Raw genomic sequence first — 41,478 nt, forward strand, 5'->3', positions numbered from 1 at the left:
TTCACAGGCTAAACTCAATGCCGTAGCGAGACGATTGAACGAGCGTCCGAGAAAAACCCTGAACTACGAAACGCCAGCCGAACGATTCCAGCAAACTATTGCATCCACCGGTTGAATCCGCCGATCGCAGCAGACGCATTTGCACGGCGCTACACGTAACTCTAGAAGAGTGCGTTGATCAACACACGGTAGCTACTGGCTTTTCAGATATTGAACGATAGCAGCTCGTTTATTGGCGTCGGGCACGGCCTCCCTCATTTTTCCTCCGGGCACATATTTTTGTGGCCTTTGCGCTTTACAGCCGTCCAGCAGCGCATCCATTAGCGCACAGTCCTCGTTTTCAGTAAGCGACTCGCCACGGCCGTTCGTGACTTTCACCCGCGCGTCGACAATTAACGTCTGCCCAAGCGAGCGGTCGGAACGGCAAGATAGCGACAAGATCCGCCCGGGCCATCTGCTCCGGCGCGGGTCACACCTGCATAGCCAAGGAGCCATGCAGTCAGCGTTGTTACGGCGCCTACACTAGCGGTTGGAAGCCTCGGTCTCAGATTTAGCCCGCTACACCCAGAGCCAGTCGCTGTGTCTAAACCCCATCTTGAACGCTGTTAGAAGCAACTGACGCCCAGCAATGGCTATGGTTGAATTACTAGGGTCGAACAGCACGTCAATCGTAACCTGACACGTTTCAATTGAGACGGTTATGTTGTGGACGAGGGTTAATGGAACTGCGCCGGCAACGGTCGATACCGACGTGGCGGTTCCTGCCGACAGCAGACCCGCAGAAACTGCCGACGCCGGCAACTGGAGGTAATCGGCGCCGGTGTCAACCAAGCACTTATGCGTAGGCGCCGGATTTATAGCGGCCGCTCCTCCGAGCAGGACGACATCCGCATATGGTCGATTGCCCGAATACGCAATTTGGTTTGGGAAAGCAATGTTAACAGTGCTCATTGGACGATAGGGAGCTGAGGAGCAAGGACAATTGTGACCTCGTCCAAAGAAACCCCGAGGTTCTGAAGATGAGTAATGACTTGGTTGTAGTCAGTACCCTCGGCTATTATCCCGCCAGCTGTCGCCGCCACCCATAGCCCAGGCCGAATCCGGTGCCAATTGTTGTCTATCCATATCGAGCCGGGATGTACCGACATGATGTTCACCGTAGCGGAAAATGGTTATGGCAATCGGGCGTCACACGTTGGCGCCTGAATCTTTACCAACGCCCTTGTTGGGATCAACGTGAACTCTGGGCTGTGGTGTAATCACGGGTCCTGGTGGAAGTCCTGCGGGCTTTCTGTCTTTCCTGGCTTCTTCTGCTGCTTTTTCCGCGATATGCAGCGCTTGAATTGGCGTACCTGTTGCTGCCTGCTGCGCTTTTTCAGTAGCTCCCGCTGCATCTAAGGCTTGGGTGGCGGCGACCCTCAACAGCTTCTTATCCACCTCATTCGACAACCAGCGAGCTCCCCCGAGTCCCACTAATATTGCTCCTGCCAGAGAGGAGACTGTCAAATTAACAGGTACTGCGTTAGGTGCGCCGGGTGTACCGAGCAGTGATGCGTTCGCACCAGCTCCGTAGAGACCCCATGAGATGGCGGCCGCCAAGGCGCCGATGAACATGTTCACGAGAAATCCGGGTCGATAAATTGTGGTCGCGGTGCCTGCGACTTTTTCGACCCTCGGCAACACCATCCCATTGTCCGAGAGGAAAGCATTCCCAAGACCGCCCACAGCACCGGCCAATGCGATGTACAACAAGACAGTTGTAACCATGGCCAGCTCCTCGCCGGAAGTGCCTCGGGGAACACTGATGCGAACTGCGCAAGAAGCAGTAAAGGACAAAGTTCTGAATACGGCTAGAAATTTTTTGCGCCTCCGCGCTCTTCTTTTCTTTCTTTATCCTTGCAAGATGGCGACTCATAGGCAGTCCCCCGCGCAAACACTTGCCGCCCACGAGCGAGATCCAGCGCTGCATGCTTCGGATTACCGCCCAACTCTTGTTTTTTTGCATCCGGATGCGGTGGCAATCGAGCGTCTGATGGCGTGCCAGCAGTGACTGGCAATGCGCGCCAAAATTCGTCATCGGAATGTGTCTCGCTTCGTATCGCGTGCGCCTGGACATGAATTCAGAGAGGGCCGAAGGGCTGTTATTTGCCGAGACCCCAGGAGCATGACCACCGAGGGAAGGTCCGTTACCTGAGCGGAGCCGACGCTCCAATGTCCGCGTGAATGCAGGGTGCGACGTCCGAACATGGCCGATCTGGGACGGGCGACGGCTGCGCAGCGACGCAATGACACGATGGTTTGGGGGTACGGGCACGCTCAATCGCATTTCACGTAAGGCGAATGTTGCCGCGGGAGCTGAGGCACAGGTACTCTATATACTAGCGAAGCTTTGTCAATTGCAACCCGAACTAACCGCTTTAGAAGGAAACTAGTGTGAGCATCGCGAATATTATAGATAATGCGAGATTTACAATTTTATTGGGGAAAAATGGTTCGGGAAAAAGCACCAAGTTACGAGCTTTCAAGACGAATCAGCCAAACGTAAAGTATGTATCTCCCGAACGCGGCGGGACATTGAAGTATGATCCCAATGTTGAAACCAACATTAGCAACATTCCAACATGGATTGACGACACAAGGCGCAGGAATAGACTTGAAATGTTCCGGGAGCAAAGCGCAGTGCAATTCCGCGCGCTAGAACTGTTAGTGTTGCGGGAAATCGAACGAGATAAAAGAGAGGATAAAACCTACAATTTTGATGTCATCCTTGACAAGATAAATAATCTTCTTCCAAAGATTTCGTTTGTGCGGACCGACCGAGGCTTCTCGATCTCGTCAAAATCTGGAGATCTCATCCCGGAAGATCAAATCTCTAGCGGCGAGGCAGAGACTATCGCGCTTGCGATTGAAGTTCTCGTTTTTTCTCGTCTGTCTGTCAAAGACAAGATACTGCTGCTGGACGAGCCGGACGTTCATCTTCATCCAGATCTTCAGCACCGTTTCGTAGCATTCCTTGAATCAGAAGCACAGGAAAAGGACATGCGTGTTGTAATTGCGACGCACAGCACGGCAGTGATCGGAGCGTTCTCTCCGGATGCAGATCTGCAAATATTACCTATCACCGGCCGTGAGCAGACTGAATTCAACTGCTTTAAGCGCTCAGCTGTTTGTGAGGAAGTCTTGCCGATTTTCGGGGCACACCCGTTGTCAAGTATGTTTAATAAATCGCCAATCGTTCTGGTCGAAGGAGAGGATGACAAACGAGTTCTTGAGCAGGTTATAAGATCCGGAAAAGGAAAGTTTATTTATTCACCTTGTGTCGTAGGTAGCGTAACCGAACTGGCTGAATGGGAGAAATGGCTCGACAAGATTATGCCGGCGATATATGACGAACCAGTCGCATACTCTTTGCGTGATTTGGACGACTCATCTCAAACGGAAATTGACGATGTTGGAATAATTTGCCGCGTAAGGTTGAATTGTTACGCCATTGAAAATTTGCTGTTAACCGACCAATGTATTCAAGAACATGGATTTTCAGCTGACTCTTTCAAGGGCGAGCTGGAGAAATGGCTTTCGCAAGCATCGGGGCACAAGTACGCGGATCAGCTCAAGGATTTATTGGGGAAATATGACGAACGGCGAACGGTAAAGATTAAGGATCTCAGAAATATCATCGTCGCGCTTCTCACCAACAAGCCTTGGGAAGTCGTCGTCGGACAACTCATTGCGAAGCATGCTGGCAAAACGGAACAGGGCCCGCACTCAATCTGCAACTACTTAGGAGCCAAAGCGCTAAATACAATATTTTCTTAGACTTTCGCGCCCCCGGCTAACTCGCGCATCGATGATCAAAGGCTAGCCCGGCGTCATGAGCGAACGTTGGCGAGCCGTGTCGAATGTCTCAAACTGGGCGATTGTCGTCGCATGAGTCATCGCAATCCGCGGCAAGGGGGCAGCGGTGCCACGGAGGTGCCATGCACGTGAATCCTGAGCCCAGGCAATTGATCTGAAAGAAAGTTTTGCTGAAATCGATCCGATCAAGTATTCGACGGCGTTGCCGGTGCGGCCCGCGGCCGTGACGGAAGGGCGTTAGCGCGCGGGCTCGCCGCTTGCCCTGTCTCGGAGGCAAGACGGCGGACCTGCCTCGCTAGACTGCGTGAGATCTGCTGAGCTTGCGTGCCGGCTGCAAGCCTTGTGCAAGCTCAGGGGGCGTAGAATGCCGCCTTCCCAGACATCACATTCGCGACTAACTCGCGAACCGAGCCCGCCTCATGAACAATCCACCGCGTAAGAAGAACCCGACTTTCGGCATTGCTGTTTTTATCGTGGTCGCGGTGTCGCTGGTGATCGCCACGCTGTTCTATAACGCCATCACGGAAAAGCGCGATTTCGACCGTCAGAACGCGCCGGCGCCTTCGATTGCATCGGACGCGGCCGCTGTCGTAGCCAAAGCGGCCGGCGGCGCTTCGCAATAACGCGCTGAGGGGCGGTGCGTCGTGCCGCGGCGGTCCGCCGTTGCCTTAAAAGGGCTTATTCCTCCGGCAGGCGAATCACGCTCGCATCCTTGCGGATCTGCGCGGATGCCGCCAGCATCTGCTTGCATTGATGCGCCAGCAATTTAAGGTCGTGCACGGCGTCCGCCGAATAGCCCGGCGATTTCTCCGCTTCGACCACCATCGCATCCAGCCCACGCGTCGACTGCCTGATCTGCTCGCCCTGATCGGCGGGCGGCGCGTTACCTGCCTCGGCTTCGGTCAGATTGTCGCGGACGATGCTCAGCGCGCGTTGCAGCGGCTGCAGCGAGACGCCTTCCGGTTGTTGCGCCGAGGTGCGCAGCAAGGGCGCCGCCACCGTGATCTGTGAGGCGAGCACGTGGCTGCGCACCAGCAAGCCGTTCAGTTCCGGCACGAACTTCTGCGCCGACCTGGGTTCCAGCATCATGCGCTGGAACGCCTGGCCGAGATTGGCAAACGCCACGTGGACGTTCTTGCGCGCGAGCCGGTAGCGATAGTCTCGATCGAGTGCGGTAGCGGCGGCCGCGGCGGCAGGAGACGCGGCAGTTGCTAGTTTGGCTGGGGTGGCGTTGACGGCGGCGGTGCCCGGATTTGCACCTCCGCTATTACCAGCGCCACTCACCGCACCTGCATTCGCACCTGCGCTCGCGCCAGAATTCGCACCGGCGTTCGCACCTGCACTCGCACCAGGATTCGCTCCAGCATTCGCACCATCGTTCGAACCAGCATTCACACCGACAACCGCCAGTGCCGGCGTGCCGAACCCGATCGCCGGGTCCGCCATTGCCGCGGCCGGCGCACGCGCGCCGGCTTCGGTCACGGTCGCCGCAACCGCAGCGGCTGGTTTACCGCTCCACCACCAGCTGGCTTCCAGATACTGGCGGGTCGCGTTGATCATGTTGTTGACGAGCTTGCCCATCAACCGGTATTCCCAGTACGGGAACAGATGGCTCGCCGCAATCGCGATTGCGCAGCCCACCACCGTATCGATGGCCCGTTCGCCGATGATGCGCATGCTGCCAGGCGCGAGCAGATGGAACATCAGCAACACATACGACGACGTGAACACCACGCTCGCGGTGTAATTGAACAGCAGCAGGCTGTAGCTCATCACCATTGACGCAAACATCACCACCAGCAGGATGTGCGGTTCCTTGACGAACGCTATCAACCCGATGCTGGCCGCGCAGCCGATCAGCGTGCCGACGATCCGCTGCCCGTTGCGCTGCTTGGTCAGCGAATAGCCGGGCTTCAGAATGATGACGGTGGTCATCACGATCCAGTAGGCATTGGTGAGCGGCAGCAGGCGGCCGAGCCAGAAACCGACCGCCACCGCAATCGTCACGCGCAGCGCGTGACGGAAGCTCGGCGAGGCCATCGTCAGATTCGAGAATATCTGCCCGAACGGCACGCGGCGGCTCGATACGAAGCGCGAAAGCGCCTGGTCGAGGCGCAGTTCGGTTTCGGTGACGCGGGCGTCGCTCGACAGGCTCTTGTGCATCTTGTCGATCAGCCGCGTCGCGCTCCAGATGCGCCGGAAAGTGGCGGACACCGCCGAGTAGGCCTCGGGGTTTCTGGACGGCAGATCCCGCTTGCGCATCAGTTCGATCTCGAACTCGATGGCGCGCAATTCGGCTTTCACATTCACGCGTGTACGCGGCGCCTGGTTTTGCAGCACCGCGAGCCCAATTTCTTCGAGGTCGGCCGCGGCTTTGCGAATCAGATCGCGATAGAACACCAGCAGATCGGAACCGCCGAACGTACTGCGCACCAGCGAGTAATCGGTATGCGTGCCGACAAACAGCTCATGCAGATCGACGGTGTTGATGAACAGATTGAACAGCATCGCGCGGCGCGGTTCGAGCCGGCCGGTTTTCAGCTTCGGCAGGTTGCGGAGCACGATGTCGCGCGCGGCATCCTGACGATCGACCGCGCCGATCTGCTTGTCGACCAGATTGCGATAACACTCGTCGAGATCGTTATCGAGATCGTAGAACGCCGCGCGCGCGAGCAGATAGTCCGCGCACGCGAACACGCTTTCGGCGAGCGCCTGCTGTTCGATGCGATGCATCATCCAGCGGCTCACGAAGGTCGACCAGTAGGTGTACCAGAGGCCGCCCACCAGAATCCACGACGCATTGACGAGCGCCTGCATCGGCGTGAAATGCTCTTCGAGCGTCATGATCATCATGAAGAGCGTGGCGAAGCTGATCTGCGGCCAGCGGTTGCCATACACGACGATCAGCGACAGCACGAAAGTCAGCGGTACGACCGTGCACCACAGCGCCACCGAGTTGACGGTGGCGAGGCCGGTGGCGAGTGCGGACAGGAAGCCGATCACGCTGCACGCCAGCATTTCGTTGTGCTTGTACTTGAGCGGTCCCGGCATATCGACCACGCACGCGCCGAGCGCGCCGGTCGCGATCGTGAAGCCGAGCTCGCGATCGTTAAATACGATCAGGCACAGTACAGCCGGTAATGACACGCCGACTGCGATGCGCAGGCCGCCATAAAAGTACTGGCTATAGAGGAATTTTTTTATCTCGACCGAATAGCGCATCGACTGCCTGAATTCCATTCACAGAGAAAACAGCGGTTGAAGGGACAGACCCAAACTGCCGTCGAGTCTAACTGATTTTGTCGGCGATCCGACCTCGTCCGTTTGGCCGGGTTATGCCCTGGTAGCGCGTTTGTTATGCTGTCGCCTCAATGTCTGTTGCGGCTCGATTGTTCCGTTCGCGCCGCGCGCTTACCCCGACTCCATGCTCCAGCTCTTCTACTCGAACCGCTACGAAACCCTTGTCGGCGCGTTGCTCGACGACCTGGCACAAGCGCCGTCCGATCCCTGGGCCGCGCAGCCCGTCATCGTTCCGAGCGCGGCGGTGCGGCGCCGGCTCGAGCTCGATATCGCGGCTCGCCAGGGTATTTGCGCAAATGTAGATTTTAGTTACCTCGCGCAATGGCTGTGGACGCAGATCGGCGGTGTGATCGAGGTGCCGAAGTATTCGCCGTTCGCACCCGACCGGCTCGTATGGCGTTGCTACCGGCTGCTGGGGGAGGAAGACGCCGCGCTGCCGTGGAACGCATCGCCGCGCCTGCGCACGTATCTCGATGCGGCCGATGCGTCGATGCGCTACGAGCTGGCGCGGCGCGTGGCCACCGTGCTGGACCACTATCTGACTTATCGCCCGGAGTGGCTGCTGCAATGGCAGAAGGGCGGTTCGATCTTCGCCGGCGGCGCCGCGCACGACGCCGGCCCGCGTCTGATTGGCGCGAGCGAAGCGGCACGCGAAGACGAGCGCTGGCAAGCCGCGCTGTGGCGTGCGGTGCTCGCCGAGGTGGCGGGCGATGCGCAAACGCCCGCGGCCGCATTGCCGCCCGCCTATCGTTTTCTCGACGAGATCGGCGCGCTCGATCTCGAAGCGATTTCGAACGCGCAGTGGCCCGAAGCCGTCAACGTGTTTGCGCTGCCGACCATGCCGCCGCTGCATGTCGCGTTGCTGCGCGAACTGTCGCGCTGGGTCGATGTGCGTCTGTACGTGATGAACCCGTGCCGCGAGTTCTGGTTCGATGTCGTCAGTGCGGGGCGCGTCGAAGCGCTCGACGCGGCCGGTCAGCTCGACTATCAGGAAGTCGGCCATCCGTTGCTGGCGGAGTGGGGCCGCCAGACCCAGGCGCAACTGCACATGCTGCACGAGTTGACGGAGAGCGCCGCGTCCGGCGAGACCGGCGACTTCACCGAAAACCCCGCGCCGAGCTGGCTCGCCGCCGTGCAGAACGGCATTCTCGATCTGCGAAAGGAAACGGACACCGACGAGCTGCCCGTCGAGCGCGGTATCGAGGTGCACGTGTGTCATAGCCTGTCGCGGCAACTGGAAGTGCTGCATGACCGCCTGCTCGGATGGTTCGACGAGTTCGACGATCTGCAGCCGTCCGACGTGCTGGTCGCCGTGTCCGATCTCGCCGCGGCCGGGCCGCTGATCGATGCGGTGTTCGGCACTGCGCCGGCCGGCGATACGCGCCGCATCCCGTATCGGATCACGGGGCTGCCGCCTTCGCAGGCGAATCCGGTGGCCCGCCTGCTGCTCGACTGGCTGGCGCTGCCGGAGCGCAGCGTCGGTGCGCCCGATCTGATCGAATGGCTGCGTGTGGATGCCGTCGCGGCCCGCTATGGGATCGACGCAGGCGCGCTCGAAGCCGCGCAGGAATGGCTCGCGGCAGCCGGCGCGCGGCGCGGCCTTGCGCCGGTCGAGCCGACCGGCGCACACGTGCCGGTCGCGCGCCACACCTTCGCCGACGCGCTCACGCGCTTGTACCTCGGCTACGCGATGCCGGACGGCGGCGAGCCGGTCGACGCGTGGCTGCCGGTCGAAGGCGCGGACGGCTCGGACGCCGAACTGCTGGGCCGGCTGTCGCGTTTCGTCGATGACATCGACACTTTCGCGCAGCGTTGCGCGGTCGAACAAACGCCTGCCGAATGGACGCAACTGCTGCTCGGAACGCTCGTGCAGTGTTTCGACGGCGGGGTGGAGTTCGCCGATTCGCTGGCCGCCGTGCGCGACGCGATCGACAAGATGGGCGACGCGATGGAGGCCGGCGCGCAAGACGTGGCGCTGCCGGCCGCCGTGGTGCGCGGCGCACTCACCGAAGCGCTCGACGACCCGGCGCGCGGCGGCGTGCCTTGGGGCAGCGTCACGTTCTCGTCGCTGACCAGTTTGCGTGGCTTACCGTATCGCATCGTCTGTCTGCTCGGCATGGACGATGGCGTGCTGCCGAGTCTCGCGCGCGCCGACGAATTCGACCTGATGGCCGCCTTCGGCAAAGCCGGCGACCGGCAACGCCGCGACGACGAGCGCAACCTGTTCCTCGATCTTTTGCTGGCCGCGCGCGACCGTCTGTTCATCGCCTATACGGGCCGCAACATTCGCGACAATGCACCGTTGCCGCCGGCCGCGCTGGTGGACGAATTGCTCGACCATCTCGCGCAGGTATCGGCGGGCGAAGACACGAGCCCCGCGCAGATCGAAGCCGCGCGGCATGCGTTTATCGTCGACCATCCGTTGCAGGCCTTCGCGTCGGACTATTTTTCGGCGCAGCGCGGGCTCTTCACCTACGACACCGATCGTGCGGAACTGGCGAGTTTGCTGGCGGCGCCGCAAGCGCCTCCGGCTGCGCCGTTCTTCGATCGACCGTTGCCGGCCGAAGACGCCGCTCCGGTTGCCTTCGACGAATTCGTGCGTTTCTGGCGTCATCCGGCGCGTGCGCTGCTGCGCGACCGGCTGGGTATCGTGTTGTCGGAGGCGCAGGGCGAACTGCTCGACACCGAGCCGTTCGAACTCGACTATGCGGGCCGTGACGCATTGGCTGAGCGTCTCTTGCCGGTGCTGCTCGACAGCGATCTCGAAGACGATGACGGCGTGTTCGAACGCGTGCGCCGCGTCGCCGAAGCGAGTCCCGAGCTGCCGGGCGGCGCGACCGGCGCTGTGTGGCGCTCACGGGAACTGGGCGCGCTGCGCCAGCTCGCGGACAGCGTGCGCCGCGCGGTGGCCTCAGGTGTCGAACGCTTGCCGTTCCTGCTCGATATCGCGCCGCGCTGGCCCGACAGCGCTGACATGGCGGATACGCTCTTCGGCCCGCATGATGCGGCACTTTGCCATGCCGCCGACACCCCTTTGCAGCTGCACGGCACCTTGAATTTGCTGACCGAAACAGGCCAGGTGATGTTCCGCTACGCCAAACCCACCGCGCGCGACTACCTGTCCACATGGCTCGCGCATCTGGTCTATTGCGCGGCGCTGCCCTCAGGCCCGCGCCGCACGGTCTGGCATGGCAGCGACGAGAGTTTCGAGTTCACGCCGGTTGCTGCGCCGCTCGATCAACTGGCGCCGCTCGCCGCCTTGTTCAGAGCGGGGCGCAGGTTGCCGCTGCGCTTTTTCCCGAAGAGCGCCTGGGCCAAGGTCAGCGAGAGCGACTCCGCCGCCCAGGGCGTGTGGATCAACGACCGTGTGCGCGGCGAATCCGACGACCCGGCCTTGCGCATCGCGCTGCGCGGCACGCCGCTCACGCTCGACGAACCGTTCGGGAGCCTCGCGTCGATCGTCTTCAAGCCGCTCGTCCAGCACCTGCGGAGCGCATCATGAGCGACGCGCTTCGGAACGACGCGCTGGCCGCCGAGGAACTCGACGTTTTCGCCTGTTCGCTCGACGGCGTCAACCAGATCGAGGCGTCGGCGGGAACCGGCAAGACCTGGAACATCTGCGCGCTGTACGTGCGGCTGCTGCTCGAAAAGAACCTCAACGCCGATCAGATTCTCGTCGTCACGTTTACCAAGGCGGCGACCGCCGAATTGCACGAGCGGATTCGCGGCCGGCTCGCGGAACTGCACCGGGCCATCGAAGCCGATGACGACGGCGGCGATCCGTTCATCAAGCGCCTCTTTGAGACGACCCTGGCGCCGCAGCGGGGTATCGGGCGCGAGGACGCCTTGAAGCGGGTGCGCCGGGCGCTGCGCACCTTCGACCAGGCCGCGATTCACACGATCCACGCGTTCTGTCAGCGCGCGTTGCAGGAAGCGCCGTTCGCCGCCGCCATGCCATTCGCGTTCGGGATGGAAGCTGACGACGCCGCACTGCGTTTCGACATGGCCGCCGACTTCTGGCGTGAGCAAGTGGAACCGGTGGCGCATGCGCATCCCGCGTTTGCCACATGGCTGGTGGCGAGGCGCGCCGGCCCCGCGTCGTTCGACGAACAACTCGCGCGGCGTCTGAAAAAGCCGCTCGCGCAATTGCGCTGGGGCAGTGTCGGTGCAGACGGAGGCGCTGCCGATCCGCAGGCGGGTTTCGACGCCGCCAGCGAGGTCTGGCACGCGCAGCGCGACGCGATCGTCAGTTTGCTGGCTCAGGCGCAGGACCGTCTGAGCAAGACCTCGCACAAGTCTGAGGCCGTCAGCGCCGCGATTCAGGCGTGGGCCGACTACTTCGCGCAGGGCGATCCCCATGCGCCGCCGCCGCGCGCCGCGTTGAAGCTGACGGCTTCCGCGTTGAAGAAGGCCACCAAGGTCAAGTTCGAACCGCCCGAGCATCCGTTCTTCGTGCATGCCGACGAACTGGCCGCGGCGGTGGCCGCGGCCGAAGCCGCGCAACGCGCGCGCTGGCTCGAACTCGTGCAGGTCTGGCTCGACTACGCGCCCGCCGAACTGGTGGCGCGCAAGCGCACACGCCGCGTGGTGTCGTTCGACGATCTGCTGTCCAATCTGTATCGCGCGCTCGCCGCGCATCCGTGGCTTGCCGACGCTTTGCGCACGCGCTATCCGGCGGCGCTGATCGACGAGTTTCAGGACACCGATCCGCTGCAGTTCGCGATCTTCAGCCGCATCTTCGCGCCGGGCGGGCCGCTGTTCCTGGTCGGCGACCCGAAGCAGGCGATCTACAGCTTTCGCGCGGCGGACCTGCATACCTATCTGGCGGCGCGCGCGGCGGCTTCGGCGTGCTACACGCTGGCCGTCAATCAGCGCTCGACCGCACCCATCGTCGAGGCCTGCAATCGTCTGTTCGAAGCCAACCCGCAGGCATTCGTGCTAGACGGGCTCGGCTATCAGCCGGTGCGCGCGGGCGAGCGGCGCCGCCCGCCGCTGTCCGATCCCGAGGCGAACGCGGGCGACTTCCGGATCTGGACCTTGCCGCAAGCCGACACCGCGTTGACCAAACGCGAAGCTCAGCGCGCGGCGAGCGAAGCATGCGCCGCCGAGATCGTGCGGCTCCTGCGCGGCGCGCGCGAAGGCACGGTGACGATCGGCGACGCGCCGCTCGCGCCGGGCAACATTGCGGTGCTGGTGCAAACGCATAAGCAGGGCAGTCTGATCAAACGCGTGCTGGCGGCATGGGGCGTGGGCAGTGTGGAACTGGCGCAGGCCTCGGTGTTCGCCACGCTCGACGCCGAGCAGATCGAGCGCGTGCTGGCCGCCGTCGATACACCAGGCGATCTGCGCCGCTTGCGCGCCGCGCTCGCCACCGATTGGCTGGGCCTCGACGCCGCCGCGCTGTGGGCTCTGGAGCAGGTTGCCGACGCGCCCGCACCGGCCGACGATCCCGCGCACGCCGCCGACGCAATGGGCTGGGTCGAGCGTTTTTCGCGCTATCGCACGTTGTGGCATGAGCGCGGCTTCGCGGTGATGTGGCGCACGCTGATGCGCGAATTGCGGGTCGCGCAGCGGCTGGTTGCCGGACCCGACGGCGAGCGGCGTCTGACGAACGTGAATCATCTGGCCGAACTCGTGCAGGCGCGTGCCGCCACGCAGCCGGGCATCGCGCCCACGTTGCGCTGGCTGGCCGCGCAACGCGAGCAAGGCGGCGGTGAAGACGCGCAATTGCGGCTCGAGTCGGATCGCAACCTTGTGCAGATCGTCACCGTCCACAAATCGAAAGGGCTCGAATATGCGGTCGTGTTCTGTCCGTTTCTGAACGACGGCGCGCTGCGCGATCCACCGTCGTCGGGTCTGCCCGATGCGCGCGAGTATCACGATGAAACGGGCGACGCGGTGCTGCACTACGGCTGCGATGATGACGAAGCCGAGCGCGCGTCCCGTTACGCGGCTCGCGAACAGGCGGCCGAGCGGGCGCGGCTCGTCTATGTGGCGCTGACACGCGCGGTGTATCGCTGCTACCTGGTTGCCGGCACGTACTTGTCGTCGCGCTCCACCAGGGAGTCGCGGCGCAGCGTGCTGAACTGGCTGGTGGGCGGCAGCGGGCACGGCTTCGACGACTGGCTCACCGATCCGCCCGACGAGGCCGCATTGTCCGCCCGATGGCAGGCGCTGGCCGGCGGCCCGATTGCGCTGCAAGCCTTGCCCAAGGTCGAGCGCCGCGTGCCGCTGGAAAGCCTGCAGGACAGCGGCGCGCGGATGCAGGCGCGCGTCAGTCGCCGGCCGCTGCGCGATCAGTGGCGCATGGCGAGCTTCAGCGGCCTGATCGCCGCCGGCAGCAAAGTCGAAGACATGCAGGCGCCGGCCGAAGAGGTGCGGCCCGACCACGATGAGATTGCCGACGCGCTCGCGCCTGCGGCGCTGTCAGCTCCAGTGTCAGCGCCGCAAGCGCCGTCCCACGCAGCGGACGACATTCTTGCGTTTCCGCGCGGCGCGGCGGCGGGCGACTGTCTGCACCGGATGTTCGAACTCGCGGATTTCACCGAGCCGCACACGTGGCCGGACGCGATCCGGGGCGCGTTGCGCGAGCGCCCGGCGCCGGCCGTGCCGGAACTCGCAGCGCGCTTGCCCGCGATGATGCATAAGCTGATCGCCGATGTGGTGTCGACCGAACTGCTGCCCGGCATGGCGCTCGCGCAACTGAATCCGCGGCGGCGGCTGAACGAGCTCGAGTTTCTGTTTGCGGCGCCGTCGCTCGATTTTCCCGCCTTGCGCGAGTTGCTGGTCGAGCGTGGATATCCCGACGTCGCATTGGAGCCGGGCGTGTTGCGCGGTTTCGTCAAAGGATTTATCGACATGATCGTCGAGCACGACGGACGTTTCTGGATCGTCGACTGGAAGTCGAACCATCTGGGCGACACCGCCGCCGACTACGCCGCGGCACCGCTCGAAGCGGCCATGACGAGCCACGCGTATCACTTGCAGGCGCTGCTTTATACGGTTGCGCTGCATCGCTATCTGAAAACACGGGTGCGCGACTACGCGTACGACACGCACATCGGCGGCTATCTGTATCTGTTCGTGCGCGGCGTGCGTCCGCAGTGGCGCGACGCCGATGGACCGGCTGGCGTGCACATGCGCCGGCCCGCATTCGAGCTGGTCGCGTTGCTCGACGCGGCGATGATCGGAGGTGCGGCATGAGCACCTTCGACCCGACGCCGCCGGCGCCGCTGTCGCTCGACGATATCGAGGTGAACGCGCCCGCACCGGCCGATTTCAGCACCGCGCTCGCCGACGGGTTCGCCCGCCGCATCGGTGCGCTGGCGCGGCGTAGCGGCGCGTCCGCAGAGGCTGCGAAGTGGGCTGCGCGTGCGGCTTTCGCCGCGAGCCGCGCGACTGCCGAAGGGCACGTTTGCGTGCTGCTTACAGTGCTCGCGCGGCGTTTCGAGGCGTCGAGCGCCGAGGTGCGCGCGGCGCTCTTCGCCAGCGGCATGGTCAGCGACGGTTCGCCGAGCGCGGCGGCATTGCGGCCCCTGGTGATCGATGGACAAGGGCGGCTTTATCTCGCGCGCTACTACGATTACGAGCGGCGACTTGCGCGCTCGCTGGTCGCGCATGCTGGGGCAGATACGGGTGTTGAGGCGCAGCAGCGTGCGGGCGGGCGAAGTGACATAGCGCAGGCGCAAGGCGCGGCTCCTGCTTCTGGGTCAACGCGCACCGACACCGGCACCGGCACGGACACCGGCACCGGCACCGGCACCGGCACGGACGCCGACGCCGATGCACAGCCGCAGACGCGATCGGCCACAACCGCGCAAACCCTGCGCGATCGGCTGCTGCGTTACTTCGGCCCGCCGCGGGACGACGCGATCGACTGGCAGCGTGTCGCCGCGGTAATGGCATTGTCCGGACGGCTCACGATCGTCAGCGGCGGTCCGGGCACCGGCAAGACCACTACCGTGGTCGGCGTGCTGGCTTGCCTGCTGGATGCACGCGCGGATCTGCGCATTGCGCTGGCCGCGCCGACCGGCAAGGCGGCCCAGCGGATGCAGGAAGCCCTGCTCGCGCGCGCCGGCGATTTGCCGCCGGAACTCGCCGCGCGGCTGCCGCAGACCTCGTACACGTTGCATCGGTTGCTGGGTTCCGGGCCGGGCGGGCGCTTCCGGCATCACCGCGACAATCCGCTGCCTTACGACGTGGTCGTGATCGACGAGGCATCGATGATCGACGTCGCGATGGCGGCGCATCTTTTCGATGCCGTTGCGCCGCGCACGCGTCTCGTGATGCTCGGCGACAAGGACCAGCTGGCGGCCGTCGAGGCCGGCGCGGTGTTCGCTGAGCTCAGCGCGCGGCCGGCTTTCACGCGCACAGGGCTGCAGCGGATCGCCGACGCGCTCGGTACCGAAGCGGCGCGGCTCGCGCAGGCATTGCCGGGGGCGCCGGGCGGTTTCGATGCGGGACCCGGTGACCTCCTCGCGCATGCGGGCGCACCGGACGGCGCCGATCCGTCATCGCCCGACCTGTTCGCCTACGCGGACCAACCCGGCGTCTTCGGCGGGCCGCCCGACGATCTGTTCGCAAACGCAAACGCAAACGCAAACGCAAACGCAAACGCAAACGCAAACGCAAACGCAAACGCAAACGCGTCGGCGCCCGCATCGGCATTGCCCGCGCAGAGCCCGCTTGCAGACAGCGTGGTCTGGCTCGAACGCAACTACCGATTCGGTCTCGAATCGCCGATCGGGCGCTTATCGCTCGCGATCCGCAACGGCGCCGCCGAGGCGGCGCTCGACGTGTTGCGCGTCGATCCTGCTGAACCCTGCGCCGCTGCGCTGCACGAAGACACGCATGCGACGCTGGCCGAGCGCACCGTCGCGCGTCTTGCCGCGGGCTTTGCGCCGTATGCCGATGCGCTTGCCGCGGCGCTTGCAGCAGGTACACCGGATCCGCTGCCGCTCTTCGATGCGTTGAACCGTTTTCGCATCCTGTGCGCGACCCGCTCGGGGCCACGTGGCGTCGATCAGGTGAATGCGTCGATGGCCGCGCAGGTGCGGCGCACGGCGGGCGTGACATTGGCGGTCGGTGCACAGTGGTTCGCCGGCCGGCCGGTGATGGTGACGCGCAACGACTACGCGCTCGGTCTGTTCAACGGCGATATCGGGATTGCGCTGCCGGGCGCCGGCGGCGCATTGCGGGTGTACTTCCGCACCGGTGACGGTGGTGTGCGCGCCGTCTCGCCGGCGGCGCTCCCGCCGCACGACACCGCCTTCGCGCTGACGGTTCACAAGTCGCAGGGCTCGGAATTCGAACACGCGGTGTTGATGCTGCCGTCGGTGTTCAGCCGGGTGTTGTCGCGCGAGCTGGTTTATACGGCGATTACCCGCGCGCGCGAGCGGGTCGAAGTGGTCGGCGCGCGTGCCGTGCTGGCCCAGGCCATCGCGACGCCCACACAGCGCGACTCGGGACTGGCCGCACGAATAACCGAGGCGTGGCGCGGCGCATAGAGGGAAGATGGCGCGCGCAATCAGGACGGCGCTGTAAGGACGATCAAGGCGGCGTGCCGCTCAGTTCGCGATACCGCCCGGCTGCATATGCGCCTCGGCCCGGCTGCGCATGGTCTTGCGGTACCACAGCGTCCACAGCGTCAGCCCGCCGTAGATGCCGTAGCCGATGAACGGCGAAATCACCAGGAAACGCTCGATCGGCCAGGTAAGGGCCATCCACGCGCGCAGCGCCGTTTCGCCGGTCAGGCCGACGCCCCAGACCAGCGTCATCAGCCGCAGCGAAGCGGCGAGAGCAGGGCGCTCGCGCCACAAGGCCTCGAAGTGGGCGGCGCCGCCTTCCATTTCACGGGCGACGGTGGCGCGCGCAAGATAGAAGATCAGCGGGCGGCGCATCGGCAAGGACAGCAGAAACACCACGCCCACCGCGCCGGACACCAGCGACTCACGCAGCAACAGCATCCGCGGACTGCCGCCCAGCGCCATCGCCGCGATCGACAGCAGGATGCCCGCCACGACTATCACGCTCAGCGCGTCGACGCGGCGGAATCGCGCCAGCTCGATCAGGCTCCAGATCATCGGCGGCACGGCGGACGCGATCAGCGCGCCCGTCTCGCCCAGATGAGGCAGCGCGAACCGGTAAGCGAGCCACGGCAGCAGGAAGTTGACGGCCAGTTCCAGTACAAAATCCGGGCGGAGCTTCATATTGATTTACGCTGTAAGCGGAAAATGGCAGTATCGATGAACAGGTTGTTCGCACGCAAATAGTTTTTCGCATCGGCGGGCGCGGCCGATAGCGGTTGGGTCGGCGGCGGTAGTCGGTAGTCGGCGGTCGGCAGCGCCCTGTGTACACTTGCATTTCCCGGCCCTTTATTGCGTTATGACTTCCCGTTATCCGATCCCGCCGAATGAAATCGAGTTGACCGCAGTGCGTGCGCAAGGGGCGGGCGGTCAGAACGTCAACAAGGTGTCGAGCGCCATCCATCTGCGTTTCGACGTCCAGGCTTCGTCGCTGCCCGAGGTGCTGAAAATGCGCCTGCTTGCGCTGTCCGATCATCGGCTCACGCGCGACGGCGTCGTGATCATCAAGGCGCAGGAGCATCGCACCCAGGAGATGAACCGCGCGGCGGCACTCGCGCGGCTCGATGAACTGATCGAAAGCGTCAGCGTGACGCGCAAGCCGCGCGTCCCAACCCGGCCGACGCGCGCGTCGAATCTGCGCCGCCTCGACGGCAAGGCGAAGCGCGGCGAGATCAAATCCGGCCGCGGCCGGGTGGTCGACTGAAGGAACTGGAAAATCCGCTGGTGTGGGCGATCACGCCGGCATAAAACGGCCTGGCGAACGGCGAACGGCGAACGGCGAACGGCGAACGGCGAACGGCGAACGGCGAACGGCGAACGGCGAACGGCGAACGGCGAACGCTCAGCGCTTGCCGCCCCGGCCCGTACCCGTAGAACGCGTGCCGGCGGGCGAGGGTGTCGGCACGAAGTCGACACATAGCACGTGGGTACCGTCGCGGTCGAACGCGATCGCCGCGGTGTAGCAGTCTTCGCCGTCGGCCAGCGAATAGTGTGGACCCATCATTGCGACGCGCCCCGGAGCGGCCAAAGCATGCTTGAAATAGGTGCGCCGCGACCAGTTGCTGCGCGCGTTGGCGTAGAGCGGCGCGAGCCGCTGCGGTGGCGGCGGTACTGCCGCCGCTGTCACCGATGGCTGAGTCTGTTCGCCCTGACCGTCGGTGACGAACACCCGGCGCGCCTCGCGCAAATGCCAGACTTTCTGCGCCGCCTGCTGCAGATCGCCGGTCGCTTTGAACGTGTCGGCGGCAGCCAGCGCCGCTTCGGCGAAACCTTCGAAGCCGAGCCGCTGATGGCCGACATGCGCGCGTTCGTAGTCGGCGAACTTGCTCCACATCGACTCGATCAACGCGGGCACCTTCGCACACGCGGCCTGCACCGAGCCCTTCGGCTGGCCGAGCCAGAAACCCTGTACGAAATCGACGTCGGCCTGCATCAGGATCATCAGTTCTTCGTCGGTTTCGACGCCTTCGGCCAGCACCAGCGTGCCGGACTGATGCAGCATCGCGACCAGGTGGCTGATCATCGAGTCGTCGCCCTCGCGCTTGCCCGCACGCGCCACCAGCGAGCGGTCGAGCTTGACGATGTCGGGACGGAAGCGCCACACGCGGTCGAAGTTCGAGAAGCCGGTGCCGAAGTCGTCGATCGCGATCAGGAAGTCGCGCGGCTGCGAAGCGGCGAGCATGCTCGCGACGGCGGATTCGTCGTCGGCCGGCTGTTCGAGCACTTCGATCACGATGCGCTCCTGCGGCAGGCCGAAGTGCGCCGAAAGCTCGTCGATGAAGGCGCGTTGCGGCCAGCCGGTTTCGAACACCTGCGGGCGGGTATTCAGGAAGAGCCAGCCGGTCTCGATGCCTTGCTCCATGAAATTCGCCACGTGCAGGCAACGCGCGATGCGGTCGATCTCGCGTGCGTCAGCGGCCGAACGGGTGCCGGAAAACAGCACCTCCGGCGACACCGGCAAGCCGACCGGATCGAACGCGCGCAGCAGCCCCTCGTAGCCGACCACGCATTGATGCGTCACCGACAGTACCGGCTGGAACACGCTATGCAAGCTCAGCGCGCGCCACGTCGCGGTCCAGCCGGACTCGTCCCGGACCAGATGCGGGAGCAGGCCGCTCAGGGTCAATTCGCTGACGGTTGGCATAAGGGCGGACATGAGAGCGGGCATAAGGAAATCGCAGCAAGCGGCGGGTGACGGGGCGCACAAATGGATTGTGCGCGCGATAGATGCAAAGCCCAAGCGCCGGCAGGGGGAGGCACGCAAGGCCCGGGAACGCGGAGAGCGATGCCAGCCATGCTGGACTCCGGCGGATTAGTCAAAACCAGTCTAACAGCTCGCACTTCGCATGAATGTGCGGGTTATCACAGACGCAGGCAACGGTGGATTCACAGCAAACCGGCCGCCGACACGCGAGTTCGACACGGCGCCGCGGGCGTCGGCGTGTGATTCGCCGGCGTTTGTCTCGGGCATCCGAGCCTCTGAGCCTGGCCCACGAGTCGCGCGGATGAAGCAGAACCTATGAAGCCGAACCTTATAAATCCGAACCTTATAAAGCCGAGCGTATCAGGGCGGCAAGCGGATGCCCGCCAAACTCCAGGCAAGGACGGTGCTCAGACGTTTGCCGGGTGGCCGGTCCTGGCCGAGGCCGTGTCAAAACACGCGGCCGCCGACGGCTTCGTAAAGAGGGGCCTTCGAGAACGCTCTATACGGGCTTCTGAGCATCTCGGGAGGGGAAAAGTCACCCCTCGAAAACAGACACGTTTTACGTTTTGACGCGGCTTCGGCCGCCTGCACGTTTGCCGGGTGGCGCGTATGCTGCTGCTTTTCATGAAACGGAGTCAAGCATGGCGGAAATCGCGGTGGTCGCAATCTTTGTGGCAAAGCCGGGCTATGAAGAGCAATTGCGTGAAGCGCTTGAAGGCATCGTCGGGCCGACCCGCAATGAGCAGGGCGTCCTTCAATACGACTTGCATCGCGACGTGGAGGAGCCGCGCCGGTTCGTGTTTGTCGAGCGTTGGGAAAGTCAGGAGGCTTTGGCTGTGCATGCCAGATCCGCGCATATTCTGGCTTACAGGAAAGCCGCGGCGGATTGGGTCGAGCATGGGGAAATTCGAGTCGTGTCGAAGATCGTGTAGCGAGCGCGAAGCGGGGTGAGCGCGGGATGCGGAGCGGGAAGTGAAGCGGGAAGCGAAGCGAGGCGCGAAGTGGAATGCAAAGCGGACGAACGGCGGTTCAGCGCGATGTGAACCGCCAGGTAAGGGCGAACGAGCCGCGTGGCCGGCTTGGGCTTGTGCTTCGCTCGCCGTTGCTTTTAGTGCGTCGCTTGCGGGACGTCGAGAATCAGAATGATGGTCCAGTCGGCGTCGCCATCGTGATGATATTGTCGCTCCGCGACGATGAACGGTTGCTGCTTGCCGTCCGGGCCGAGAAACAGCACGTCGCCTTCCATCGGCAGGCACTCGACGGGCGGCAGCGCGAGGAACGCTTCCTGACCGCCGCGCGGCATCAGTTTTTCGATTTTGCGGGATGCTGCTTCAGTCCATTCGATATCTAGCTGGATGTTGCTCATGCTGTCCTCCGCACCAAGGTGCGCACGGGTTAGGGGGATTCCGGCTGGGCTTCCGGTCGGTGCGCGACTTTAGCATACCGTCCGCCACGCGCAGGCGCGCGTGGAACGCCGTGGCGCTTCTTGAACGAGGCCCAGGCCGGCATGCCACTCATCGCACGTTCCCGGGTCCTTCTCTCGTTCATTAGACAGCAAAAAAGCCGAAACCGGCGGCACCGGTATCGGCTTTTCATCTTCGCGGAGAGGCCACGGGTGACGCTGTCAGCTACGCTTACGAACTCGCGGCCTCGGCCTTGGCAGCCTTCTTATGATGCGGGGCAGCTTTATGATGTTTGGCAGCCGGCATGGCCGGCGCGCTTTCCATTGCTTGCTGCCGGTTTTGCAAATCTTGCGCACGCTGCTCGACGTCAGCGGCCTTGGCCGGATCGGTGCTCATCATGACGCCGCCTTCCTGCGCATAAGCCGCGCCCGTTACGGCGCTGAGGGAAACCAGGATCGCCAGGGACACTTTCTTCATGTTACCTCCGTAGAGTGGTTGTGGACCCGAGTATTTGCCTGTCCAATCGGAGAGACAATGCATTCTAGCGAGCAATATCCGCTCCAGCGGACGTTTGTAACGGCGTTGACAATTGGTTACATCTTGTTACGCTGCGCCCCCAGCCTATACCCCGCGCCAGATCCCATATAGCACACCGCTGTGTCTTGTTCGTGTTTTAAAACATTCGTATTGCTAAATAAATCGCTTTTCATTACAGCGGTAATTCAGAACCAGCCGATCGCACGGTAGACGTGAAATTGTGCAATCCCAACCAGTTCGTGCAGCGCAATTTCGGCACTCACAAGATTGTCATAACACGGTAGTAGACCGAGATGTGCGCGCCGCGCACTGGAGATCAACGGTTGCGGTGCGAGCCCAAAGCGATGGAAGTCGAGCAATGCTCGAGGCATCTGATACGCGGAGGTAACGAGTATCAACGCATCGTAGTGTGTGCGTTCGACGATCGCCGATACGTTGCGCGCATTTTCGTACGTCGTGCGGCTGCGGTTCTCCAGCACGATATCCGCGCGCGGCACCTGTTTGCGCAGCAGGTAGGGCAGGTAGGTATCAGCTTCGGTCGAACGATGCCGCTGTGGGTTGCCGCCGCTTACGATCACCGCGCACGTCGCTGCGGTGCGCTTGCAGGCGGCGTAGTTGTCGGCGCTGACCGCGATGCGTGCAAGCACGTCGCGCGGCGGAACCAGTTCGTCTTCGTGGTCGTACTCGGTGCCGCCGCCGAGCAGGACGATCGCCGTGCGCGGCGCGAAGGTGGCGGGTGCGTTCGTCTGCCGATGCGGCTGCGCCAGTTCGAGCAACGGGGCGGTTAGCCAACCGGCGGCGAGCAGCCAGAACAGGGCAACCGTGCAAACGGCAAGGTGTCCGCGGGCGCGTTTCCATAGCACGATTGCTGCAAAAAAAAGCGCTAATAAAGTGAATAGAATCAATTTAAATGGGGTAACGTATGACTTTCGGGACAATCCACCAGCTTGCTATCGCGCCGCAGCGGTTGCATCGTCGGCTTGTGGACAGAACGCTATCATGCGTCGCGACGGGGGTCCTGAAAACGAGACCAAGCAGAACCTGGCGGGAGCCGGCGGCATCGCATACGTACAGCCGGCTTTCGGTCACGGGCGGGTGCTATGCGCATCACTGGTGGCGCGGTGACGTGTTGGGCAAAGATGTGTCATAGCTGCACTTTAAGAAAGAAGTGAGATGACCACGTATTCCAACGAAGCGGTACTTGAAGCGCTGCGGCGAGCGCAATATCGCCAGGTCCCATGGGCCAAACGACCGGGTGTATTCCAATATCTCCGGGCGCTTGGCCTGATGGACACTGTCCGGCAGCGCACGGTCGCGCCTGCACCGGGTTTCCATGCTCCTGTCGATATCGCCGTGCTGACCGAGCGGGGCAGAGCCGAGTTCGCACGACTCGAGCACAGTGAGCGTCTGCTGAGCTGGTCTGCGCAGCGAATGAACGACTACGCCGTCGCCACAGCCGAAACGCGGCCTGCAGCCGCTCTCGAAGTCAGGCCTTAGGGCCCTCGGCGGACTGGCGTTGTTTCCCCGGCCGTACCACGCGGCCGGCGGCAATTTTATTCTCTGCTGATTCGCGGGCGCGGCCCGGGCCGTCCCTGCTTGAGCGAAAAAATTGGCAAAAAAAAAGCCCGTATCGCAAGGATACGGGCGTACCGGAATTACTACTGCCACGCTGTGCTAATGGCGTTAAATCAGACTGATTCAGCGCCGGGTGGTTCCCCCAATCGCTTGATTCGCACTACCGCGCACTTCAACTCACGATGTATGGGGCACGCGAGGTCCGCGCCTAGCGACGGCGCGGCGGATCTTCGCGTGGCGGTTCGGGCCGTGCGCGGACATTGCTTGCGATATCGCCGCGCAAATCGCCTCGTGGCACCGGCGGCGTGAAGTCGCGGTTGCGCGCTGCGCTTTGTTGCCAGGCGTCCACCGAGGCCGTGTGATCCGGCCGCGAGCTCGAGCCTTGCGGGCGCTGCTGTGCGAGCGCCGGTGCGGCCATTGATGAAACGACAATGCCGCACAGAAGCAGTGACATTGGTTTCATGCTGAGCTCCCGTCAAGCCGATCGACTCAAGGCCTGTTTGCATACACATACGGTATGCCGGGTAGCGAAAGCACGCTGTAAGCAATAGTAAATGGATGTTTCACCGGCAACAGCCGTGCGGCTTCACCTATCTGAAACCGCGTGAAACCGCGCGACGGCAAATTCGAGGAAGCTGAAGCGGACGATCAGGATGGGCGCGCCGTAGAACGCTGCCCAAGACAGGCCGGTCAAGCGCGCGAACGCGCGGGCGGCCCGGATACGCGCCGGGCGCCCGCAGGCGCCCGGAGGCAAAACAATTCGCGTCAGGCCATCTTGACCGGCGCGCGCCACGATTCCGGATTGGTCCAGAACGCGCCACGCAGACGGTCGCGGCTCGGCGGTGCCGGCGGTTTCGCAGCGGTCGCGCCAATGCGCCCACGCAGCGAAATTTCGCGGCCGCTCGTGCCGAGTCGTTTAACTATTTCGGCGAGCGTACCATCGGCTTGCCACTCGTCGAAGCGGCGGCGGCAAGTCGGCGGCGACGGATACCGGCCGGGCAGCTTGGACCAGCCTTCGCCCGTCGACAGCACCCAAAGCACAGCGTTGACAACCGCGCGTGCTTCCACGCGTGGCCGACCGCGCCGTTCGCTCCGTGCTGGCTCCGCACAGAACAACGCCTCGACCAGCGCCCACTCGTTGTCTCTCAAATCGTCGAACAGCATCATGTTTCACCTCAGCGAAGCTAACTCCGGTGCGCTGCCCCGCGCCGCGCACTCTCCATGCACTCGATAGGCGAGTGCCAAGGGGGGTCGGGCTTGCCACGGTCTGCTATGCAGTCAGAAGTCATGGCGCCGACCCTGTGTGCATGTAAATGCAGGAAGTGTGCCAAGTTGAGTCCGACTGCCTGCAAGCCCCGTAACGGCGGGCCAGCGCGGGCGCTAGCTAGGGGCGTATAAGAATCCAAAAAACCCATCTCGCAAATCGGGACAATCACCAATCTTGTGCAATCAAGCCCGGCCAGCGTGCGTTTGCGCCTTATTGCCGCATTGCAGCGAGGTAATCCGGCACGGCGCCTGTGCGGCATTTCGCCATACAATGCGCATCAAACGATGTTATTGATGAGATCGGTAAATGAATGTGACGCTGCGTCAGCTAAGGGTTTTCATCGAGGTGGCCCGTTTGCGGAGCTTCAGCCGCGCGGGCGATGAGATCGGCCTGACGCAATCGGCGGTCAGCCGCTGCGTGCGCGAACTGGAGGGCGAAATCGGCCTCAAGCTGATCGACCGCACTACGCGCGAGGTGCAACTCACTGACGTCGGCGGCAACCTGGTGTCGAGCGTGTCGCGTCTGTTGACCGATCTGGACGACGCGCTGCGCGAGATTCGCGAAATCGGCGAGCAACGGCGTGGCCGCGTGGTGGTCGCGGCCAGCCCGACGGTGGCCTGCCGGTTGATGCCCGGCGTGGTGGCGTCGTGCGGCAGGCAATTCCCGTACATTGCGCTGGGTTTGCGTGACGACGTGCAAAGCGACGTGGTGCGCAAGGTCAAGTCGGGCGAAGTCGATTTCGGCGTCATCATCGGCCCGTTTTCCACCGACGACCTCATCAGCGAATCGCTGATGACAGATTCGTTCTGCGTCGTGTCGCGCGACGATCATCCGCTGGCGGCTCAGAAACAGGTGGCGTGGACGGATCTCGAGGGCCAGAGGCTCGTCATGCTCGACTATGCGTCCGGCAGCCGGCCGATCATCGACGCGGTGATGAACGAGCATGGCGTCAGCGCCACGGTGGTGCAGGAGTTGGGGCATTCGGCGACCGTTTTTGGGCTGGTCGAGGCGGGCGTGGGCGTGAGTGTGCTGCCGTGGCTGGCTTTGCCTTTGCCGGCGAACGCCTCGCTGGTGGCGCGACCGTTGGTGCCGCGCGCCGAACGCACGGTCGAACTGGTGCGGCGACGCGACCGGTCGCTGTCGCCGGCGGCGGAGGCGGTGTGGGGGCTGATCCGGCAATTGCCGGCGCGGGCTGAGGACCTGGGCTGAAGTCCTTGGGTGCGCGGTTGAGGCGCAATAAGTGCGAGTGCGCGTTTGGCGTCGCGTGGGGCGCCGTCGCGGCTGCTCGACCGGTGGCTTCGCCGCCTCGGAAACAGGCGTCGCGCTAAACTGTCGCCTTTCCTGAACCCCGACCTTGACCTGTCATTCGTGTGGAAGCCTCGATGAGCGAATCGGATCTGCCTGTGCCATCCGTCCCTAACGCGCGCGATGCCGTGCGCGCACTGCGTCCTTCGCAGATCCGTGAGGTTGCCAACGCCGGTTTCGGCGTCCCCGACGTGCTGCCGTTCTGGTTCGGCGAGTCCGACCGGGTGAGCCCGGCTTTCATCCGCGACGCCGCCAGCGCCGCGTTGGCCGCCGGCGCGACCTTCTATACGCACAACCTGGGCATCGCGCCGTTGCGCGCCGCGCTCGCTGACTACGTCAGCGAACTGCACGGTCCGACTTCGTGCGATAACGTCGCGGTGACGAGCGCGGGCGTCAATGCGCTTATGCTGGCCGCGCAGCTGGTGGTCGGCGGGGGCGACCGTGTCGTCGCGGTGACGCCGTTGTGGCCCAACCTGGTCGAGATCCCGAAGATTCTCGGCGCGCATGTCGAAACGGTGGCGCTCGGCTATGGCGAACACGGCTGGCAGCTCGATCTCGAGCAATTGCTGGCTGCCCTCACGCCGGACACGAAGATGTTGCTCGTCAACTCGCCGAACAATCCGACCGGCTGGGTGATGAGCCGCGACGAGCAGCGCGCCGTGCTCGCGCATTGCCGGCGCCACGGCATCTGGATTGTCGCGGACGAAGTCTACGAGCGTCTTTATTACGGGGATGCCGGCATCGATGCCGACGGCGCCGGGTCACGCACCGCGCCGTCCTTTCTCGACCTGGCCGCGCGCGACGAACGCGTGATCTGCGTGAACTCGTTCTCGAAAGCATGGCTGATGACCGGCTGGCGGCTCGGCTGGATCGTCGCGCCGGCCGCGCTGATGGACGATCTGGGCAAACTGGTCGAATACAACACTTCGTGCGCACCCGCTTTCGTGCAGCAGGCGGGCATCGCGGCCGTCCAGCTGGGCGAACGCTTCACGCAGGAGCTGGTGCGCGATCTTAAGGCGTCGCGCGATCATCTGGTGCGGGCGCTGTCGGCGGTGCCGGGCGTCGACCTGAAGACGCCGCCGGGTGCGATGTATCTGTTTTTCTCGATGCCGGGGGCCTCGCGCAGTCTCGAGTTGTGCAAGGCGCTGGTGCGCGAAGTGGGGCTGGGTGTGGCGCCCGGCAGCGCGTTCGGCCCGCAGGGCGAGGGTTTCGTGCGCTGGTGCTATGCCTGCGATACGGCGCGGCTGGACGCGGGCGTCGAGCGTCTGCAGCGGTTTCTCGCGCAGCACGGCGCACATTGAACGATGGCGGAGGCGAAGCCGGCCGGAGAGGCGAGTTTCAGGTCCAAGTTCGTACGCTTTTGCTCTGAAGCAGATGGCCCAGAGCATCGGCGGAAAATGCGCGGTGGATTTCGTCAGGGATTTCGTCTTTACGCACCGGTTGTTTTTGCGTAATATGGCGCTCAGTCACGCGGTTCCTTTCAGGAATATCGCTGCTCCGTCCGGCTGGGTTTGGCTCGATTGCCTGTTTCGCCTCCCCCCGGTGCGTGCTCCCATCAATATGACCGATCAGAATCGGGCGAGCGCGTCTTCAGTTCCACATCGTCTGTTTGATCCGGTTCTTTGACCCTAACTCATAAGGTCGACCTGGCTGCATGAATACCCAAGAGGCGAAGATCGTCCTCGAGACTGCTTTGATCTGCGCGCAGGAGCCGTTAAAGCTCGGCGAACTGCGCAAGCTCTTTGCCGACGGCGTGTCGGCAGATACCGTTCGGACTTTGCTCGAAGACCTCAGGCAGGATTGGTCTGGGCGCGGTGTGGAGTTGGTCGGGCTGGCTTCGGGCTGGCGGTTTCAAAGCAAGCCCGCGATGCGTTCGTATCTGGATCGTTTGCATCCCGAGAAACCGCCGAAATATTCGCGTGCGGTGCTCGAAACGCTCGCGATCATCGCGTATCGGCAACCGGTCACACGCGGCGATATCGAAGAGATTCGCGGCGTCACCGTGAATACGCAGGTCGTCAAGCAGCTTGAAGATCGGGGCTGGATCGAAGTGATCGGCCATCGTGATGTTCCGGGCCGTCCGGCGCTGTACGCGACCACGCGGCAGTTTCTCGACGACCTGGGTTTGAAGGCGCTCGACGAATTGCCGCCGCTTGCCGATCCGTCGGCGCAGCTGAATGCGGATCTGCTCGGGCAGCACGCGATCGAGTTCGCCGACGCTGAAGCCGCGCAGGCGCTGGCCTCGGGCGAGGCGGTTGAGCCCGAAGCGGATGCGGAAACCGCCGCGGTCGAAGCCGATCCGGTTGCGGCCGAATCCTTCCGCGCGGCTGGGAGCGACGCGGAACAAAGCGCCCCGCAAGCAGCGGGCGAGACGCTGCATACTGAATCCGCAGACGTTGAATCCGCGGTCCCGGCGAGTCACGCCGATGGCGGCGACGTCGAACAAGCGGGAGTGGAGCCTGCTAGAGAGCATCAAGCGCTGCACGATCGGCCCCAGCGTGGCGAGCAGGGTGAGCCGGTAGAGCAGGCCGATAGCGCTGCGGATGCCGCGCCGGCGTCCGAGCTGCATCAGGACGCTGCTGCCAGGCCGGCCGCGCGAGAGCATGCTGAAGCTGCACACGTTGAACCGCAAGCCGGCGCCGCCGAGCCTGCACTGAATCACGATCCGGTCTCCCAGGCCGATCCGGCAATACCCGCGCACGGCTCGGGCGTACTCCGCGAAACGGAGCACACCACCGAGCCGAACCCGACCAAGGTGGCGCACGGCGATCCTGAGGATCGCCGCGATGCTGCACAGGACGCAGGTGTTCTGACTGACGACGAACCCGAGTCGCGCAGCGCCTGACGTAACCGAACTATTTTTTTTGCCGCGCCCGCAAGGGGCGTGCGCGACCTGACATTTTGAGGTTGTTTTGACACATACCCACGACACCGATTCGTCCGAATCCGAGCGCGCCGTGCCGTCGGCGCGCGCCGACGAAGCGCGCACCACGCAAGCGTCGGCAGGCGAGGGCGAGCGCCCGGCGCAGACCACGGAAGCAGAGGGTGAAGACCGTCCGCGCCGTGGCCTGCGTCGCGGGCCGCGCAGCCTGATTGCGCGGCGCCGCGCCGGGGCGAAGCCGAAGGGCGCCGAAGGCGCGCCGGTCGTCACCGAGGCGCCACCGGACGGCGAAGTCGTCGCGCAAGTGCGTACGCCGCGTAAGGATGCGGGCGCCAAGGGCCAGGGGCCGCGCCGCAACGCGGGCGGCGCGAAGCGCGAAGGCGGTCAGCGCGAGGGCGCGCCCCGCGAAGGCGGACCTCGCGAGCGTCAGCCCCGCGAAGGCGGTCAGCGTCAGAATCGGCGCGGCGGCGAAGCGCCGGCAGCGGCGGCTGAAGCCAGCCAGGACGATCTGTTTTCGTATGTCACGTCGCCCGCTTTCGATGCGGACAACAACGCCACCGGCGGCGTGCGCGCCCCGATGCTGCGCCGTGGCAAGCCGGCTGCGCCCAAGCGCGTGCTGTCGCCGGATGACGACGCGCCGAAGCTGCACAAGGTGCTGGCCGAAGCGGGCATGGGCTCGCGCCGCGACATGGAAGAGCTGATCGTGGCCGGCCGGGTATCGGTGAACGGCGAACCTGCGCACATCGGCCAGCGCATCATGCCGACCGACCAGGTTCGCATCAACGGCAAGCCGGTCAAGCGCAAAGTGGCCAGCAAGCCGCCGCGTGTGCTGCTGTATCACAAACCGACGGGCGAAATCGTCAGCCACGCCGATCCGGAGGGCCGTCCGTCCGTGTTCGACAAGCTGCCGCCCATGAAGACCGCCAAGTGGCTCGCGGTCGGCCGCCTCGACTTCAACACCGAAGGTCTGCTGATGCTGACCACCTCGGGCGATCTGGCGAACCGGTTCATGCATCCGCGTTATAGCGTCGAGCGTGAGTATGCGGTGCGCGTGGTTGGCGAGCTGGCTGAAGGGATGCGTCAGAAGCTGTTGAACGGCGTCGAGCTGGACGACGGTCCGGCGAACTTCCTGCGTATTCGCGACGGCGGCGGCGAGGGCACCAACCATTGGTATCATGTCGCGCTCGCCGAAGGGCGTAACCGCGAAGTGCGCCGCATGTTCGAAGCGGCCGGCCTGATGGTCAGCCGCCTGATCCGTACGCGTCACGGCCCGATTTCGCTGCCGAAGGGCTTGAAGCGCGGCCGCTACGAAGAACTCGAAGACAATCAGGTGCGCGCGTTGATGGCCTCAGTCGGTCTGAAGGCGCCCACTGAAGAACGAGGTGGCCGCAATGCCGCGCCCGAGCGTAAGCAGCCGGATCCGATGCAGACGTCGATGGGCTTCATCAGCCGCGAGCCGGTGCTGATGTCCCATGGTCGTTTCGACCAGCAGCAGCCTCGTGGTCAGGGCCGGCGCGGGGCGGCGGGCGGCGGCTTCGGCGGCGGTGGTGCGGGCTCCGGTTTCGGCGGCGGCTACGGCAATCGCGGTGCGGGCCGCGGCGCCGGTGGCTTTGGCGGCCCGACGGGCGGCGGCGTGGGCGGCCCGCGTGGCGGCCGTGACGTCGACGGCAATCGTGCGCCGTCGGGCAACAGCAATCGCGCTGCGGGCGGCGGCAAGCGTGCCGGCGGCAACAGCGCCAATCCGGGCGGCGGCAACCGCGGGCCGGGCGGCAATCGCGGCGGTAACGCCAATCGTGCTGGCGGCAGCAACGCTAACGCGGGCGGCGCCAATCGTGGTGGCGGCGCGCCGCGCGGCCGCTCGCGGGGCCGTTAGGCGGTAGGCGCAGTTGGCCGGGCAGCCGGCGCGCTCGTTTGTTCTTTGGCGATAACGTCAGGCTGCCGTGAGAATCAATTAATAAGCTAAGCGCTGCGGGTTTTATGTCGCGCACAAAAATGTCGCGCATAAAAACCGCAGCGTGCGCATAAGTAGGGGCAGAGTTTCTTGCCCGATTTACCGGCCGCCGCTGGCGCATGGTGCGAATCAGCTTGCAAAAGGCTGACGCCGTCGCGATATCGTTGAAATAGCGTTGCAGGATTGCGATGAAATCACGCGGAAATGCGCTTCGCGCGGCGTTCCGCGGTTTGCGTTTGTCCCGAAAAATGGCTACAATCGCAGAGTCGCTGGGCGTGCGGCTTTTCATGTGCGGCTCAGGTGCGACCACCGGCAATAAGATGATGGGCGTTTAGCCCATTTTTTTTTGCCGCTCAGTTCATCGTGGTTCGGCATCTCGGGTAGCACGAACGTGCGCCGGCTTGGCGCGCGGCCCGCATGGATTGTTTGCAAAACAAGCGGCGCTCGCCGCGCGAACATCTTAGAGGGCACTGTGCAACTGACGGAACTGATTGAAACCACGGTCGTGGGACTCGGCTACGAGCTCGTCGATCTCGAGCGCACCGGGCGCGGCATGTTGTGTATTTATATCGACCAGCCGGCCGGCATCGCGATCGAAGACTGCGAGAAAGTCACGCGTCAGCTCCAGCACGTTCTGACGGTCGAAAATATCGATTACGAGCGGCTTGAAGTGTCGTCGCCGGGTCTCGACCGCCCGCTGAAAAAACTGGCGGATTTCGAACGCTTCGCGGGCAGCGAAGTGGTTATCACATTGAAAAAGCCATTGGACGGACGGAAATCGTACCGGGGCATTCTGCATGCTCCGCAAGGCGAGACGATCGGTCTGGAATTTGAAGGGAAGGAAGGCGCCGCGATGCTTGATTTCACGCTCGCGGACATGGATAAAGCACGCCTCGTTCCGAAAGTTGACTTTAGGAGCCGCAAACAATGAGTCGCGAAGTGTTGATGCTGGTGGATGCGCTGGCACGCGAGAAGAACGTCGACAAAGACGTGGTATTTGCCGCGCTCGAGGCGGCCCTCGCTTCGGCCTCCAAGAAACTCTTCGAAGAAGACGCGGACATCCGCGTCCAGATCGACCGTGAAAGCGGCGAGCACGAAACGTTTCGCCGTTGGCGCGTGGTGCCGGACGAAGCCGGTTTGCAGGAGCCCGATCAGGAAATTCTGCTGTTCGAAGCACGTGAACAGAAGCCCGAAATCCAGCTCGACGAATACATCGAGGAACCGGTGCCGTCGATCGAATTCGGCCGCATCGGCGCGCAGGCCGCCAAGCAGGTGATCCTGCAGAAGGTGCGTGACGCCGAGCGCGAGCAGATCCTGAACGACTTCCTCGAGCGTGGCGAAAGCATCATGACCGGCTCGGTCAAGCGCCTGGACAAGGGTAACTTCATCGTCGAAACCGGCCGTGTCGAAGCGCTGCTGCGTCGCGACCAGCTGATTCCGAAGGAAAACCTGCGCGTGGGCGACCGCGTGCGCGCCTATATCGCCAAGGTCGATCGCACCGCGCGCGGTCCGCAGATCGAACTGTCGCGTACGGCCCCTGAATTCCTGATGAAGCTGTTCGAAATGGAAGTGCCGGAAATCGAACAGGGCCTGCTGGAAATCAAGGCGGCGGCGCGCGATCCGGGCGTGCGCGCCAAGATCGGCGTGGTCGCTTACGACAAGCGCATCGACCCGATCGGCACCTGCGTCGGCATTCGCGGTTCGCGCGTGCAGGCCGTGCGTAACGAGCTCGGTGGCGAAAACGTCGACATCGTGCTATGGTCGGAAGATCCCGCCCAGTTTGTGATCGGCGCGCTCGCGCCGGCAGCCGTCCAGTCGATCGTCGTCGACGAAGAAAAGCATTCGATGGACGTCGTCGTAGACGAAAACGAACTGGCGGTCGCGATCGGCCGCAGTGGCCAGAACGTGCGTCTTGCCAGCGAACTCACCGGCTGGCAGATCAACATCATGACGCCGGACGAATCTGCGCAGAAGCAGAATCAGGAACGCGGCGTACTGCGCGACCTGTTCATGGCGCGTCTCGATGTCGACGAGGAAGTCGCCGACATCCTGATCGACGAAGGCTTCACGAGCCTCGAAGAGATCGCTTATGTGCCGCTCAACGAGATGCTCGAAATCGAAGCATTCGACGAAGACACCGTTCACGAACTGCGTAATCGCTCGCGCGACGCGTTGCTGACGCAGGCGATCGCGAATGAAGAAAAGGTCGAAAATGTCGCACTCGACCTGAAGAGTCTGGAAGGCATGGACGCCGACCTGCTCGCCAAGCTTGCCGAACATCAGATCCAGACGCGCGACGAACTCGCCGAACTGGCTGTGGATGAACTGGTCGAGATGACCGGAATGGAAGAGGATGCCGCTAAGGCGTTGATCATGAAAGCACGTGAACACTGGTTCCAGTGAGAAATGACCATGGCGCACTAAATTGAACGCGGCCGTCAGGCCGCATGACCCGATGCTAACCGCAAGGAATCGGTCCTTGCATTAAGAGGAATGAATGGCGAGTAACAACGTAGCCCAATTTGCCGCGGAACTGAAAATGCCTGCAGGCGTGCTGCTCGAGCAGCTGCAGGCGGCGGGCGTCCAGAAAGCGAGCGAAGACGACAACCTGTCCGAGGCGGACAAGGCGCGTCTGCTCGACCACTTGCGCAAGTCGCACGGCTCCAACGATGCCGACAAGCGCAAGATCACGCTGACGCGCCGGCATACGTCGGAGATCAAGCAGTCCGACGCGACGGGTAAAGCTCGCACCATTCAGGTCGAGGTGCGCAAGAAGCGCACCTTCGTCCGCCGCGACGAATCCGCCGCTGAAGGCGCGGAAGCATCGAATCATGTGGCCGAGGCCGAGGTGGACGACCTCGAACTCCAGCGTCGTGAAGAGGAAGCTCGTCACGAAGCCGAACTGCTCGAAAAGCAGGCTCAGGAGCTGAAGGCGCGTCAGGAACAACTCGAACGCGAAGAGGCCGAGCGTCAGGCGCGCGAGCAGGCTGCCGAAGCCGAGCGCCGCCGTGCGGAAGAAGAAGCGGCGAAGAAGCGCGCGGCGGCTGCGGCCGAAGCGGCTTCTCGCGAGACGGCTCAAGCGGCGCAAGCCACTGCGCAGCCGGCCGCAGCGAAGGCTCAGCCGGCAGCTGCCAAGGCCGCCGAGCCGACGGCTGAGCAGGACGACGAGCGCGCTGCGGCAGAGCGCGCCGCTCAACGCGAAGCGGCGAAGAAAGCGGAAGACGCGGCGCGTCAGGCCGCCGAAAAGACGCGCGCCGAGCAGGAAGAAATCAGCAAGCGCCGTGCGGCGGCGGAAGCCGAAGCACGGGCGATTCGCGAAATGATGAGCACGCCGCGCAAGGCGCAGGTCAAGGCGCCGGAACCGGCACCGAAGCCTGCTGAGCCGGCCAAGGCCGCTGAAGCCAAGGGCACGCTGCACAAGCCGGCGCGTCCGGCAGGCGAAGCACCGGCGCGTCCGGCAGCCAGGAAGCCGGCTGCCGCGGCTCCGGCTGCTCCGGCCGCTGCACCGTCGTCGGCTGGCGACAAGAAGAAGCCGGGCGCCGGCAAGGGCGGCTGGCAGGACGACGCAGCGAAGCGCCGCGGCATCAAGACGCGTGGCGATACGAGCGGTGGTGTCGATCGCAGCTGGCGCGGTGGCCCGAAGGGTCGCGGCAAGCATCAGGAGCAGAGCACCACGTTCCAGGCGCCGACCGAACCGATCGTGCGTGAAGTGCACGTGCCGGAAACCATCACGGTCGCCGATCTGGCGCACAAGATGGCGGTGAAGGCATCGGAGGTCATCAAATCGATGATGAAGCTCGGCCAGATGGTCACGATCAACCAGATGCTGGACCAGGAAACGGCGATGATCATCGTCGAGGAACTGGGCCATCACGCGGTTGCGGCCAAGCTGGACGATCCGGAAGCCATGCTGGTCGAAGGCGAAATTTCCGACGCGGAAGCACTGCCGCGTCCGCCGGTCGTCACGGTCATGGGCCACGTCGACCACGGCAAGACGTCGCTGCTCGACTACATCCGCCGCGCCAAGGTTGCAGCGGGTGAAGCAGGCGGGATTACGCAGCACATCGGCGCCTATCACGTCGAAACGCCGCGCGGCGTCATCACGTTCCTCGACACGCCGGGTCACGAAGCCTTTACGGCCATGCGTGCCCGTGGTGCGAAGGCAACCGACATCGTGATTCTGGTGGTCGCAGCCGACGACGGCGTGATGCCGCAAACGAAGGAAGCGATCGCCCACGCGAAGGCAGGCGGCGTGCCGCTCGTCGTCGCGATCAACAAGATCGACAAGCCCGAAGCGAATCCGGAGCGCGTCAAGCAGGAGCTGGTCGCCGAAGGCGTCGTGCCGGAAGAATACGGTGGCGATTCGCCGTTCGTGCCGGTGTCGGCCAAGACCGGCGCGGGTATCGACGATCTGCTGGAAAACGTGCTGCTGCAAGCCGAAGTGCTGGAACTGACGGCACCGGTCGAAGCACCGGCCAAGGGTCTCGTCATCGAAGCGAAGCTCGACAAGGGTAAGGGTCCGGTTGCAACGATCCTCGTCCAGTCCGGTACGCTTAACCGCGGCGACGTGGTGCTGGCAGGCAGCGCCTACGGTCGCGTGCGAGCCATGCTCGACGAAACCGGCAAGCCGACCAAGTCCGCTGGCCCGTCGATCCCGGTCGAGATTCAGGGTTTGTCGGAAGTGCCGCAGGCTGGCGAAGAAATGATCGTCATGCCCGACGACCGTAAGGCGCGTGAAGTCGCGCTGTTCCGCCAAGGCAAGTTCCGCGACGTCAAGCTGGCCAAGCAACAGGCCGCGAAGCTCGAGAACATGCTGGAACAGATGGGCGAAGGCGAAGTGCAGTACATGCCGCTCATCGTCAAGGCCGACGTGCAAGGTTCGCAGGAAGCTTTGGTGCAGTCCCTGCTCAAGCTGTCCACCGACGAAGTGCGCGTGCAGATCGTGCACGGCGCCGTGGGTGGCATCAGCGAGTCCGATGTCAACCTGGCAACGGCTTCGAAGGCGGTCATCATCGGCTTCAACACCCGTGCGGATGCACAGGCTCGCAAGCTGGCGGAAGCCAACGGCGTCGATATTCGCTACTACAACATCATCTATGACGCAGTGGATGAAGTGAAGGCCGCGATGTCGGGCATGCTGGCACCGGAGAAGCGCGAGATCGTGACGGGTACGGTCGAAGTGCGTCAGGTCTTCAAGGTGCCGAAGATCGGCGCGGTGGCCGGCTGTATGGTCACGGACGGTTTCGTCAAGCGCTCGTCGTCGGTGCGTGTGCTGCGCAACAACGTCGTCATCTTTACGGGCGAGCTCGATTCGCTCAAGCGCTTCAAGGACGACGTGAAGGAAGTCCGTCAGGGCTTCGAGTGCGGTATGTCGATCAAGAACTTCAACGATATCGTCGAAGGCGATCAGTTCGAAGTCTTCGAGGTTACCGAAGTCGCGCGTACGCTGTAATTCACGCGGCACGGCAAAAGGGGCGGAGCGGGCTTCAACGCCCGCTCCGCCCGTTGTTTTTGGCCGTGCCGTTTCGCGCCCGCAGCGGTCATGGCGGTTGTTCCAGCCGCTTCATCGCCGCCTGGAAAAAACCGCGGCACGCGCGAACAACCTTTGCCATCCGCCGGAACGGATCATCCATTCACCATGCCTAAAAAACGAACTTCTCCCAATCGCAACGTGCAGATCGCCGATCAGATCCAGCGCGATCTGTCCGAACTGCTGCGCGAGGTCAAGGACCCGCGCATCGGTATCGTCACGATTCAAAGCGTCGAACTGACGCCGGACTATGCGCACGCGAAGGTCTATTTCACGACGCTGACGGGCGACCCGCAGCAGACGCTGGAAGCACTCCAGCACGCGGCCGGCCATCTGCACAATCAGCTGTTCAAGCGCCTGCATATCCACACCGTGCCGACGCTGCATTTCCACTACGACAAGACCATCGAACGTGCCGTCGAAATGTCGCGTTTGATCGACGAGGCGAATGCCAATCGCGCGAAAGAGGATTGAACGCGCGGGTTCTGTCCGCGTCCTCATCCGCGCGCTGATTGCGCCCATGCTTGCGTCCTGACCCAGCGTCCTCAGCCGCGCTGTTTTTCGTACCCATTGAAGCTTTCGTCTTTCTGACATGACCGCACCTCAACGCCCCCGCGTGCCGCGTCGCGCGCTCGACGGCGTGCTGCTGCTCGACAAGCCGCTCGGCTTGTCGAGCAACGACGCGCTGATTCGGGCGAAGCGTCTCTATCTGGCGAAAAAGGCGGGCCATACCGGCACGCTCGATCCACTAGCCACCGGTCTGTTGCCGCTGTGTTTCGGCGAAGCCACCAAGTTCTCGCAGGACCTGCTCGAAGCCGACAAGACCTACGAGGCGACCATGCGCCTCGGCATCCGCACGACCACCGGCGACGCCGAAGGCGAAGCGCTCGACACGCGCGAGGTGACGTGCGACGAGGCTGCTGTAAAGGCTGCGCTGGGCACTTTCCTCGGCGGCATCGTTCAGGTTCCGCCGATGTATTCGGCGCTCAAGCGCGACGGCAAGCCGCTCTACGAATACGCGCGCGCTGGTCAGACGGTCGAGCGGGAAGGGCGTCAGGTGACGATCCATGCGCTCGAGCTGCTCGCCTGCGCGCTGCCGGACGTCACGTTTCGCGTGACGTGCAGTAAAGGCACCTACGTCAGGACGCTGGCCGAGGATATCGGTGAAGCGCTCGGTTGTGGCGCACATCTGGTCGCGTTGCGGCGCACGAGTGTGGGCGCGCTGACGTTGGAAAATTCGGTGACCCTCGACGCGCTGTCCGACGCGACGCAAAGCGAGCGCGATGCGTGGCTGCAACCGGTCGATGCGTTGCTGTCCACCTTCCCGCTCGTGCAATTGAACGAAGACGCGACACGGCGATTCCTGCATGGCCAGCGCTTGAAACTCTCCGAACTGACCCTCAGCGCGGACGCGCTGAACGCGCCACGGGTTCGCGTCTACGCCGCGCAAGGCCGCTTGCTTGGCGTCGCGAAACAGGGCGAGGGCGTGCTTGCGCCGGAGCGGTTGGTGGTGACAGCCGCGAGCTGAACCGCGTTCGCAGCCCGGCGCGCAGCAACGAAAAAGGCGGAACCGCTCGATAGCGGTTCCGCCTTTTTCCATGCGGCCGGCTGTCTTGGACCGGCGCTAGAACTCAGTGCGCCGCCGCGGCTGCGGCACCAGCGTCACCGCCCGCGCGTTCCGGCTTGGTGATCCAGATGAGCGCAATCAGCGCGACAAAGATGCCGGCGGAAACAAAGAACAGATCGTTCACGCCCAACTGCGCCGCTTGCTGCGTGGCCATTGTGTTGAAGAGACCATACGCCTGCGGCTGACTGAACCCCGCTGCACCCATCTGCCGGATCGATTGATCGAACACCGGGTTGTACGCATTCGCCTGTTCCGACAACTGCGCGTGATGCATGATGGTCCGGTGATCCCATGCGGTCTGGAAGATCGAGGTGCCGATCCCGCCGCACATGATCCGCACGAAGTTCGACAGACCCGACGCGGCCGGAATCCGGTTGCCCGACAAACCCGACAGCGTGATCGACACCAGCGGGATAAAGAACCCGGCCATGCCGATGCCTTGGATCAGCGTCGGCAGCAGCAGCGAATAGGTATCGACGCCGGTCGTATAACGCGAGCGCATCCAGAAGCACAGCGCAAACACGAGGAACGACAGGGTCGCGATATAGCGCGGATCGGTCCGCGGCAACACCTTGCCGGTGATCGGCGACAGCAGCACCGCGAAGAGGCCCACCGGCGCCATCACCAGACCGGCTTCGGTTGCGGTGTAGCCAATGTCGGTTTGCAGCCACAGCGGCAACAGCACGAGATTGCCGAAATAGAGTCCGTAGCCGATCGACAGCGCGACCGTGCCGCCCGTGAAATTGCGCCGGCTGAAGAGCGACAGGTCGACCACCGGATGCTCGGCCGTCAATTCCCATACGATGAAGAACGCGAGCGCAATCACCGCGACCAGCGCCAGAACGACGATGGTGGTCGACGAGAACCAGTCGAGATCCTTGCCCTTATCGAGCATCACCTGCAACGAGCCGACCCAGGCGATCAGCAGGCCGAGTCCGACGCCGTCGATCGGCGCCTTTTTGACGACCGAGTCGCGCTTGCGGAAGATCATCCACGTCGCCGCCGCAGCAATCGCGCCGACCGGAATGTTGACGTAAAAAATCCAGGGCCACGAGATGTTGTCCGAGATCCAGCCGCCGAGAATCGGGCCGGCCACTGGCGCAATCAGCGTGGTCATCGCCCACATCGACAGAGCCATGGGCGCCTTGGCGCGCGGATAGCTGGCGAGCAGCAGCGTTTGCGACAGCGGAATCATCGGGCCGGCCACCGCGCCTTGCAGCACGCGCGAGGCGAGCAGAAAGGGCAGGGTGGGCGCGAGGCCGCACATCCACGACGAGATCACGAACAGCACGATCGACGCCATGAACAGGCGCACCTGGCCGATGCGGTCGGTGAGCCAGCCGGTCAGCGGCACGGAAATCGCGTTGGCGACCGCGAACGACGTGATCACCCACGTACCCTGATCGGACGAGACACCGAGGTCGCCCGAAATCGACGGGATCGACACGTTCGCAATCGACGTGTCGAGCACGTTCATGAACACGGCGAGCGACACCGCGATGGTGCCGATCACGAGTTGCGCGCCCTCGAGCGGCGGGTGAGGGACTTGCGCCTGAGCCTGAGCCATTAAAAAAGCCTTGTATGAGTCGTGGCGAGGCTTACATCAGCTTCGCAGCGGGCTTGGCGGCGCCTGCTTGCGTCGACTTCTGCGAGCCGCCGTTCGGGCCTGCGTTCTCCGAGATGATGCGGGCGATTTCCGCGTCGGCTTCGTCGCCGTACTTCTCGAACACGTTGGTTTGATAAACCGTGTTCGGCGCCTGGCCAAGCTGGCCGCCTTCATCGTTCTTGATGGCCACGTCCGCTTGCATCGACAGGCCGATGCGCAGCGGGTGCTTCTCGAGTTCCTGCGGGTCGAGCGCGATCCGCACCGGCAGACGTTGCACCACCTTGATCCAGTTGCCGGTCGCGTTCTGCGCGGGCAAAAGCGAGAAGGCCGAACCCGTGCCCGCCGAGAAGCCGACCACCTTGCCGTGGAACACTACCGAAGAGCCGTACACGTCGGCCGTCAGTTCAACCGGCTGACCGATGCGCATGTGCTTCAACTGCACTTCCTTGAAATTCGCGTCGACCCACACGCCGCCGAGCGGCACGATCGCCATCAGCGGGGTGCCCGGCGAGACGCGCTGGCCGACCTGCACCGAGCGTTTCGCGACGTAGCCGGTGACCGGCGCCGGCAGGTTGTTGCGCGCGTTGTTCAGGTACGCGTCGCGGACCTTCGCAGCGGCGGCCTGGACGTTCGGGTGATTCGCGATCGTGGTGTTGGCGGTCAGCGCGCGGTTCGACGCCAGTTGCTGCTGGGCTGCGTCGACGGCGGCCTGCGCGCTCTTCACGGCGTCGCGCGCGTGCGAGATTTCTTCCTGCGACACGGCGCCCGTTTGCGCGACCGTGAGACGGCGCTTCAGGTCGTCCTGCGCGCGCGACAGATCGGACTGGCGCACGGCGACTTGCGCCAGGTATTGATCGTCGTCGGCGAACAGGCCGCGCACCTGGCGCACCGTCTGCGCGAGATTGGCTTCGGCCTGTTCGAGCGCGACGCGCGCGTCGGCAGGATCGAGCACGACGAGCGGGTCGCCGGCCTTCACGGTTTGCGTGTCGTCCGCGTTCACGGCGACCACCGTACCGGTGACCTGCGGCGTGATCTGCACGACGTTGCCGTTCACGTACGCGTCGTCGGTGTCCTCATGGAAGCGCGCGACGAGGAAGTAGTACAGGCCATAGGCGATCGCTGCGGTCAGGATCACGATGACGAGCAGCGTCATCATGAGCTTGCGTTTGCCGGTGTTCGCCGGTTGTGCGGGGGCCGCGGGCTGTTGGGGGGTGCTCATGGATGTGCTCCGGGTTCTCTCAAGCGTCGTCGTTTATGCGGATGTTCGGGCGAGTATGCGTCGCGTCGATGTAGCTTCAGTTTGCGGCGGCGGTCGCGGCGGTCACCGGGGCGTCGGCCGGCACCACGAGGCCGGTCTGCGTCGCGTCGAAACCGCCGCCGAGCGCCTTGATGAGGCCGATCTGCAAGCCGCGGCGGCGCATCTTCAGGCCCGTCACCGTCTGTTCGGCGGCAAGGCGGTTCTGGTCGGCGGTCAGCACCTGCAACTGCGGCGACAAACCGGCCTTATAGCGGATCACTGCCAGCTGGTACGCCTTGGTCGACGCGTCGAGCGCGCGTTGGGCGTCGCCCGATTGCTGGTCGATCGAACGGATCGACGAGACCTGCGTTGCCACATCCGACAGCGCGTTGATCAGCGTCTCGTTGTAGTTCGCTACATCGAGGTCGAAGTCGGCATAGCGGCCCTTCAATTGCGAGCGCAGCGCGCCGGCGTCGAAGATCGGCAGGTGAATCGCCGGGCCGAATTGCATCTGACGGCTACTCGATTTCAGGAAGCGGCCCCAGCCGAACGCGTCGAATCCGAAGCCGGCCGCGAGATTCACGTCCGGAAAGAATTCGGCCTTCGCTTCCTTCACGTCGTGCATGGCCGCTTCGACCTGCCAGCGCGCGGCGACGATATCGGCGCGGCGCGCCACGAGGTCGGCCGGCAGGTTGTTCGGCAACGCTACGGCGTTGCCGGTGGTCAGCACCGGCTCGGCGATTTGCAGACCGCGATCCGGGCCTTTTCCGAGCAGCGCGCCCAGCTGATAACGCGCCACCGTGATCTGGCCGTCGAGGTCGGTCAAATTCGACTGGCTGGTCGCGATGTTGCCGTTCGCGGTTTGCCGCTCGACGTTGGTGTCGAGACCGGCGGTGACGCGGCCATCGGTAATCCGGCCGATGTCCTGGCGGTTGGCGATCTCACGCTGCGCGATATCGCGGAACGCATACAGTTGCGCGAGCTGGTTATAGGCATCTCGTTATACAGAAGTGTCGTAGCCGTCGCGCAAGATCTGGATGGTGATCACAGCATCCATGACTCGCTGCATGCCGATCCACAGCGTCTTCGCGCCCGGTTCGCCATCGCTCTTGCGCC

General features: G+C 63.8%; 29 protein-coding genes and 4 pseudogenes. 19 read left to right on the plus strand and 14 right to left on the minus strand.

Going from position 1 to position 41,478, the window contains the following annotated elements; all coding sequences use genetic code 11:
* Positions 1 to 115, plus strand: a pseudogene (locus DLM46_RS35845) (IS30 family transposase); the annotation flags it as partial.
* Between the two features lie 77 nt (positions 116 to 192).
* Here DLM46_RS35845 and DLM46_RS41045 read toward each other — a convergent pair.
* Both DLM46_RS41045 and DLM46_RS39205 read right to left on the minus strand, forming a co-directional pair.
* Positions 193 to 321, minus strand: coding sequence for a hypothetical protein (locus DLM46_RS41045; RefSeq protein WP_279635264.1), 129 nt, complete (start codon positions 319 to 321; stop codon positions 193 to 195).
* 867 nt (positions 322 to 1,188) lie between these two features.
* Complete coding sequence (locus tag DLM46_RS39205; RefSeq protein ID WP_133300435.1) at positions 1,189 to 1,767, minus strand: hypothetical protein; 579 nt, start codon at positions 1,765 to 1,767, stop codon at positions 1,189 to 1,191.
* Positions 1,768 to 2,433: 666 nt separating this feature from the next.
* On the opposite strand from DLM46_RS39205, the gene DLM46_RS35860 reads away from it, so the two are divergent.
* Positions 2,434 to 3,816, plus strand: coding sequence for an ATP-dependent nuclease (locus DLM46_RS35860; RefSeq protein WP_115109148.1), 1,383 nt, complete (start codon positions 2,434 to 2,436; stop codon positions 3,814 to 3,816).
* A gap of 458 nt (positions 3,817 to 4,274) precedes the next feature.
* Positions 4,275 to 4,478 (plus strand): hypothetical protein, encoded by a 204-nt coding sequence (locus DLM46_RS35865; RefSeq protein WP_115109150.1) that lies wholly within the window; start codon positions 4,275 to 4,277, stop codon positions 4,476 to 4,478.
* A 55-nt stretch (positions 4,479 to 4,533) separates the two neighbouring features.
* On the opposite strand, the gene DLM46_RS35870 is transcribed toward DLM46_RS35865, so the two are convergent.
* Positions 4,534 to 7,077 carry an FUSC family protein gene (locus tag DLM46_RS35870; protein ID WP_115109205.1) on the minus strand — a complete coding sequence of 848 codons (2,544 nt, stop codon included), beginning with the start codon at positions 7,075 to 7,077 and terminating at the stop codon, positions 4,534 to 4,536.
* Positions 7,078 to 7,279: 202 nt separating this feature from the next.
* Between DLM46_RS35870 and recC the strand changes: the two genes are divergently transcribed.
* Genes recC through DLM46_RS35885 form a run of 3 tightly spaced genes read left to right on the plus strand, consistent with a single transcriptional unit; the run spans position 7,280 to position 16,661 of the window.
* Positions 7,280 to 10,657 (plus strand): exodeoxyribonuclease V subunit gamma, encoded by a 3,378-nt coding sequence (recC, locus tag DLM46_RS35875; RefSeq protein ID WP_115109152.1) that lies wholly within the window; start codon positions 7,280 to 7,282, stop codon positions 10,655 to 10,657.
* Positions 10,654 to 14,358 (plus strand): exodeoxyribonuclease V subunit beta, encoded by a 3,705-nt coding sequence (gene recB / locus DLM46_RS35880; protein WP_115109155.1) that lies wholly within the window; start codon positions 10,654 to 10,656, stop codon positions 14,356 to 14,358. Before recC ends, recB begins: the two co-directional genes overlap by 4 nt.
* The gene (locus DLM46_RS35885) at positions 14,355 to 16,661 is read left to right on the plus strand and encodes an AAA family ATPase (protein WP_115109157.1); all 2,307 of its coding nucleotides are present in this window, start codon (positions 14,355 to 14,357) and stop codon (positions 16,659 to 16,661) included. Before recB ends, DLM46_RS35885 begins: the two co-directional genes overlap by 4 nt.
* Positions 16,662 to 16,721: 60 nt before the next feature.
* Here DLM46_RS35885 and DLM46_RS35890 read toward each other — a convergent pair whose 3' ends face one another.
* Positions 16,722 to 17,363, minus strand: a complete 642-nt coding sequence (locus DLM46_RS35890; protein WP_115109159.1) for a VC0807 family protein — start codon at positions 17,361 to 17,363, stop codon at positions 16,722 to 16,724.
* Positions 17,364 to 17,538: 175 nt separating this feature from the next.
* On the opposite strand from DLM46_RS35890, the gene arfB reads away from it, so the two are divergent.
* Positions 17,539 to 17,943 carry an alternative ribosome rescue aminoacyl-tRNA hydrolase ArfB gene (gene arfB / locus DLM46_RS35895; protein ID WP_115109162.1) on the plus strand — a complete coding sequence of 135 codons (405 nt, stop codon included), beginning with the start codon at positions 17,539 to 17,541 and terminating at the stop codon, positions 17,941 to 17,943.
* A gap of 138 nt (positions 17,944 to 18,081) precedes the next feature.
* On the opposite strand, the gene DLM46_RS35905 is transcribed toward arfB, so the two are convergent.
* Positions 18,082 to 19,383 (minus strand): sensor domain-containing phosphodiesterase, encoded by a 1,302-nt coding sequence (locus DLM46_RS35905; RefSeq protein WP_115109167.1) that lies wholly within the window; start codon positions 19,381 to 19,383, stop codon positions 18,082 to 18,084.
* A 701-nt stretch (positions 19,384 to 20,084) separates the two neighbouring features.
* Here DLM46_RS35905 and DLM46_RS35910 point away from each other — a divergent pair.
* Positions 20,085 to 20,375, plus strand: coding sequence for a putative quinol monooxygenase (locus tag DLM46_RS35910; protein WP_115109169.1), 291 nt, complete (start codon positions 20,085 to 20,087; stop codon positions 20,373 to 20,375).
* A gap of 176 nt (positions 20,376 to 20,551) precedes the next feature.
* Here the strand turns inward: DLM46_RS35910 and DLM46_RS35915 are convergent, their stop codons facing one another.
* The 3 genes from DLM46_RS35915 to DLM46_RS35925 all read right to left on the minus strand — a co-directional run bounded on the left by DLM46_RS35915 (position 20,552) and on the right by DLM46_RS35925 (position 22,288).
* Positions 20,552 to 20,809, minus strand: a complete 258-nt coding sequence (locus tag DLM46_RS35915) for a hypothetical protein (protein WP_007182306.1) — start codon at positions 20,807 to 20,809, stop codon at positions 20,552 to 20,554.
* 268 nt (positions 20,810 to 21,077) lie between these two features.
* A complete protein-coding gene (locus tag DLM46_RS35920) occupies positions 21,078 to 21,323 on the minus strand; it encodes a hypothetical protein (protein ID WP_115109171.1) in 246 nt (81 codons plus the stop codon).
* 245 nt (positions 21,324 to 21,568) lie between these two features.
* Entirely contained in the window at positions 21,569 to 22,288 is a 720-nt protein-coding gene (locus tag DLM46_RS35925) for a YdcF family protein (RefSeq protein ID WP_115109173.1), read from the minus strand.
* Between the two features lie 268 nt (positions 22,289 to 22,556).
* Here DLM46_RS35925 and DLM46_RS35930 point away from each other — a divergent pair, with 268 nt between their 5' ends.
* Entirely contained in the window at positions 22,557 to 22,880 is a 324-nt protein-coding gene (locus DLM46_RS35930) for a hypothetical protein (RefSeq protein WP_115109175.1), read from the plus strand.
* Between the two features lie 286 nt (positions 22,881 to 23,166).
* Here the strand turns inward: DLM46_RS35930 and DLM46_RS35935 are convergent, their stop codons facing one another.
* Together DLM46_RS35935 and DLM46_RS35945 are read right to left on the minus strand one after the other, a co-directional pair.
* Positions 23,167 to 23,421 (minus strand): hypothetical protein, encoded by a 255-nt coding sequence (locus DLM46_RS35935; RefSeq protein WP_115109177.1) that lies wholly within the window; start codon positions 23,419 to 23,421, stop codon positions 23,167 to 23,169.
* A 305-nt stretch (positions 23,422 to 23,726) separates the two neighbouring features.
* Positions 23,727 to 24,122: pseudogene (locus tag DLM46_RS35945) on the minus strand (transposase); the annotation flags it as partial.
* A 409-nt stretch (positions 24,123 to 24,531) separates the two neighbouring features.
* On the opposite strand from DLM46_RS35945, the gene DLM46_RS35950 reads away from it, so the two are divergent.
* From DLM46_RS35950 to rluB, 5 genes are all read left to right on the plus strand, one after another.
* Complete coding sequence (locus DLM46_RS35950) at positions 24,532 to 25,434, plus strand: LysR family transcriptional regulator (RefSeq protein WP_115109182.1); 903 nt, start codon at positions 24,532 to 24,534, stop codon at positions 25,432 to 25,434.
* Between the two features lie 173 nt (positions 25,435 to 25,607).
* The gene (locus DLM46_RS35955) at positions 25,608 to 26,831 is read left to right on the plus strand and encodes a pyridoxal phosphate-dependent aminotransferase (protein WP_115109207.1); all 1,224 of its coding nucleotides are present in this window, start codon (positions 25,608 to 25,610) and stop codon (positions 26,829 to 26,831) included.
* 73 nt (positions 26,832 to 26,904) lie between these two features.
* Entirely contained in the window at positions 26,905 to 27,156 is a 252-nt protein-coding gene (locus DLM46_RS35960) for a hypothetical protein (protein WP_115109184.1), read from the plus strand.
* Between the two features lie 28 nt (positions 27,157 to 27,184).
* Positions 27,185 to 28,375 carry an SMC-Scp complex subunit ScpB gene (scpB, locus tag DLM46_RS35965; RefSeq protein ID WP_115109187.1) on the plus strand — a complete coding sequence of 397 codons (1,191 nt, stop codon included), beginning with the start codon at positions 27,185 to 27,187 and terminating at the stop codon, positions 28,373 to 28,375.
* Between the two features lie 67 nt (positions 28,376 to 28,442).
* A complete protein-coding gene (gene rluB, locus DLM46_RS35970) occupies positions 28,443 to 30,284 on the plus strand; it encodes a 23S rRNA pseudouridine(2605) synthase RluB (RefSeq protein ID WP_115109189.1) in 1,842 nt (613 codons plus the stop codon).
* On the opposite strand, the gene DLM46_RS39210 is transcribed toward rluB, so the two are convergent.
* The gene (locus tag DLM46_RS39210; protein WP_133300436.1) at positions 30,223 to 30,651 is read right to left on the minus strand and encodes a hypothetical protein; all 429 of its coding nucleotides are present in this window, start codon (positions 30,649 to 30,651) and stop codon (positions 30,223 to 30,225) included. The two genes, rluB and DLM46_RS39210, sit on opposite strands and share 62 nt — an antisense overlap.
* A gap of 183 nt (positions 30,652 to 30,834) precedes the next feature.
* Between DLM46_RS39210 and rimP the strand changes: the two genes are divergently transcribed.
* The 5 genes from rimP (at position 30,835) to truB (ending at position 37,420) form a co-directional block, all read left to right on the plus strand.
* On the plus strand, positions 30,835 to 31,293 hold the full coding sequence (rimP, locus tag DLM46_RS35975) for a ribosome maturation factor RimP (protein ID WP_007182297.1): 459 nt from the start codon (positions 30,835 to 30,837) through the stop codon (positions 31,291 to 31,293).
* The gene (gene nusA / locus DLM46_RS35980; RefSeq protein ID WP_115109191.1) at positions 31,290 to 32,765 is read left to right on the plus strand and encodes a transcription termination factor NusA; all 1,476 of its coding nucleotides are present in this window, start codon (positions 31,290 to 31,292) and stop codon (positions 32,763 to 32,765) included. The genes rimP and nusA overlap by 4 nt, the downstream gene beginning before the upstream one ends.
* Before the next feature lie 94 nt (positions 32,766 to 32,859).
* Positions 32,860 to 35,814: a translation initiation factor IF-2 gene (gene infB, locus DLM46_RS35985; protein ID WP_115109194.1), complete on the plus strand. Its 2,955-nt coding sequence runs from the start codon at positions 32,860 to 32,862 to the stop codon at positions 35,812 to 35,814.
* Positions 35,815 to 36,000: 186 nt separating this feature from the next.
* Positions 36,001 to 36,366, plus strand: a complete 366-nt coding sequence (gene rbfA, locus DLM46_RS35990) for a 30S ribosome-binding factor RbfA (RefSeq protein ID WP_115109196.1) — start codon at positions 36,001 to 36,003, stop codon at positions 36,364 to 36,366.
* 118 nt (positions 36,367 to 36,484) lie between these two features.
* Complete coding sequence (gene truB / locus DLM46_RS35995; protein WP_115109199.1) at positions 36,485 to 37,420, plus strand: tRNA pseudouridine(55) synthase TruB; 936 nt, start codon at positions 36,485 to 36,487, stop codon at positions 37,418 to 37,420.
* 103 nt (positions 37,421 to 37,523) lie between these two features.
* Here the strand turns inward: truB and DLM46_RS36000 are convergent.
* The 3 genes and pseudogenes from DLM46_RS36000 to DLM46_RS36010 form a co-directional block, all read right to left on the minus strand.
* A pseudogene (locus tag DLM46_RS36000) lies at positions 37,524 to 39,095 on the minus strand (DHA2 family efflux MFS transporter permease subunit); the annotation flags it as partial.
* Between the two features lie 22 nt (positions 39,096 to 39,117).
* Positions 39,118 to 40,344: an EmrA/EmrK family multidrug efflux transporter periplasmic adaptor subunit gene (locus tag DLM46_RS36005; protein WP_115109203.1), complete on the minus strand. Its 1,227-nt coding sequence runs from the start codon at positions 40,342 to 40,344 to the stop codon at positions 39,118 to 39,120.
* 76 nt (positions 40,345 to 40,420) lie between these two features.
* A pseudogene (locus DLM46_RS36010) lies at positions 40,421 to 41,353 on the minus strand (efflux transporter outer membrane subunit); the annotation flags it as partial.
* Positions 41,354 to 41,478: the final 125 nt, after the last annotated feature.

It is taken from the genome of Paraburkholderia lacunae, from assembly GCF_003353175.1.
GTDB classification, from domain to species: Bacteria; Pseudomonadota; Gammaproteobacteria; order Burkholderiales; family Burkholderiaceae; genus Paraburkholderia; species Paraburkholderia lacunae.

What these genes read in the sequence shown, in the direction of transcription:
- scpB (WP_115109187.1), top strand. Translation starts at nt 27,185, where the DNA reads ATGAATACCCAAGAGGCGAAGATCGTCCTCGAGACTGCTTTGATCTGC.
- DLM46_RS35935 (WP_115109177.1), bottom strand. Translation starts at nt 23,421, where the DNA reads ATGAAACCAATGTCACTGCTTCTGTGCGGCATTGTCGTTTCATCAATG.
- DLM46_RS36005 (WP_115109203.1), bottom strand. Translation starts at nt 40,344, where the DNA reads ATGAGCACCCCCCAACAGCCCGCGGCCCCCGCACAACCGGCGAACACC.
- recC (WP_115109152.1), top strand. Translation starts at nt 7,280, where the DNA reads ATGCTCCAGCTCTTCTACTCGAACCGCTACGAAACCCTTGTCGGCGCG.
- truB (WP_115109199.1), top strand. Translation starts at nt 36,485, where the DNA reads ATGACCGCACCTCAACGCCCCCGCGTGCCGCGTCGCGCGCTCGACGGC.
- nusA (WP_115109191.1), top strand. Translation starts at nt 31,290, where the DNA reads ATGAGTCGCGAAGTGTTGATGCTGGTGGATGCGCTGGCACGCGAGAAG.
- DLM46_RS35920 (WP_115109171.1), bottom strand. Translation starts at nt 21,323, where the DNA reads ATGAAGAAAGTGTCCCTGGCGATCCTGGTTTCCCTCAGCGCCGTAACG.
- rbfA (WP_115109196.1), top strand. Translation starts at nt 36,001, where the DNA reads ATGCCTAAAAAACGAACTTCTCCCAATCGCAACGTGCAGATCGCCGAT.
- DLM46_RS35910 (WP_115109169.1), top strand. Translation starts at nt 20,085, where the DNA reads ATGGCGGAAATCGCGGTGGTCGCAATCTTTGTGGCAAAGCCGGGCTAT.
- DLM46_RS39210 (WP_133300436.1), bottom strand. Translation starts at nt 30,651, where the DNA reads ATGAAAAGCCGCACGCCCAGCGACTCTGCGATTGTAGCCATTTTTCGG.
- DLM46_RS39205 (WP_133300435.1), bottom strand. Translation starts at nt 1,767, where the DNA reads ATGGTTACAACTGTCTTGTTGTACATCGCATTGGCCGGTGCTGTGGGC.
- DLM46_RS41045 (WP_279635264.1), bottom strand. Translation starts at nt 321, where the DNA reads ATGGATGCGCTGCTGGACGGCTGTAAAGCGCAAAGGCCACAAAAATAT.
- DLM46_RS35905 (WP_115109167.1), bottom strand. Translation starts at nt 19,383, where the DNA reads ATGCCAACCGTCAGCGAATTGACCCTGAGCGGCCTGCTCCCGCATCTG.
- DLM46_RS35865 (WP_115109150.1), top strand. Translation starts at nt 4,275, where the DNA reads ATGAACAATCCACCGCGTAAGAAGAACCCGACTTTCGGCATTGCTGTT.
- DLM46_RS35885 (WP_115109157.1), top strand. Translation starts at nt 14,355, where the DNA reads ATGAGCACCTTCGACCCGACGCCGCCGGCGCCGCTGTCGCTCGACGAT.
- infB (WP_115109194.1), top strand. Translation starts at nt 32,860, where the DNA reads ATGGCGAGTAACAACGTAGCCCAATTTGCCGCGGAACTGAAAATGCCT.
- recB (WP_115109155.1), top strand. Translation starts at nt 10,654, where the DNA reads ATGAGCGACGCGCTTCGGAACGACGCGCTGGCCGCCGAGGAACTCGAC.
- DLM46_RS35870 (WP_115109205.1), bottom strand. Translation starts at nt 7,077, where the DNA reads ATGCGCTATTCGGTCGAGATAAAAAAATTCCTCTATAGCCAGTACTTT.
- arfB (WP_115109162.1), top strand. Translation starts at nt 17,539, where the DNA reads ATGACTTCCCGTTATCCGATCCCGCCGAATGAAATCGAGTTGACCGCA.
- DLM46_RS35960 (WP_115109184.1), top strand. Translation starts at nt 26,905, where the DNA reads ATGGCCCAGAGCATCGGCGGAAAATGCGCGGTGGATTTCGTCAGGGAT.
- DLM46_RS35955 (WP_115109207.1), top strand. Translation starts at nt 25,608, where the DNA reads ATGAGCGAATCGGATCTGCCTGTGCCATCCGTCCCTAACGCGCGCGAT.
- DLM46_RS35890 (WP_115109159.1), bottom strand. Translation starts at nt 17,363, where the DNA reads ATGAAGCTCCGCCCGGATTTTGTACTGGAACTGGCCGTCAACTTCCTG.
- DLM46_RS35930 (WP_115109175.1), top strand. Translation starts at nt 22,557, where the DNA reads ATGACCACGTATTCCAACGAAGCGGTACTTGAAGCGCTGCGGCGAGCG.
- DLM46_RS35915 (WP_007182306.1), bottom strand. Translation starts at nt 20,809, where the DNA reads ATGAGCAACATCCAGCTAGATATCGAATGGACTGAAGCAGCATCCCGC.
- DLM46_RS35950 (WP_115109182.1), top strand. Translation starts at nt 24,532, where the DNA reads ATGAATGTGACGCTGCGTCAGCTAAGGGTTTTCATCGAGGTGGCCCGT.